This window comes from Soonwooa purpurea, assembly GCF_053891095.1.
This window is the reverse complement of record NZ_JBSSMA010000010.1, coordinates 57,672-115,342: the sequence shown is the minus strand read 5'-3', so window position 1 is coordinate 115,342 and position 57,671 is coordinate 57,672. Positions and strand designations below refer to the sequence as shown.

General features: G+C 34.8%; 59 protein-coding genes and 1 tRNA gene (1 of these 60 only partly in view). 32 read left to right on the top strand and 28 right to left on the bottom strand.

What is annotated here, in order from left to right; all coding sequences use genetic code 11:
* From ACVFVN_RS10640 to ACVFVN_RS10625, 4 genes are all read left to right on the top strand, one after another.
* Positions 1–758, top strand: partial view of a trypsin-like serine protease gene (locus ACVFVN_RS10640; RefSeq protein WP_456235232.1) — the 3' portion only. 340 nt of this gene lie to the left of the window's left edge; the window shows 758 of its 1,098 coding nt (coding positions 341–1,098); the start codon falls outside the window, past its left edge; its stop codon occupies positions 756–758.
* Positions 751–1,206 carry a hypothetical protein gene (locus tag ACVFVN_RS10635; protein WP_456235231.1) on the top strand — a complete coding sequence of 152 codons (456 nt, stop codon included), beginning with the start codon at positions 751–753 and terminating at the stop codon, positions 1,204–1,206. Before ACVFVN_RS10640 ends, ACVFVN_RS10635 begins: the two co-directional genes overlap by 8 nt.
* A 7-nt stretch (positions 1,207–1,213) precedes the next feature.
* Positions 1,214–3,319 carry an AAA family ATPase gene (locus tag ACVFVN_RS10630; protein WP_456235230.1) on the top strand — a complete coding sequence of 702 codons (2,106 nt, stop codon included), beginning with the start codon at positions 1,214–1,216 and terminating at the stop codon, positions 3,317–3,319.
* A 198-nt stretch (positions 3,320–3,517) separates the two neighbouring features.
* A complete protein-coding gene (locus ACVFVN_RS10625; RefSeq protein ID WP_456235229.1) occupies positions 3,518–4,375 on the top strand; it encodes a phospholipase D-like domain-containing protein in 858 nt (285 codons plus the stop codon).
* Here ACVFVN_RS10625 and ACVFVN_RS10620 read toward each other — a convergent pair whose 3' ends face one another.
* From ACVFVN_RS10620 to ACVFVN_RS10535, 18 genes are all read right to left on the bottom strand, one after another.
* Complete coding sequence (locus ACVFVN_RS10620) at positions 4,376–5,620, bottom strand: site-specific integrase (protein WP_456235228.1); 1,245 nt, start codon at positions 5,618–5,620, stop codon at positions 4,376–4,378.
* 249 nt (positions 5,621–5,869) lie between these two features.
* Positions 5,870–5,943, bottom strand: a tRNA-Asp gene (locus tag ACVFVN_RS10615).
* 130 nt (positions 5,944–6,073) lie between these two features.
* The gene (gene trxA, locus ACVFVN_RS10610; RefSeq protein ID WP_079666116.1) at positions 6,074–6,391 is read right to left on the bottom strand and encodes a thioredoxin; all 318 of its coding nucleotides are present in this window, start codon (positions 6,389–6,391) and stop codon (positions 6,074–6,076) included.
* A gap of 64 nt (positions 6,392–6,455) precedes the next feature.
* The gene (locus ACVFVN_RS10605; RefSeq protein WP_456235227.1) at positions 6,456–7,628 is read right to left on the bottom strand and encodes a cysteine desulfurase family protein; all 1,173 of its coding nucleotides are present in this window, start codon (positions 7,626–7,628) and stop codon (positions 6,456–6,458) included.
* Between the two features lie 65 nt (positions 7,629–7,693).
* On the bottom strand, positions 7,694–8,281 hold the full coding sequence (locus ACVFVN_RS10600; protein WP_165136555.1) for an HAD-IB family hydrolase: 588 nt from the start codon (positions 8,279–8,281) through the stop codon (positions 7,694–7,696).
* A 12-nt stretch (positions 8,282–8,293) separates the two neighbouring features.
* A complete protein-coding gene (locus ACVFVN_RS10595) occupies positions 8,294–9,019 on the bottom strand; it encodes an SDR family NAD(P)-dependent oxidoreductase (protein ID WP_456235226.1) in 726 nt (241 codons plus the stop codon).
* An 11-nt stretch (positions 9,020–9,030) separates the two neighbouring features.
* Positions 9,031–10,347 carry an FAD-binding protein gene (locus ACVFVN_RS10590; RefSeq protein WP_456235225.1) on the bottom strand — a complete coding sequence of 439 codons (1,317 nt, stop codon included), beginning with the start codon at positions 10,345–10,347 and terminating at the stop codon, positions 9,031–9,033.
* Positions 10,348–11,232: a decaprenyl-phosphate phosphoribosyltransferase gene (locus tag ACVFVN_RS10585; protein WP_165136546.1), complete on the bottom strand. Its 885-nt coding sequence runs from the start codon at positions 11,230–11,232 to the stop codon at positions 10,348–10,350.
* Between the two features lie 87 nt (positions 11,233–11,319).
* The gene (locus ACVFVN_RS10580) at positions 11,320–12,012 is read right to left on the bottom strand and encodes an OmpA family protein (protein ID WP_456235224.1); all 693 of its coding nucleotides are present in this window, start codon (positions 12,010–12,012) and stop codon (positions 11,320–11,322) included.
* A 22-nt stretch (positions 12,013–12,034) separates the two neighbouring features.
* Positions 12,035–12,541, bottom strand: a complete 507-nt coding sequence (locus ACVFVN_RS10575) for a lipocalin family protein (RefSeq protein ID WP_165136540.1) — start codon at positions 12,539–12,541, stop codon at positions 12,035–12,037.
* Positions 12,542–12,659: 118 nt separating this feature from the next.
* Positions 12,660–14,336, bottom strand: coding sequence for a S8 family serine peptidase (locus ACVFVN_RS10570; RefSeq protein WP_456235223.1), 1,677 nt, complete (start codon positions 14,334–14,336; stop codon positions 12,660–12,662).
* Positions 14,337–14,348: 12 nt separating this feature from the next.
* Positions 14,349–14,948: a WbqC family protein gene (locus ACVFVN_RS10565; protein WP_456235222.1), complete on the bottom strand. Its 600-nt coding sequence runs from the start codon at positions 14,946–14,948 to the stop codon at positions 14,349–14,351.
* 18 nt (positions 14,949–14,966) lie between these two features.
* Positions 14,967–16,628 (bottom strand): signal peptidase I, encoded by a 1,662-nt coding sequence (lepB, locus tag ACVFVN_RS10560; protein WP_456235221.1) that lies wholly within the window; start codon positions 16,626–16,628, stop codon positions 14,967–14,969.
* A gap of 65 nt (positions 16,629–16,693) precedes the next feature.
* Positions 16,694–17,398: a 4-hydroxy-tetrahydrodipicolinate reductase gene (gene dapB, locus ACVFVN_RS10555; RefSeq protein ID WP_456235220.1), complete on the bottom strand. Its 705-nt coding sequence runs from the start codon at positions 17,396–17,398 to the stop codon at positions 16,694–16,696.
* Positions 17,399–17,408: 10 nt separating this feature from the next.
* Positions 17,409–18,038 (bottom strand): DUF5683 domain-containing protein, encoded by a 630-nt coding sequence (locus tag ACVFVN_RS10550; RefSeq protein ID WP_456235219.1) that lies wholly within the window; start codon positions 18,036–18,038, stop codon positions 17,409–17,411.
* Positions 18,028–18,930: a ParB/RepB/Spo0J family partition protein gene (locus ACVFVN_RS10545; protein WP_456235218.1), complete on the bottom strand. Its 903-nt coding sequence runs from the start codon at positions 18,928–18,930 to the stop codon at positions 18,028–18,030. Before ACVFVN_RS10545 ends, ACVFVN_RS10550 begins: the two co-directional genes overlap by 11 nt.
* Positions 18,931–18,964: 34 nt before the next feature.
* Positions 18,965–19,738 carry a ParA family protein gene (locus ACVFVN_RS10540; RefSeq protein ID WP_165136524.1) on the bottom strand — a complete coding sequence of 258 codons (774 nt, stop codon included), beginning with the start codon at positions 19,736–19,738 and terminating at the stop codon, positions 18,965–18,967.
* A gap of 165 nt (positions 19,739–19,903) precedes the next feature.
* Positions 19,904–20,746: an energy transducer TonB gene (locus tag ACVFVN_RS10535; RefSeq protein WP_456235217.1), complete on the bottom strand. Its 843-nt coding sequence runs from the start codon at positions 20,744–20,746 to the stop codon at positions 19,904–19,906.
* Positions 20,747–20,987: 241 nt separating this feature from the next.
* Between ACVFVN_RS10535 and ACVFVN_RS10530 the strand changes: the two genes are divergently transcribed.
* A complete protein-coding gene (locus ACVFVN_RS10530; protein WP_456235216.1) occupies positions 20,988–22,331 on the top strand; it encodes a PDZ domain-containing protein in 1,344 nt (447 codons plus the stop codon).
* Positions 22,332–22,334: 3 nt separating this feature from the next.
* Positions 22,335–22,862: a hypothetical protein gene (locus tag ACVFVN_RS10525; protein ID WP_456235215.1), complete on the top strand. Its 528-nt coding sequence runs from the start codon at positions 22,335–22,337 to the stop codon at positions 22,860–22,862.
* Here the strand turns inward: ACVFVN_RS10525 and ACVFVN_RS10520 are convergent.
* The 3 genes from ACVFVN_RS10520 to ACVFVN_RS10510 are packed head-to-tail and all read right to left on the bottom strand — an operon-like array spanning position 22,846 to position 24,803.
* On the bottom strand, positions 22,846–23,688 hold the full coding sequence (locus tag ACVFVN_RS10520; protein ID WP_456235214.1) for a glycosyltransferase family 2 protein: 843 nt from the start codon (positions 23,686–23,688) through the stop codon (positions 22,846–22,848). The two genes, ACVFVN_RS10525 and ACVFVN_RS10520, sit on opposite strands and share 17 nt — an antisense overlap.
* A gap of 2 nt (positions 23,689–23,690) precedes the next feature.
* Positions 23,691–24,302: a recombination mediator RecR gene (recR, locus tag ACVFVN_RS10515; protein ID WP_456235213.1), complete on the bottom strand. Its 612-nt coding sequence runs from the start codon at positions 24,300–24,302 to the stop codon at positions 23,691–23,693.
* Positions 24,303–24,803 (bottom strand): dihydrofolate reductase, encoded by a 501-nt coding sequence (locus ACVFVN_RS10510; protein ID WP_165136512.1) that lies wholly within the window; start codon positions 24,801–24,803, stop codon positions 24,303–24,305.
* Between the two features lie 112 nt (positions 24,804–24,915).
* Between ACVFVN_RS10510 and ACVFVN_RS10505 the strand changes: the two genes are divergently transcribed.
* From ACVFVN_RS10505 to ACVFVN_RS10460, 10 genes are all read left to right on the top strand, one after another.
* On the top strand, positions 24,916–25,938 hold the full coding sequence (locus ACVFVN_RS10505; protein WP_456235212.1) for a glutaminyl-peptide cyclotransferase: 1,023 nt from the start codon (positions 24,916–24,918) through the stop codon (positions 25,936–25,938).
* 80 nt (positions 25,939–26,018) lie between these two features.
* A complete protein-coding gene (locus tag ACVFVN_RS10500; protein ID WP_456235211.1) occupies positions 26,019–26,801 on the top strand; it encodes a hypothetical protein in 783 nt (260 codons plus the stop codon).
* A gap of 29 nt (positions 26,802–26,830) precedes the next feature.
* Positions 26,831–27,445 carry a deoxynucleoside kinase gene (locus ACVFVN_RS10495; protein WP_165136504.1) on the top strand — a complete coding sequence of 205 codons (615 nt, stop codon included), beginning with the start codon at positions 26,831–26,833 and terminating at the stop codon, positions 27,443–27,445.
* A 93-nt stretch (positions 27,446–27,538) separates the two neighbouring features.
* Positions 27,539–27,889, top strand: a complete 351-nt coding sequence (locus ACVFVN_RS10490; RefSeq protein ID WP_165136501.1) for an arsenate reductase family protein — start codon at positions 27,539–27,541, stop codon at positions 27,887–27,889.
* Positions 27,890–28,027: 138 nt separating this feature from the next.
* Positions 28,028–28,264 (top strand): 50S ribosomal protein L28, encoded by a 237-nt coding sequence (rpmB, locus tag ACVFVN_RS10485; RefSeq protein WP_165136498.1) that lies wholly within the window; start codon positions 28,028–28,030, stop codon positions 28,262–28,264.
* A gap of 9 nt (positions 28,265–28,273) precedes the next feature.
* On the top strand, positions 28,274–28,456 hold the full coding sequence (gene rpmG / locus ACVFVN_RS10480; RefSeq protein WP_079666092.1) for a 50S ribosomal protein L33: 183 nt from the start codon (positions 28,274–28,276) through the stop codon (positions 28,454–28,456).
* A 25-nt stretch (positions 28,457–28,481) separates the two neighbouring features.
* A complete protein-coding gene (locus ACVFVN_RS10475) occupies positions 28,482–28,634 on the top strand; it encodes a DUF4295 domain-containing protein (protein WP_165136495.1) in 153 nt (50 codons plus the stop codon).
* 152 nt (positions 28,635–28,786) lie between these two features.
* On the top strand, positions 28,787–29,740 hold the full coding sequence (gene ftsY / locus ACVFVN_RS10470) for a signal recognition particle-docking protein FtsY (protein ID WP_456235210.1): 954 nt from the start codon (positions 28,787–28,789) through the stop codon (positions 29,738–29,740).
* A gap of 54 nt (positions 29,741–29,794) precedes the next feature.
* Positions 29,795–30,052, top strand: coding sequence for a GlsB/YeaQ/YmgE family stress response membrane protein (locus tag ACVFVN_RS10465; RefSeq protein ID WP_456235209.1), 258 nt, complete (start codon positions 29,795–29,797; stop codon positions 30,050–30,052).
* Positions 30,053–30,174: 122 nt separating this feature from the next.
* Entirely contained in the window at positions 30,175–33,072 is a 2,898-nt protein-coding gene (locus ACVFVN_RS10460; protein ID WP_456235208.1) for a reprolysin-like metallopeptidase, read from the top strand.
* A gap of 77 nt (positions 33,073–33,149) precedes the next feature.
* Here the strand turns inward: ACVFVN_RS10460 and coaE are convergent, their stop codons facing one another.
* The 3 genes from coaE to ruvB are packed head-to-tail and all read right to left on the bottom strand — an operon-like array spanning position 33,150 to position 35,676.
* Entirely contained in the window at positions 33,150–33,755 is a 606-nt protein-coding gene (coaE, locus tag ACVFVN_RS10455; protein ID WP_456235207.1) for a dephospho-CoA kinase, read from the bottom strand.
* Between the two features lie 7 nt (positions 33,756–33,762).
* On the bottom strand, positions 33,763–34,629 hold the full coding sequence (locus ACVFVN_RS10450; protein WP_456235206.1) for an MBL fold metallo-hydrolase: 867 nt from the start codon (positions 34,627–34,629) through the stop codon (positions 33,763–33,765).
* Positions 34,630–34,653: 24 nt separating this feature from the next.
* Positions 34,654–35,676: a Holliday junction branch migration DNA helicase RuvB gene (gene ruvB, locus ACVFVN_RS10445; RefSeq protein ID WP_165136479.1), complete on the bottom strand. Its 1,023-nt coding sequence runs from the start codon at positions 35,674–35,676 to the stop codon at positions 34,654–34,656.
* A gap of 165 nt (positions 35,677–35,841) precedes the next feature.
* On the opposite strand from ruvB, the gene ACVFVN_RS10440 reads away from it, so the two are divergent.
* The 5 genes from ACVFVN_RS10440 to ACVFVN_RS10420 all read left to right on the top strand — a co-directional run bounded on the left by ACVFVN_RS10440 (position 35,842) and on the right by ACVFVN_RS10420 (position 42,955).
* Entirely contained in the window at positions 35,842–37,128 is a 1,287-nt protein-coding gene (locus tag ACVFVN_RS10440; RefSeq protein ID WP_456235205.1) for an adenylosuccinate synthase, read from the top strand.
* Between the two features lie 178 nt (positions 37,129–37,306).
* Positions 37,307–37,870, top strand: coding sequence for a YMGG-like glycine zipper-containing protein (locus ACVFVN_RS10435; protein WP_456235204.1), 564 nt, complete (start codon positions 37,307–37,309; stop codon positions 37,868–37,870).
* 55 nt (positions 37,871–37,925) lie between these two features.
* Positions 37,926–39,545 (top strand): LIC_10190 family membrane protein, encoded by a 1,620-nt coding sequence (locus tag ACVFVN_RS10430; protein WP_456235203.1) that lies wholly within the window; start codon positions 37,926–37,928, stop codon positions 39,543–39,545.
* A 425-nt stretch (positions 39,546–39,970) separates the two neighbouring features.
* A complete protein-coding gene (gene asnB, locus ACVFVN_RS10425) occupies positions 39,971–41,632 on the top strand; it encodes an asparagine synthase B (protein ID WP_456235202.1) in 1,662 nt (553 codons plus the stop codon).
* Positions 41,633–41,782: 150 nt separating this feature from the next.
* Positions 41,783–42,955, top strand: a complete 1,173-nt coding sequence (locus ACVFVN_RS10420; protein ID WP_456235253.1) for an MFS transporter — start codon at positions 41,783–41,785, stop codon at positions 42,953–42,955.
* Between the two features lie 14 nt (positions 42,956–42,969).
* On the opposite strand, the gene ACVFVN_RS10415 is transcribed toward ACVFVN_RS10420, so the two are convergent.
* The 3 genes from ACVFVN_RS10415 to ACVFVN_RS10405 all read right to left on the bottom strand — a co-directional run bounded on the left by ACVFVN_RS10415 (position 42,970) and on the right by ACVFVN_RS10405 (position 44,691).
* Positions 42,970–43,560, bottom strand: coding sequence for a TlpA family protein disulfide reductase (locus ACVFVN_RS10415; protein WP_456235201.1), 591 nt, complete (start codon positions 43,558–43,560; stop codon positions 42,970–42,972).
* Positions 43,561–43,639: 79 nt separating this feature from the next.
* Positions 43,640–44,002, bottom strand: a complete 363-nt coding sequence (locus ACVFVN_RS10410) for a hypothetical protein (RefSeq protein ID WP_456235200.1) — start codon at positions 44,000–44,002, stop codon at positions 43,640–43,642.
* A 119-nt stretch (positions 44,003–44,121) separates the two neighbouring features.
* The gene (locus ACVFVN_RS10405) at positions 44,122–44,691 is read right to left on the bottom strand and encodes a YceI family protein (RefSeq protein ID WP_456235199.1); all 570 of its coding nucleotides are present in this window, start codon (positions 44,689–44,691) and stop codon (positions 44,122–44,124) included.
* Positions 44,692–44,807: 116 nt separating this feature from the next.
* Here ACVFVN_RS10405 and ACVFVN_RS10400 point away from each other — a divergent pair, with 116 nt between their 5' ends.
* From ACVFVN_RS10400 to hemL, 7 genes are all read left to right on the top strand, one after another.
* On the top strand, positions 44,808–46,388 hold the full coding sequence (locus ACVFVN_RS10400; RefSeq protein WP_456235198.1) for a sodium:solute symporter: 1,581 nt from the start codon (positions 44,808–44,810) through the stop codon (positions 46,386–46,388).
* Positions 46,375–46,887, top strand: coding sequence for a hypothetical protein (locus ACVFVN_RS10395; RefSeq protein WP_456235197.1), 513 nt, complete (start codon positions 46,375–46,377; stop codon positions 46,885–46,887). The genes ACVFVN_RS10400 and ACVFVN_RS10395 overlap by 14 nt, the downstream gene beginning before the upstream one ends.
* Before the next feature lie 87 nt (positions 46,888–46,974).
* Positions 46,975–47,826, top strand: a complete 852-nt coding sequence (locus ACVFVN_RS10390) for a transketolase (protein ID WP_456235196.1) — start codon at positions 46,975–46,977, stop codon at positions 47,824–47,826.
* 37 nt (positions 47,827–47,863) lie between these two features.
* Positions 47,864–48,817: a transketolase family protein gene (locus tag ACVFVN_RS10385; RefSeq protein WP_456235195.1), complete on the top strand. Its 954-nt coding sequence runs from the start codon at positions 47,864–47,866 to the stop codon at positions 48,815–48,817.
* 36 nt (positions 48,818–48,853) lie between these two features.
* The gene (locus ACVFVN_RS10380; RefSeq protein ID WP_456235194.1) at positions 48,854–49,759 is read left to right on the top strand and encodes a 1-aminocyclopropane-1-carboxylate deaminase/D-cysteine desulfhydrase; all 906 of its coding nucleotides are present in this window, start codon (positions 48,854–48,856) and stop codon (positions 49,757–49,759) included.
* A 34-nt stretch (positions 49,760–49,793) separates the two neighbouring features.
* Entirely contained in the window at positions 49,794–50,858 is a 1,065-nt protein-coding gene (locus ACVFVN_RS10375) for a glucosaminidase domain-containing protein (protein WP_456235193.1), read from the top strand.
* An 83-nt stretch (positions 50,859–50,941) separates the two neighbouring features.
* Complete coding sequence (gene hemL, locus ACVFVN_RS10370) at positions 50,942–52,225, top strand: glutamate-1-semialdehyde 2,1-aminomutase (protein WP_456235192.1); 1,284 nt, start codon at positions 50,942–50,944, stop codon at positions 52,223–52,225.
* A gap of 49 nt (positions 52,226–52,274) precedes the next feature.
* Here the strand turns inward: hemL and ACVFVN_RS10365 are convergent, their stop codons facing one another.
* Entirely contained in the window at positions 52,275–53,381 is a 1,107-nt protein-coding gene (locus tag ACVFVN_RS10365) for a GEVED domain-containing protein (protein ID WP_456235191.1), read from the bottom strand.
* Between the two features lie 214 nt (positions 53,382–53,595).
* Between ACVFVN_RS10365 and ACVFVN_RS10360 the strand changes: the two genes are divergently transcribed.
* The 4 genes from ACVFVN_RS10360 to ACVFVN_RS10345 are packed head-to-tail and all read left to right on the top strand — an operon-like array spanning position 53,596 to position 57,622.
* Complete coding sequence (locus ACVFVN_RS10360; protein ID WP_165136431.1) at positions 53,596–54,054, top strand: GtrA family protein; 459 nt, start codon at positions 53,596–53,598, stop codon at positions 54,052–54,054.
* Between the two features lie 6 nt (positions 54,055–54,060).
* Positions 54,061–54,798 (top strand): lysophospholipid acyltransferase family protein, encoded by a 738-nt coding sequence (locus ACVFVN_RS10355; RefSeq protein WP_456235190.1) that lies wholly within the window; start codon positions 54,061–54,063, stop codon positions 54,796–54,798.
* 27 nt (positions 54,799–54,825) lie between these two features.
* Positions 54,826–56,580 (top strand): MFS transporter, encoded by a 1,755-nt coding sequence (locus tag ACVFVN_RS10350; protein WP_456235189.1) that lies wholly within the window; start codon positions 54,826–54,828, stop codon positions 56,578–56,580.
* On the top strand, positions 56,564–57,622 hold the full coding sequence (locus ACVFVN_RS10345) for a DUF3810 domain-containing protein (RefSeq protein WP_456235188.1): 1,059 nt from the start codon (positions 56,564–56,566) through the stop codon (positions 57,620–57,622). Before ACVFVN_RS10350 ends, ACVFVN_RS10345 begins: the two co-directional genes overlap by 17 nt.
* The last annotated feature ends 49 nt before the right edge of the window (positions 57,623–57,671 follow it).

Sequence of the window (57,671 nt, the reverse complement as noted above, 5' to 3'; positions counted from 1 at the left end):
AAGGAATATACAATAATGAATATAGACCTTTTAAGTCTAGGTTAATTACTTGTAGTGATGCTAACCATTCTTTCAAGATTACATTATCGGATAGTGAAACGTTTCTACAAGCTGGAGAAGATGGACAGATCATTGCAGGAGGGCTCTCGGGTAGTGGGGTTTTTGTTTATAGACATAAAACACCGTTTCTAATTGGAATTCTTAATTCTGTCGTAACAGAAAAAGCATTGAATAGTGATATTGATTGTTGCTCCGTAGCACACATTCAAACATATTTTGATGAATATGTTGATTTGTCTGATTTAGACGAATTGCGAACTTGGATGGAGAATTTGGATAGAGTTTATGCTGATCACGAAATTCAAGCCTTTCAAAAAACTCAAAGTGAATTTTTTGAAAATTTACATCGTAAAAATCAAGTGTTGTATCCAACAACGGGTAAAGCAAACCAAGTTACAACAAAACAGATAAAAAAATATTTATCGATGTTGGATAACATACGTCAATTGGATAATGAAGCACCGATGTTATATATAAAGTTTAAAGAAATAGTAAAGAGGTACGTTGATCAAGTTGAAGATGATTACACAAGGACAGTGATCAATAACAACGAAGCAATTGATAAAAAAAGTGAATTACAACAAAGGTTAAAAGATGATTTAGAATTCCTTCCTACTAATATGGATTTAGACTTTTCAGATTTTCAAATAATTGAGTGGTTAGGTGTATGCACCCTAAATTTTACAAAAAATGATTAATATAATATTAGACGAAAAAAAAACGTCTGTATCTATACGGTACAATGCGTATTATAAGCTAGTAATTTTACTTGCTATTATTAATCATTGTGGAAGTGGAAATAAAGCTAGTTTACAATTAATTCATTTAATGTTTTGGGCTTTGAGAGACAATAAACATTACCAAGTACTTTATGATTTAAAAAAGAATTTAAGAAATTCGTTAACCCCTTGGTCTTTTGAATTTGGTCTTGAAAAAGTATTAGCAATTGGTTATATAGAGCAATATTTAGATAAAAAAATTGTGAGCGATCAACTAGAAATTATCTTAACTGAAAAAGGTTTAGGGACATTGAATTCAATAAAAAAAGATGAATTGTTTCAAGATGAAATAGAAAAAATAAAATCAATAGGTTGGCTCCCTAAAACAAAACTGGAAAAAGCAAATAATAACTGGAAACTACTATAAATTTAATATGTTTAAAATTAATAGATTAAGAACAGAAATCTTAACAAATAAAAGTGAAACTATAGGTGATTTATATGGTTTTGACTTAACATTTAATCAAGGACTTAACATTATAGCAGGAGAAAATTCAAGAGGTAAAACCACTATTAATTCTTGTATTTTTTATGCGTTAGGAATGGAGGAGCTGTTAGGTGGTCATAATAACAAGGCTTTAGATAAAGCTTTAAAAGACAGCTTTATTATCAAAACAGAAAATTCAGAAGAAGAAAATGATATAACAAATCAAATTATTCGGTCTAAAGTGTACTTAGAAATAGAAAATATTGATGGTGATTATTTCAGTTTAGAGCGTGTAATTAAAGGTTCTAAAGGTGATGAGAAAGAATCTAATATCAAAATATATAAATCTAGATTGGAGGAAATCAGTGAAACTAAAGACGAAGACACAGGGGTGTTTTTTGTAAATGGTCAAGGAAACAATGATAATCCAAATGGATTTTATCAATGGTTTACAGATTTTATAGGGATTAAATTACCTGATGTAAGCAACAGCTCTAATAAATCAAATTATAGTCCTTTATATCTTCAATTAGTTTTTTCATCGATGCTTATTGAGCAAACTAAAGGTTGGTCGGATTTTTTTGCAACAATGCCCTACTTTGGAGTTACAAAACCTAAAGAAAAAGTAATTGAATTTCTTCTAAAATTGGATGAAATTTCAAATTCCACAAAAAGAGATGTGTACAATAAAAGTAAAACTGAAATCATAGATAATTGGAACAAATCAATAAAAGCATTTTCCTTTTTGGAAAAACAAAATAATGCAACCATTACTTCTATTCCAGAAGACATAACTACAGATGAAAAGGAGATTGAAAAAATATCTTCTTCTTTTCAAGTTTCGGAAGAAGAAATACTTACTTATGCTGAATACTTAAATGCAAAGTCAGAAAAAGTTTCTGAACTAGAAAATAAACCGTTTGCTATTATTGAAAGCAATAAGGATGAAATACTTTTTCAGTACGAAGAGAACAAAGCTAAATATAATGAATTAAAAAATTATATAAATAGCTTTGAAAATAAGTTGAATATTGAGAAGCTGCAACAACAAAGCATTAATAACCAATTAATTGTAATTGAAAAGGAAATACAGCAGCACAACAGTTTAATTAAAGTATTTAACAATAACTTATTTAAAAAAAATGATGATGCAAAATGTCCTACTTGTACACAATCTGTAACTCAAGATATATTATCTCATCCAGATTTTAAGATTCCCCAATTATCTCTTGAAGAAAATAAAGGTTTTCTAGTAAGTCAGAAAAAGATTATTCAAACAACTCTTAAAAGTATAAATGAATCTATTGAAGAGAAAAATACATTATTACAATATTTTAAAAATACTCTAAGAAATCAAGAAACTATTATTAAATCTCTATCTAGAGATTTAATTGCTGACGACAGAGCTTTATCAGAATCTGAAGTTGTAAAAAAACTACAGTTGCAACAAGAAATAAAAAATCTGGAACAGTTTAAAAATCAAATAGATGAATTGAAAGGCACCCTCTTTGAATTAGCAAATAAATACCATAACGTTACAAAAGCAATAGAGGGACTAACACAATCTGATGATGAAGATATTTTAGAATCGTTTGAAAAGAATTATAAAAACTTATTGTACAAGTTTGAATATGATAGTAACGAAAATTATCAAATTTCAATTAATAGAAAAGAACCCTTTAAATATTTCCCTGTTTATAAAAGATGGAAAGATGATACAAATCCTCAATCAATAAGAATTAACTCTTCTGCATCTGATTTTGTTAGGAATATTTGGGCATATACATTAGCCTTAAGAGACAATGGAAGTAATCATCCAGGATTAATTGTATTTGACGAACCTGGTCAACATAAAGCAAAGCAAACCAGTTTGAAGGCGCTATTCCAAAAATGTTCGGAAGTAACTGACAAACAAACCATAATATTTTCATCTACTGAAAAAGAGTTAGGTGAAAAAGAAAAATTTGATTTGATGGAATTGGTTAAAGATTTAGTTGAAGATTCTTACAATTTAATAAATCTAGGGTCTGATAAGGTAATAAATTTACTTTAGTAAAAGAATGTAAACATTATTTATAATTGATTAAAGTAAAACTGCAATTACGTTGGAATTAGAAAAATATGACTTGGATGTTTACATTTGAGCCTATTTTAACTTTTTTATTAATCTAAAAAAATTATCATTTGTTCAAGTAAGCTAAAAATCTACACCAAGCTTTGTAAGAAAAACGACATACAACTACTATCCACCATGAAAATTATACCACCTTACCAAATTAGCAGCGAAATCATACAGATTATTCATCAATCAAGAGAGTATTTAATTTTAGTAAGTCCTTACTGGGAGATTGGTAAATGGGAAGTTCTAAAATCTGAGCTTGTGAAAGCCAAAAATAGAGGTGTGAAAATAAAGGCTTATGCTCGCATGGAAAGTGATAACTTTAAAAGTTGGGAGCAATTAGAAGCGCTTGGTATAAAGCCTCTTTTGGTCAAAAATCTACATGCGAAGGTTTACTTCAATGAAAACAGAGGTTTGGTAACATCCATGAATCTATTACTGAGTTCTAACCTGAGTGGTATTGAGTTTGGGGCTATATATGATAGTATGGACGAGTTAAACGAGCTAAAATCTTTCGTAAAATCTTACCTTACTCCAAATGTTGAAAAGCAATTACCAACAGATGATGAGTTGTACTTGTCTAAGGAGAAATTTACCAGCATACTTATCAACATACTGCAACAAGAGTTACAACAAAATGTAACTTGCCGATGGGATGGCAGTTCTTTTGCCTTAAATGCGGGTAATCAATTCTTTTTCAATATTGATAAAGTAAAAAATACGTTCTATATCTACGGTATTATTTCTGGATTAGAGCACAATAATTTTAATCGTTTTTTAGCTGAAATCAAAGCATTTCAATATACTACTACATTTGAATTAGCACAAAGTTCTATTATTGCCAATATGAAGAAAAAACTGTCAACTAGTCATTTTGATAATCTCATGGTTAATGAAAAAGTTGAGGTAATTGATTGCGCTGTAAATTTTGTATTACAGCTTTTGTTTTTCAAACAATATTGCTATGACAACAGAAAAAGCTTGTCTTAGTTAGGCTTGCTTTTTAAGATTTTCTTTCTTTTGAAGCAAAGCTTGAAGCGCCAACATATCTTCACCTACTTTTTTATCCAGAATCTTGGCGTAATGTTGAGTGGTTTTTATGTTTTTGTGTCCCAGCATTTTGCTAACACTTTCGATAGAAACTCCGTTTGCTAAAGTAACAGTTGTGGCAAACGTGTGGCGAGCAATATGAAACGTCAACTCTTTAGAAATCCCACATAGATCTGCAATTTCCTTGAGATAGGCGTTCATTTTTTGATTACTTAACAATGGCAGCAACTTTCCTTTTGAAACACAAATAGGGTGGTTCTGATACTTCTGGACAATAGCTTCTGCCTGAGGTAATAGAGGAATATGAGAAGCGATTTTTGTTTTTTGACGTGAAGTAAAAATCCATTTATTAGCATCCAGACCTATCCCAATATTATCGGGAGTTAAATTCCATGCATCTATAAATGCAAGACCAGTGTAACAACTAAAAACAAAAATATCTCGCACTTGTTCAATGCGTTCAATTGCGAATTCTTTATTTTCCAAACATAGTAATTCTGCTTCATCTAAAAAACCACGATTAACTTCGGAGAATTTAGAATTATAACCCATAAAAGGGTCAAAACTTAGCCATCTATTAACCAAGCATATCCGAATAATCTTTCCAAAGTTCTTGATGTACTTTACTGCTGAATTATTAGCGCAAGGCTTAATTGGTTTTGTTCTTAGATAGAATTCGAAATCATTAATAAAAGCCAAATCAATCTTCGTAATTGCGATATCATTAACATGAAGTTTTAGACTAAGGAAATCTTTAAGGTGCAACAAACAGGTTTTGTAGCGTTGAAGGGTTCCTTTTGAGAATTCTTTGCCGAGAAGCTGCGCCATTCGATTGTTGTGATCTTCGAAGATTGACACCAACATTCTGCTTCGTTCCTTGACACCAAGCAAATGGTTCTTCAAATCTTGTGATGTGATGAGGTCTTTCTCTCGCAATAAACAATGATACACATCGTAAATCTTTTGTTCAAACGATTTAAGGTAGAAATTAAGGGCTTTAATTTCCTCCGATGAACCAGATGCTCGTTGTGCTGTAGAATTCCATTTTTGAGGTAAAATAGTGCGTTTGGTGCTGAGTTCTGATATTTGTCCATCCAATGTCATGCGAAGATAGATAGGTGCTTCACCAAGTGTGTTAACTTTGGCTTTCTTCACATAGAAGAGAAGATTAAATGTCTTGTTCATGTCGTGGTGTCTTTAAGAATTGAAACTATTACTATTTCGATCTTACCACAAGATGTTCAAATTTTGGAAACGCCTTTGAACAGGCTTTCTCCTAAGTTTTCAGTGACCTTTTTGTCAATATAATTTAGGTCACTGAATAGGTCACTAACATCTTGCGATATTATGACATTCTTTGGATAACCCACAAAACAAAAAATGCTGTAAAACATCTATTTTACAGCATATTGTATTACTTTGTATTTGTAATTGCGATCCGGACGGGACTCGAACCCGCGACCTCCGCCGTGACAGGGCGGCATTCTAACCAGCTGAACTACCGGATCTTGCCTATAACCGCAGCTAGATGCCTTGATTATTGTGGTTGCAAAAATACAACAATATTTTCATTCTCCAAATTTTTTGTAAAAAAAACGCTCTCCTATTAGGAAAGCGCTCATTTTCAGGATTGTTTTTTTACATATGTGCTGAAAGTTTTTCAGCAATAAGTTCTTTTGGACTAACACCAACTAGCTTATCAACAACTTCGCCATTCTTGAAAATCAATAATGTCGGAATATTTCTGATACCATACTCCATTGATATATTTTGATTATTATCAACATCCACTTTTCCAACCACAGCTTTTCCATCAAAATCATTTGCTAGCTCTTCCACAATTGGACCTAGCATTCTACATGGTCCACACCATGCTGCCCAAAAATCTACTAATACAGGCTTGTCAGAAGCTAATACTACTTCTTGGAAAGACTGGTCTGTAATCTCTACTGCCATAATTTTTATTTTTATTTAAAATACTTTACAAAATTACAAAAAATATACCTATTGCAATAAATATTTATCTATGCGCGGTATTTTGTTTTTCTATGATAAAATCTTTGGAAACTTCTTTTAATGCTGTTATGAATTTATCAATATCTTCTTTGGTCGTATAATGACTAAATGAAACTCGCAGTGGCGTACAATGTTCTAATTCTTCTTCGTCCAAAATAGACATTAATACCATGGAAGGTTTTGAAGCGCCAGAGCTACATGCGCTTCCTTGCGAAATTGCAACGCCTTGCATATCTAGTTGTAAACCAATCAATGGGTTTTTAAATGCTAATAAAATATTAAGAACGGTATATAAGCTGTTATCGCTACCAGATTCTCCATTAAATGTAGCATTAGGAAAGTTAGCTTTAATTTGTTCTTTACAATAGTTTTTAATATTCTTAATATGCGAGCTATATTCTTCCATATTATCAATCGACAACTCCCAAGCCTTACCAAGCCCAACAATACCGCAAACATTCTCTGTGCCGGCTCTTAGGCTTCTTTCTTGTGGTCCTCCTGTGATTATCCCCTTTAGTCCAGAAGCTTTTCTTACAAACGCAAATCCTGTCCCTTTTGGTCCATGAAATTTGTGTGCACTACAAGAAGCAAAATCCAATGGAATTTTAGAAAAATCTAAATCCAAATGCGCCATCGTTTGTACTGTATCTGAATGGAATAAGGCATCATACTTTTTACAAAGTTTTGCAACTTTCTCAATATCCAAAAGATTTCCAACTTCATTATTAGCATGCATCAATGTCACCAAAGTTTTTTTATCAGAAGATTTTAATAGTTCTTCTAATTTTTCTAAACTAAGATTCGCCTTGTTATCAGGGCGAAGATAAACAAGTTCTACACCATGAAGGCGTTTCATTTCTAGACAAGTTTCCGCAACACATTTGTGTTCTAATGGCGAGGTAATAATACGTTGAACGCCAAGATAGTTCACACAAGATTTAATAATCATGTTGTTGGATTCGGTACCGCACGAGGTAAAAACAATTTCGCCAGGTGTAACACGCAAAGCATCTGCAATCTTACGCCTAACCTCTTCTAATAGTGTTTTTGCTTCTTGTCCCAAACTGTGGGTTGATGAAGGATTACCATAATTGTTGCGAAGTACACCAACCATAGCGTCGATAACTTCTTCATTGAGCGGCGTTGTTGCTGCGTTGTCTAAATATACCTTTTCCATTTTCTATTAGAGAATTTTATTAAAAAAATAAATGAAGCAAATGCCTCATCTAAATTGATACGAAATTAGTGAAAAAATTGATAAAAGCTTTCATTCGCCCACTTTAACATTGGACGATCTCCAGAAGTATCACCAAAGGCAATGGTTTTATCAAATTTTTTATTTTCTATGGCTTCTTTTATTCGATGAACTTTTTCTTCGCCATTGCAATTTTTGGAAGCAAATTTCCCTGTAAAAACACCATTCTGATAGTCCGCTTTTGTCGCTAGCATTTGCATTCCAAATTTCTCTGCAAAAGGGCGTACCCAAATATCCAAAGAAGCCGTAACAATGTAAGAATCTGTTTGCTCTTTTTTGATTTGGTTGATAAATTCTAATGCATTTTCACGAATCAATTTCGGATAATAATTATTGAAAAAATTATCCGAAACCTGATGAAGTTTGGCTTCTGTTTGTCCTTTAAGCATGGATGCTATAAAACTTTTTTTCACCGATTCGGCATCAGCCAGTTTCAGTTTAACCAAAACAAAAAGTGGAATATGTTTTAAAAATTGAACTCTATATTTCGAAGGATTAAAATATTTGAGATACAAAAACATGGTGTCTTTATAAGTCAAAGTCCCATCAAAATCAAATACATACAATTTTTTCATTTTTAAATCTATTTAAAGTTTCATCTTCTTGAAGATAAACTCAGGAATATTACGGATTACCATCATGATAAGTCCCCAAATTGGCAAAACGTAAGCCGTATTTTTTTTATTTTTATAAGCTTTAAAAATCGTCGTCGCAGCTTGTTCTGGCGTCGCTGTCAAAGCAGGATTTAGCGGTAAACCTTCTGTCATCTTTGTCGCCATAAAACCGGGTTTCACAGTCATTACATGAACTTTTTTGTCAAACAAATAGTTTCTAAGACCACTGAGATAAGCCGTAAGTCCCGCTTTGGCACTGCCATATATAAAATTGCTTTGTCGTCCGCGATCCCCCGCAACAGAGGATAATACAATTATATTACCTTGTCTTTTGGACTCCATTTTTTTGGCAAAGTGATTAAGAACAGGAACCAATTTGGAAAAATTAATATTTAAAATTCGTGCTGTATTTTTATCATCATACAAAGCTTCATCAGTACCTTGACCCAAATAGCCACTTGCGCAAAATAATAAATCTGACTCGATATGCTCGAAATTTTTATAATCGATTTCTTTAAGAACGTCCAAAGTCAAAACTTCTGTATGTTGCAAATATTTCACATGGATATGGTTTGCAAATTTTTCAGATGTTGCCGGATTAGAACTTAATAAATATAAAGTTTTGAACTTTTCGCCTTTCTTCAAACAGCATTCTACAAAGGCTTGTGCTACTTCAGAGTTTGCACCAATTATTATCATATTTTGTGGAATTAAGATGGATTATGAATGCGTTGATGTTGAAGTGAAACAAACTTGGGATTCTCAACATTTTTGAGATAATCCGTTAAAGTGCTTTTGCTCATGCTATCTTTTGTAAGGTAAATTCGGCCACCAAATTCTTCAACAATTTCGTCCAACTGTGCAATCAATTTTTTAAGTTTCGAATTCACTTTAAAATCTAAAGCCAATGTATAACCTTCCTGCGGAAATGAGTTGTAAGCTTGCGGATTATCTTTACCAAAAAGCTTTAGTACAGCCAGAAAAGAGCCATTACCACTTTTGGCGATACATTCCAAAATCTTCTTCATACCTTCTTTTCCTTTGTCTTTAGGAATCACCATTTGGTATTGGATAAATCCTTTTTTACCATAGATTCGGTTCCAATTTTTGACAGCATCTAGTGGGTAAAAGAAAGTTTCATAATCTATAAAACTATTAACTTGTTTGGCACGTTGTTTATTAAAATACAACCAATTAAATATTCTAATTGACAAACTATTTAAAACAAAACTCGGAAAATAAAATGGAACATTGGGACTAAACTTAGGTTTTAATCGTAAAGGATTTTGACCTTTATTTTTAGGAATCTCGCCTTTCAAAGCATGTTCGCCACGCATAAGGATAGACTTCCCAATACTTTTTCCTTTTTGCAAACAGTCAATCCATGCGACATTGTATGTCCAATCTTCGCTGTCGTCAAATAATTGAAAAATCTCATCAAGATTATTGGCTTTAATACTTTCTTGACGAATGTAGGCTGTTTCTATATTCTTAAGTTTTATACTCGTGGAAAGAATAATGCCTGTAAGTCCCATTCCGCCAATTGTAGCCCAGAATAAATCAGAATTTTGCTCTCTCGAACACGTTAAAACTTCTGAGTTTTCATTTAAAATTTTAAACGCAATCACATATTCTGAAAAACAACCTTCGGCATGGTGGTTTTTCCCATGCACGTCGGAGGCTATAGCGCCCCCCACACTTACAAATTTGGTTCCCGGTGTCACATACAAAAAATAACCTTGCGGCACAACGACTTCCAAAATATCGGAAAGCAGCACGCCTGACTCACATTCTATAACGCCATTAAGACGGTCAAAGGATAAAAATTTATTTAATCTTTTTGTTGAAAAAACGTGTTGTCCCAGCGAGGCATCGCCGTAGCATCTGCCATTGCCACGAGCAATAACTTCGTTACGGTCGGCAACAAATTCTTTGATATGTGAAAGTGAATCTTCCGATTTCATTTCGACTTCCACAATTGGAAAGTTTCCCCAATTAGAAACTTTTTGAATAAAATTCGGTTTCATCTATTTGTAGTATATCTGTAATAAAAATGTTAAGAGCCACATCAACAAGGTTACCTGGATGTAGCGATCTTTGTAAATAATTTTGGTAGGGGATTCGGTTTTATTATAAACTAAAGTTTGCTGCAAATACCTTAAAAATGCAAAAAACACAAAAAACACCGTATAAAATACTCTTGGATGAAACTTTTTCTGAACTTCTGGTGATAATGTAAACATTAAATAACAGATAATAGCTAATGTAACACAAATACAAAGCGCAATATCTGCAAACTGCACATTATAACCATCTAAAGCTTTTCTTGTACGTCCCGAAATCTGAGCATTGATAAGCTCTCCACGTCTTTTCCCAACGGCCAAAACCATAGCGAGTACAAAAGTCAACAAGATTGCCCATTGCGAAATAGGAAGTCCCGTTGCGTAGCCACCAGCCAAAACACGAAGCACAAAGCCTGTTGCAATAATTGTTACATCTATAATAGCTACATGCTTTAACTTAAAAGTATAAAGCAAGTTCATCACAAAATAACCACCAATGATAATTCCGAACTTTGTATAGTTTTGGTTAAAATAAAACGCCGCAAAAACGACTAATAAAATCGTAGTTATCAAAAGTGCAAAAAACATGATGATAGCTGTGGGCTTAGAAATAACGCCACTTGCCAATGGACGTTTCTTTTTCTCTGGATGTTTTTTATCCGACTCAATATCCATATAATCGTTAATGATGTAGATGGAACTCGCTGTGAATGAAAAAACGAAGAAGGCAAATATACTTTTGAGAAACAAATCAACATTAGTAATATTTCCAGAGAAAAAAAGAGGTAAGAACACGAAAAGGTTTTTCACCCATTGTTCTACCCGAATAAGTTTTAGATATTTTCTCATTTGTATTATTAGATCCCAAAATTAAGAATTATCTGATAATAAAAAAAACCGCAAATTGCGGTTTTCTATTTTGAAAGATTTTAATTCTTACTTACCTTGTTGGGCATCTTGAATCATTTTTTCGTTGGCTGTAATTGCAAACTCAACTCTTCTGTTTTGCGCTCTACCAGCATCGGTATCGTTAGAAGCAATAGGACTTGTTTTTCCTAAACCTTCTGTAAACATTCTTGAAGAGGCAATACCGTTTGTTACGAAATAATTTTTCACAGCAGAAGCTCTTTGGTTAGATATTTTCATATTAACAGCATCTGTACCAACGCTATCTGTATGGCCGTAGATGTTAATATTGGTATCTGGATTATTTTTTAGCACTACTACTAATTTATCCAGATTAGACTTTGCTAATGTTGTCAAATTAGATGAATTAAAATCGAAGTTCACTGTATTTTCGTGAAGTGTCACTTTAATCCCCTCACCTACTCTTTCTACCTCAGCGCCAGGAAGAACTTCTTTAATTTCTTTGGCTTGTTTATCCATTTTGTTACCAATAACACCACCAACACCACCACCTACCACACCGCCTAACACAGCTCCTAGAGGGGCATTACCTCCTTTACCAATATTATTCCCCAAAACACCTCCCAAGATAGCACCTGCCGCAGTTCCTATTGCAGCACCTTTTTGGGTATTGTTAGCATTCTGGATGCTTTCGCAACTTGTAAGCATCAAAGTAGAGCTGATGAATAAAGCTGCAATATTTGTTTTATTAATAAATCGCATAATAGTTTATTTTTTTAAAATTTTAGTTTACTCTTTGAAAATTATAATATACTTTAATCGGATTACCTTCGAAATTAACATTCTGAACTAAAGTAAAATTATCCTGAGAAAGATTTTGAAGTTCTAAAACATAACCAGCAGCTACTTGTTTTGCTTTTTCACCTTCCATAACTTTTTTGAATTTAAACTCGTTGAATTTTGTTACTTCAAAAGATATCGGCTGCGTTACAGTAGGACAATCGCCACCACCATTCATCGTGTAAGTACCTGTATAGTTGTTTGGGATTAATTTCCATTGGCTTCCTACAAAACATTGCGCGTCTGCTCCTTCATCGAAAGGTTTTATTTTAAAAGACTTATCATAATCAACACTTGTAACTTGCCAAGTGCCTTTCATTTTCAAAGCTTCTGCTCTTCTAGTTTGTGCTTCTTTTGCTGTAACAGTATTAGAATTTTCTGTGTTAGCGGTCTTACATGAAGTTAGGAACAACCCTGCTCCTACAACTCCTAATAAAAGTATATTTTTCATAGTCAAAACAATTAGATGCATTAAGAATATTAAAAATCATGCCAAAGCTAAATTATAAAAAAAATGTCAAAATAATTTTGACATTTTTCTTAATACAAAGTTTTTAATTTAGAAAAACTTATTTTTCAGTTGTTTTCTTTATTATTTTTTTATTAAGTTTTGCTGGAGTTTTGCTGTTTTTTACATTATAGAAATTATTATAAGCATACTCCGCAGCTTTTTTTAAATCGATGACACCGCCAGCAACAGATTGTTTTCCAAAATTATTAGCTGCACTCTTGTTAACAGTTTTTGTCAAAGCTTCAATTATTTGAGCTGGGGTCAAACTAGGCATATAAGCTAGTAATACTGCCGCTGCACCTGCAACAACTGGTGATGCCATAGATGTGCCTTGTTCATATTTGTAAGTCGAGGTCGGAACTGTTGAATAAATTTCCGATCCCGGCGCAAAAACATCAACCATTCTGTCATTATAATTAGAAAAATCCGAACGCAAAGCTGCGCTATCATTTGTATTTGCGCCGACTACAATCATGTTGTTCACAAAAGCTTTTTGATCTGTTTGTGTGGCGAAATTGGATGGAAAATAAGAATGTTCGGCTAGATTCTCGTTATCGTTACCAGCAGCTTTAACCAATAATACACCTTTGCTTTCCGCATATTTCATGGCATCCCAAACATGTGTTTTCCCAGGAGAAACAGGTTTTCCAAAACTCATGTTTAAAATTTTCGCACCATTATCAACGGCATATCGAATGGCATTTGCAACATCTTTATCACGCTCGTCACCATCTGGCACTGTACGCACGGTCATAATTTTTGCCACTTTGCTTGCAACACCATATTGGATTTCGCCAGCTTGTGGAAGTCCTGCAATAATACCAGCAACATGAGTTCCATGTGAAGCGTCTGGACCTTGATAATGGTTGTTTCCGTAATATTTTTCTGAATAGTCATCATAATTATCGCCAACCATTTCAGCGCGAGGATCAAAATCAAGATTGTATTGTTTCTCGGCTTGGTTCTGGAAATAATCCAAAGCTTCTTTGATATCTTTTCTTAAAAAATCGCCAACTTCTTTGGAAGATTTGCCTTCCATATCTTTGTTACTCAATAGCTGAGACAAAACTTGCATAGCAATGGCATCTTGTTGAGAAGATGGTTTCAGCGTAGCCAAATTAGCCGCTGTCAAAGTTTTCCCTTCCAAAAGCTGTTCAGCATTTGGGATGATTTGATTAATCATCGAATATGTTTGGAAACCTTGTTGCGCTTCTATACTTTTCTCACTGAATATTTTTTTCGATTTCATATACATTGCAAATTCCTCAGACATTTTCGCTTGATTCGCTTTGTTCTGTACAGAATCGCTTCCTTCAAAAATAGGTTTATATTTTTTAACAACGCGTGTTACTTCTAGGTTATCAACATTAACATCTTTGGTTTTGTTTCCTAAAAAATTCCAACCATAGATATCATCTACATAACCATTTTTATCATCATCAATTCCATTATTAGGAATTTCGTTTGGATTTTTCCACATATTAGCAGCCAATCCTGGATGGTCAACTTGTACGCCACTGTCCAAAACACCCACTACAACAGTTTTTGGTTTTAAACCTTTAGATTCTAAATATTTGTATGCATTTTGCGTATTAACACCATATACTTTAGTCGTTGCAAAATCCTTATGATACCATGTCATAAGATCTTTGTCTTTGTCTGATAATGACGTTGACTGAGCAGTTGCCCAACCAAATCCAACTAGATAACAAATAGCAATCGCAATTTTTTTCATATTAAATAAGATTTATAAATTATAAATGTAAGCGCGGCTTTCTGGTCCGAGATTACATATCAAATCTAAGACCGAAAGATCTTGGATGAAGCCGCCTTTATCAGAAAAGCTTTGATAATAGTCTGGAAAAATTTTATCTGCCACTTTTTTTGCAGAAAAATGTTTTCTGAAATCAATTTCTGACTCCACAACATATTCTTCGGAAAGTTTAAAATCTTGGTCAAGTTTTAAAATATCTAAAATTGTTTTTAAACATTTTAAATTAAATTCCACCAAAGATGTTGTCTTTTCTTCGTAAAGTTTCTGAAGTTTAAATTCATAATATTCAAAATACGGAGAAGCTTGATAAGCTGATTTTATCGAACGCCAATGTTGTTTTTGCCAATCTTCAGCATAAGAAATTTCCATATCCTTCATCGCGGTTTTTCCAAAATGGCGCACCGGAATTATCAAAGACAACTTTCCATTCGCTGCATAAATATTAGTTCTGTTACGATAGGTTTGCTTCGGAAAATGCTCGAACTGTTCCAAAGTTACTTCGATGTCAGATTTTAAAAATTCGGCGAACCAAGAAATGGGAGGAAAATAAAATATCGGTAATAAAATTTCCATATTTGAAATCTATAAGAATTAATCTTCAGATTCTTTTTTCTTGAATAGTTTTACGATATAGTCCCACCCAAAGAAAACCAACAAAATAGCTGCGGCAATCCACCAATACGAGGTTTTGTTAGCTTCGCCGGTATTGGTTGCTTTAAACATTCTATCCCAACGTATTTTTTTATCCGCTTGGTAGCTAGAGCTCTTATCTGGAAAAAGCCCTTGCACGCTCATCCAAGTGAACATAGGTTTTCCAACAATATTTTCTTCTGGAACAAAACCAAAGAAACGCGCATCCAAAGACGCATCACGGTTGTCACCAATCATGAAATAATAATCTTGTTGCACTGTATATTGGTTGGTTTCTTTACCATTGATAAAGAATTTTCCGTTTTTATTTTCAAATTTATTGCGTTCGTAAATACCGATAAGACGCTGGTATTCTATATAGTTTTCTTGCGTCAATGTAATAACATCTCCTTTTTTAGGAATTGTCAATGGCCCGTACCAATCTTGGTTCCAAGTTTTGTTGATTGGGAAAATACTGTTGGTAGAATCCACTTTAGCGGTCTGAATTGGATATCCTCTATCATCACGAACATAGTCGCCATGCTCCATTCTGTAGAAATGGGCTACCGAAGCTTCGCCTTGCTTCATAACATCTTCTTCAACACTTTCTACACCGGGGATTTGCTTGAGATCGTTTTTAATTTTGTCTGTTAAACCTTGGAAATGATAAACAAAACCTTGATCATCCTGACCTTCCATAACTGGTAAAAAACCATAAATTTTGTAAAGCCCAGGAATATCCAGTTGCGAAGAACTTCTTACAATATATTTGTGTTGAATCTCTTGATCACCCAAAACCTGTTCTGGTTTTCCATTAATAAACAAACGTCCTGCACGGAATTCTACAACATCGCCACCAACAGCCACACAACGTTTTACATAAGGATCTTTTCGATCGATTGCAACATGCACCGAGTCGTCTGGATAATTGAAAACGACAATATCATTTTTCTCTGGTTTCTCCCAACCTGGCAATCTTAAATACGGAAGTTTAATAGCATCAACATAGGATTTGGGATCATCTTTTGGATTTCCTGGTTCGCCAGTGTCAAAAATAGTCCCTTGCAAGAACGGAAGAGCCACGGGGCGCATCGGCATTCTGTAACCGTAATTAAGTTTATTCACGAATAAGAAATCGCCTACCAATAAAGTTCGCTCCATAGAGCCGGTGGGAATCCCAAATGGTTGTGTTATAAATACATGAATAATGGTGGCAAAAACCACAGCAAAAGTAACAGAACCAATGAAGGTTTCTTTCTTCTTAGCTTCTTCTTCAATATCTTCTTCTTCGATTTGTGGATCTTTAGAATAATTGACTGTTGCCATAAAAATAAATGGCAGAATAACTGTTAATAGCGCATTTACAAATCCTGACTTTCCGAATTTCTTCATTAAAAAAACATGAAAAACAGACATCATAATTGGTCCAACAATTGGAAAATATGCAAAAACAACCCACCATTTTGGATGTTTTGTTTCTTTTTGAACAATCAAATAATTGTAAAACGGAACGAATGCAAAAAAAGGATTGTAGCCCATTTTTTTGAAAAGCTTCCAAGTTGAAAGTCCCATCAATACACTAACAATGATGACGTAAATGCTATATTGTACAATATATTCCATAGTTGGATATTTATTTTATAATTTGATTTTAATAATTAGTCTTGATAATTTAAAAATGTTACAAGCTATGACAATCCCAGAACATCTTTCATTCCAAAAACGCCAACTTTTCCAATAATCCATTCTGACGCGATAACAGCTCCCAGCGCAAATCCTTTTCTGTTAAAAGCGGTATGTTTTAATTCAATTTCATCGACATTGGAACGGTAATAAACACTGTGCGTCCCAGGAACCTCATCTTCACGAATAGCAAAAATGCCCAATTCTTGACCTTTAGTTTCTTCCAATTTCCAGCTTGTAAAATCGGAATGTTTGATAATACCTTCCGCAATAGAAATCGCTGTTCCACTCGGTGCATCTTTTTTATGAATGTGATGAATTTCTTCCAATTGCACATTGTATTCGGCACAGAAAGGCTTCATCATTTCAGCAAGCTTTTCATTAATAGCAAAAAACAGATTAACACCTAAACTAAAATTGGATCCATATATAAATGCTGTTCCGTTATCAATAGCGATTTGTTCTATTTCTGGTTTTTTATCAAGCCATCCTGTTGTACCACAAATGACAGGGATTTTTTGTTCAAGACAGAATTTAATATTTTCAAATGCTGCTTCAGGATTAGAAAATTCAATAACAACATCGGCATTGTTGAGACTTTCAACAGTTGGCGTTTCTTTAAGGCGCGCCACAACGTCGTGTCCTCTTTGCTGAGCAATTTCATCAATAATTTGCCCCATTTTTCCGTATCCTACTAATGCAATCTTCATGTTTGTTTCTTTAAAAACTATAATTAAAACTAAGTCCAGCTTTGGTTGGCTGAACACTGTATTGATCGGGAATCACAACGGGCGTGATTGCCAAATCTGGATCTTTTCGACCTTCGTACAAATGCGCATCAACAATGGCATCAACAATATTAAGAACATAAATAAGTCCCGTGACACCTATGGCGTAATCGCGTTGTCTTTTTGATCGATCTTGGGCATTTCCCAAAACCGTTTTATCTATTCCTGGAATTCCAGAAAACTCATGTGGTTGTCCATTAAGCTCAGCTACAAAAGCATTTCTGTAACGATTGTATTGTTTTTGATTCCAAATAGCGATACCGATACCCGTCCCAACAGCTCCCCAAACAATTGGTATTTTCCAATATTTTTTATTGTAGTATTGTCCCAGTCCTGGCAAAACAGCAGAATACAGTCCTGCTTTCATAGGACTGTATTTGGTAACGCTTTGTGACGCATTTTTTTTCTCGATTTCTTCCAGAACTTTCACATCTGTTTTTTCAGAATTTGTGATAACTGGATTAACTTTTATCGTATCTGTTTTGATGCTATCTGGAATGCTTTGGGAAAATCCAAGGCTCGAAATCCCAAGCATCAAAAGCATACAAATTTTATACTTCATCTACTTTTAATCTGGAAAGTATGAATTCTAATTCGTTTTCATTTTTAAAATCTAAGACGATTTTTCCTTTTTTCCCATTGGCGGAAGATTTGATTTCCACTTCGGTTTCAAAAATATCCGACAAAGTTTTCTGTGCTTTTTTGATATGATTAGGAAGATTAATAAGCTTCTCTACTTTTTCTTTTTTATCAGCGTTTTTCAGAAGTGCCGCTAATTTTTCAGCTTGTCGAACATTAAGATGTTCTGCCAAAATTTTGTCAAACAACTTTTTACGATCCGCTTCTTCATCAATACTTATAATCGCGCGACCATGTCCTGCAGATATTTGCCCACTTCGTATCGCATTTTGAATATCTGGATCCAAATTTAGCAATCTAATAGCATTGGTAATTGTACTTCGCTCTTTACCAACACGTTGGCTTAGTTTTTCCTGCGTCAATCCAATCTCTTCTAATAATCTTTGGTACGTTAAAGCCACTTCTATCGCATCAAGATTTTCTCTTTGGATATTTTCTACAAGTGCCATCTCTAGCAATTCCTGATCGTTGACCAAACGGATATAAGCTGGTATGCTTGTCAATCCTGCCAATTTTGATGCACGGTAGCGACGCTCACCCGATATAATCTCAAATTTTCCACCGTCTTTACGAAGCGTAATCGGCTGAATAACACCGAGATTTTTTATGGATTGCGCTAACTCATTCAATGCTTTTTCATCAAAATAAGTTCTTGGCTGGTTGGCATTAGGATAAATATCTTCGATAGCAACCTCAACAATGCTTCCCACCAAATCTTCTGCGCCTGCATCTTGCGCTGTATTGATGAGGCTTTTGCTTTCAGCGTTTAGGATTGCTCCCAAACCTCTACCCATTGCTCTTTTTTTATCTTTCATATTTAATTTAAGATTTAGTAAAAATCCAATAATATTATGATTTTACTAATTTTTCATTTTTTAATAAAACTTCTTCCGCAAGTTGGATATATTGGATAGCACCTTTGCTTTCTGCATCGTATTTCAAAATGCTTTCTCCAAAACTTGGTGCTTCGCTCAATCTCACATTTCGACTGATGATGGTTTCAAAAACCATTTCTGGAAAATGCGTGTTAACTTCCTCTACAACTTGGTTTGACAATCTTAGACGACTATCGTACATTGTTAAAAGAAGACCTTCTATATCCAAATTTGGATTATGAATTTTTTGAACATTTTTAATCGTATTCAATAATTTGCCCAATCCTTCCAGAGCAAAATACTCACATTGAATCGGAATAATCACAGAGTCTGAAGCCGTTAGCGCATTAATTGTTATTAAACCTAAACTCGGCGCACAATCAATAATAATATAGTCGTAATCTTTCTTCACAGACTCCAAAGCTTTGCGCATCATATATTCGCGGTTTTCACGATCTACGAGCTCAATCTCTGCAGCAACCAAATCGATATGCGACGGAATAATATCCACATTAGGAGAACTTGTCGGAAGTATACATTTGCTAGCTTCAGCGCTATGTTCTAGCAAATTATAGGTCGATGCGTTAACCTCTTCTATTCCTAATCCGGAAGTTGCATTAGCCTGTGGATCAGCATCTATCAAAAGAATTCTCTTTTCTAAAACGCCCAATGCCGATGCCAAGTTAACAGCGGTCGTTGTTTTACCAACACCACCTTTCTGATTTGCTACACCTATTATCTTTGCCATAAAATTCAATTAGTTCTCAAAAATACAATTTTTTAAAATGTCATTTCCACAGGGATGTTTGCGTAAAGCCTAATCAACTAAATTTCAACAACATAGATATGAAAAAAATTATCCACATTTTGAAATCAATGTGGATAAATATTTAAATAATTAAAAAAGAGACTTTTATTCTACTCTCATAGATATTGGAATTCTAAAATAAGATCTTACAACCTGACCTTCTAGCTTAGCCGGCGTCCATTTGGTTTTTATATCTTTTATGGTTCTTTCAGCTTCTCTATTAAAATCAGCATCCTTACCTTTTGCTTTTACATTAGAAATACGACCATCTTTTTCAACAACAAAAGTCACAATGGCTGAGATTGTCCCACTTTGGTCCAGAACAGAAGTATCAAATCGTTCGCCAACAATTCTTCTAAAAGCTTCGACACCTCCTTTAAAACTAGCTTCAACATCTACTTTGTCCAGAATCGCATCTGGATTTTTCACAGGAATTGCAGGCTGGACAATTGGTGGCGCAGGAACATCTCCCGTACCAATATTTGGTGGCGCTATCGGAATATACACATTAGGAGAAACAGGCCCGTCGGTAGTTGTAGTACCGATTGTGGTTGTTTCGATTTCAGTTGCTGTTGGTACAGTTTTCTGAATCTTGGGCGCTCTTGTCGGTGTTGGCATTACAAATTCCACAGTTTTCACTTGTTGTTGCTGAGGGACGGAAGCTGGTGGTGGCATTGGCACATCTGGTGTTTCAACATCATCTAAAATAAAAGATCCAGTTGTAGGAAACACATCTACAACAACCTGATCAGCCTTAAAAGCATTGATAATAAAAGGAAGAGCAGCAACACTTACAAACAAACCAATCCCAACAAACATCGCTTTAGAAAGATTGCTTCCATAGTCATGCCTCAATTGGTAAGCGCCATAAGCTTTGTTGCGGTGTTCGAAAACCACTTCGTCTAATCCTAAACTTCTTTTTCGAAGTTCCTTTAATAAATTTTCCATTTCATAAAAATTAATAGTTAGTATTCATCAAAAATAAACCTACTCTTCAATAATATCTATTATCATTTACGACTTTAACAAAATGAATACCATTTATCAACACAATTAACATAAAATTTAAAATTTAACAATTCAGTTCATAATTTACCCAAAACAAATCCAATTAATCATTTTTAAATCAAAAACGAATATTATTAAATTAAATATAAATTTTCTCATAATTAATTATTAATTTCAATCTATGAAACTTTTCCTAACCTTCATATTAATTGGCTTATCCATTTTTGTTTATCCACAAGAAGGATTTCAATTTGTAAACCCAAAAGCCGATAAAGTTGAATTAAAGTTCAAGAGCGTCAATAATTTAGTTGTGATTCCCATTATCGTTAACAATGTAAGTCTTGATTTTTTACTAGACACTGGCGTTTCGGAAACCATTCTTTTCAGCCTAGCCGACAAAGAAGTTAATTTTAATCATGTTGAGAAATTAAAATTCTCTGGACTTGGCGATAATATTGATATTGAAGCTCTAAAGTCCATTAATAACACGTTTTCAATTGACAATAAAATGATTGACAAAACACATAATTTGTACATTATTTTAGATGAATCTTTCAACATCTCAACATCTTTAGGCGTTCCTATTAATGGAATTATTGGCTATCATTTTTTCAAAAACCATCCTATCGAAATCGATTATGTTCGTGAGAGAATCATTATTTATCAAAGCCAACAGAAAGCCAGCAGAAGAACACGCAAGCACCAAGCTTTTGATGTAAGCATCGAACAAAACAAACCTTATATGCAGGCTGATATCGAGATGACGAACGAAAAAAAAACTTCAAAAATGCTTTTAGATTCTGGAAATTCGGATTCTATTTGGCTTTTCCCGAGTTTAATTCTGGGATTCAACTACAATCGCCCCAATATAGATGATTATCTTGGTGCAGGTTTCAACGGTGATATTTATGGAAAGCGCAGCCGCATACACGGTTTATATTTTGGGAAATTCCAATTCATAACACCATTGGTTGCCATGCCCGATGCTGCATCCATAAGCCATTTGCAGTTGGTCCCGAATCGAAAAGGCTCTATCGGAGCAGAAATTTTCCGACGCTTCAATATGTTATTTGATTATCCTAATAAAAAAATTTATTTTAAAAAGAATAAATACTACAACGAGCCTTTCATATTTGACATGAGCGGCCTCGAGGTTAAGCAAGATGGTCTTAGCTGGGAAAAAGATCTTGTAAAAGTAGAAACAAAAGCAAAAGACTTAGAAACTCAAGAATCACAAAATATCATTTACAACACCACGGATTTTCAGTATAAATTTTCTTTAAAACCAAAATTTATCGTAGCGGGAACTAGAAAAGATTCTGAAGCACAAAAGATTGGCTTAAAAAAAGGAGACGTCCTGATAAAAATTAATAATCGAAAAACCTCCGATATGACTTTATCAAAAATTAATCAGATTTTAAAATCTCAAGAAGGAAAAACTTTACAAATACATATCGAACGCAACGGCATATCACTTATTTATAATTTAATTTTAAAAGACCCAATCCCTTACGAAGAACAATAACAAATGGAAGACACATTAACCAGCATAAGAACGCGTCCCCGCTTTAAGCTAAAAACAAGCTTAACGCCAGAAGAATATGCGCAAAACTTAAAAAAATACTTACTCGAAAATAGCGAAGATTTCATTGGAAGCATCAATCGCGAAGTATCGATTATCATGGTAAACAACAGCAACCGAAATTACTGGAAACCCAACTTGGCGCTAAGAACAGAAATTGAAAATGGCGAAACAGTTATCCGCGGAATTTTTGGCCCCAGCTCCGCAGTATGGACATTTTTCATGTTTTTGTATTTTATATTTTCGATTTTATGGATGACATTTTTCACCATATTTTATGTCGAAAAACAAATTAAATCCAACGATTTCCCGTTAGCTCTAGCGGCATCTTTTATATGCTTAACCTTATTACTAGGAACCTATCTTAGCGGGCAAATCGGGCAAAGACTTTCCAAAGAGGAAATGGGAAAATTAAGAAAATTCGCGGAAGAATCGACTTTTCCGTATGAATTTCAATCTAATTCGGAAGTTTAGATTTGGCATAAAAATGTCTTAATTTTAAACCTAAATTAAGAACAAAATATTGCAAGGGTTTTTGCTTCTTATAATATTTCTCAACAAAAATCTGCATTGCACCATAAAAACGCTGAAGATAAACTTCGTCCTTCATCGTACTTTCGCCCTTGTAATGTAGGATTGAACATTTCCCGTAATAATAGTTTTGATAACCATGCTGCGCAATTGTGTAACACAAATCGATGTCTTCGCCGTACATGAAATAAGCTTCATCAAAACCGCCAACTTCTTGATAAACTTTTTTTTTCACTAACAAAAATGCGCCTGTAAAAACATCACATTTTGCAATATCACACTCGCCGATATCGTTACGGTAATAAGTTTTGGCTTTAGATTTTTTTGAAAATGGCGTAAATAGTTTTTCGAAAGAGTTCCACATATCAGGAACCGAACGTTTACTCTCTGGCAAAAATTCTCCATTTTTATCATGCATGCGAACGCCAAGACATCCAAATTTCGGCTCAGAATCAGCAAAATCCAAAAGCTCTTTGATATAAAAACCTTCAATCTCCGTATCTGGATTTAGAATTAAAACATATTCGCCTTTAGCCTTTTCCACACCTATATTATTGGCGATAGAAAAGCCATGATTTTTTTCTGAAGCGATAAACTTAACTTGAGTAAATTCTTCGATAAGCTTTTTCCAATCGTCATTTGGGGACCAATTATCAACCACAAGAATTTCGTAATCAACGTCTTTAAAAAACTGATTGATTGACAAAATGCAATTACGCAGTAAATCCGCTACATTATAATGAACAATTACAACACTTATCTTGGTCATTTTTAAAGCTTTTCGTTGTATGGTAATCGATTAATAATTGATCTTCCTAAGGAGATTTCGTCCGCATATTCCAACTCATCGCCTACCGAAATACCGCGTGCAATGCTCGAAAACTCAACATTAAAGGATTTGAATTTTTTATAAATGTAATAAGCCGTGGTGTCGCCTTCCATGGTTGCACTGAGAGCAAAAATCAATTCTTTAACCTCGCCAGCTTCCAACTTTTTCTGAATGCTATCGATATGCAATTGTGCTGGACCAACACCTTCCATCGGCGAAATCTTTCCTCCGAGCACAAGGTATTTTCCATTAAATTTAGAAGTATTTTCAATCGCCATGACATCGCGAACATCTTCCACCACGCAAAGCACTTCGGTATTCCTCCTAGAATCTGCACAAATTTCGCAAATATCCCGATCAGAAAAATTATGACATTGTTTACAATATTTGATTTCTGTTACCAAATTCTGAATTGCAGCTCCCAAAGCAATTGCTTGAGAACTTGGCTGTTTCAAAAGATGTAAAGCTAGGCGCAATGCAGACTTTTTCCCAATACCAGGAAGTCCAGAAATTTCATCAACAGCTTTTGCCAAAACCTTACTCGGGTAATCCATTTACTTGGCTATGTTTTCTTTTCTTTCGTAGGTTACAAAACAATAATCGTAAGCATTTTTCTCATCTTTGTGATGACATTCTCTATTAACTTCAATCCAAACTTTCGGATTTATTTTAGGAAAAAAAGTATCAGCACCCATCTCGCCATCGACAATTGTCACTTCTAATTTATCCACCAAATCTATTGTTTGCTCGTAGATAGTTCCTCCTCCGATTATAAAAACCTGATCACTAATTTTTTTGGAATGTTTAATAGCTTCTTTCAGCGAAGGTACAATTAATATACCCTCTTCAAACCAATTATCCTTGCGACTCACCACAATATTTGTACGGTTCGGCAATGCCCGACCAATACTTTCATAGGTTTTTCTTCCCATAATAATTGGATGTCCTGATGTCAAATTTTTAAAATGTTTAAGATCTTCTGGAAGATGCCACAACAACTGATTCTCTTTTCCTATGGCATTATTCTTCCCCATAGCCACAACAATACTTATCATGCTGAAAAATTGCTTATTTGACAAAATTACATCATATATAGTATTAAAAAAAATTTATCCAAGTTAGTTTTATAATTTTTGTAATTTTGGTTTTTAAAACATTCTATTGAATATGAAAAAATACATTATCTTGTCCGCAGTAGCTTTAATGACGTTGGTATCATGTAACAAGGACAAGGAAATCCTAAATAGCCTTAATGATTACAATATTTCTATGGAGAGCAAAGGCTATCATTTTGGTGACAAACTAAACATCCCTCAAGAAGTTCTTGACAATGCAGAAAGCATTTCTATCAATTTTGGCGACAAAGAAACAAATAGTCTAAATATTGACCCGAAGTATTTCACACTTGGTGATAACGCTGTAACTTTTACTATAAAAAAGAAAAGTGGCGATATTCTAACACAAGACGCAACCATTAACGTATACGCCAAAAATCCCGAAACCAATATTGCCTACGACATCGTTGCAGAATATCCACACGATCCTAAAAACTTCGTACAAGGTTTTCAACTAGAAGGCAATACCATCTATGAAAGCGATGGTCAACATGGATCTTCTCAAATACTCAAATACAATCTTGGCACTACAACACCTATCGCTGCAACACCGCAACCTGCCGATGTTTTTTCTGAAGGAAGCACCATTATTGGAGACAAAATCTATCAGTTGTCATGGAAAAACAAAAAAGGTTTTATTTATGACAAAGCAAGCTTAAAACTAATTTCAGAATTTCCATATCCCAACGAAATCGGAGAAGGATGGGGATTAACTTATGACGGACAAGATTTAATATTATCAGACGGGACGAAAAGCATCTATTTCATAAACCCTAAAGACACTTCCAAAATCGTTCGAGAAATTGCGGTTGCTGGAAGCACCGAAACTTTCGATAAACTTAATGAACTAGAATACCACAATGGCTACATCTACGCCAATGTTTGGATGCGTCCTATTATTTTAAAAATAAATCCAAAAAACGGAGAAGTTGTTGGCAAGTTTGATTTTACAAATATTGCTAAAGAAAACACGACTGGTACAGACGACGTTCTTAATGGCATCGCTTTCAAAGGAGATAACATGCTCGTGACAGGAAAAAATTGGTCAAAAATCTATGAAGTTAAAATTAAATAAACTTCATCTTCCATAACACTATAAAGTCTGAGCAATTGCTTGGACTTTTTTATTTATTTTTGAAAAATTAAATCATCGGAATGAAATTTCTTATTTTCTTTTTTTGCGCATTAAATATTTGGTGCTTTGGTCAAAAGGAAATTAAACTCGACAGCACCAAAATCAAATCTAGCATCACTATTTATTTTGATGATTATGACAATATCTATCTTTATCAACAAGACAATCTAAGCCTTACAAAATACAATTCGTCTGGCAAGCAAATCGCGCAGCAGATGTTGCCAAGACCTTTCCGAATGCAAGCGATTAACAATCCGCTGAATATTGTTTTTTTCTCCGGAAATACCCAAGAAATAAAACTTAGCGACGCCAATCTTAACGACATCCAAAATATTAATCTACCACAGAATTTTGGATTTATAAAAAGTGCTTTTGTTGAAGATTTGCAGACGCTTTGGCTCTTGGACGACAGCACAAAAAAACTAATCCAGTACAACTATAGAACAGGCAAAACCATCAACAGCTTCCCATATCACATCAACATGGAAGACATTATCGACTTTTTGGTTTACGAAAACAAAGTTTATCTTCTTAAAAAAAATAATTTTGAAGTCCTCAACTTTCGCGGTGACATTTTATTTAAAACCAACCTCCATAATCCAAGATTTCTTAAACGGGAAAACGACAGAATTCTAATATTTTCCAAAACTGAAATGTTGGAATTTTCCAATAAGCAAAACCTTAAAAAATTTAACTTCGGCGGCGACTCACAAATTGTGGATAAAAATCAGTCTGGATTTTTGGTTCGCAGTCAAAACAAGCTATATCTTTACCAACCTGAGTCAAAAAACGCTCACCCCTAACAATCAACAATTTAGAACAAAATAAAATCATGCATATTGCTGTAACTGGAAATATTGGTGCCGGAAAAACAACTTTAACAAGAATGCTTTCTAAACATTATGAGTGGGAAGCACAATTCGAAGATGTCGATCACAATCCCTATCTGGACGACTTTTACGGTGATATGTCAAAATGGTCTTTTGCGTTGCAAATCTATTTTTTAGGAAGCAGATTCCGTCAAGTAAAAGAAATTCGTGATAGCGGAAAAAGTGTTATCCAAGACCGAACGATCTATGAAGATGCCCACATTTTTGCGGAAAATTTAGCAGAAATGAATCTCCTTTCGGAGCGCGATCACAACAATTATCTTTCGGTTTTTAATTTGATGAAAGATTTTGTTTCGGCACCAGATTTGCTAATTTATCTCAAAGCCGAGATTCCTACGCTCGTGCGCCAAATTGCAAAAAGAGGTCGCGAATACGAAACGAGTATTAGTATCGATTACTTATCAAAACTTAATCAAAAATACGACAGTTGGATTTCTAATTACAAAGAAGGAAAACTCCTCGTTATCGAAGTTGACAAACTTGATTTCGTAGAAAAACCTGAGGATTTTGGTTATATTCTGGAAAGAATAGATGGCGAACTGAACGGTTTGTTCTAGAGGAAATATCGGCTCATGGAAGGATATGGCTAACTGCCAAAAATTAAGATTGACTGCTTTTTAAAAAAAATCAAATCCAAAAAAACCTTCGCCATGATAAAGGTAATATACAATAGCCATTGTGCGAAATCGCGTGCAATTTTAGAATACCTAGATGAGCACAATATCAAATTCCAACTCGTTGACGTAATTACAAATCCGCTTTCGGTTCCTGAGTTAAAAACTTTAATTAAAAAACTTAATCTGAAACCAGATTATTTCGTTGACCGAATTAACAAATGGAAAGAAAAATTGGGCAGCAAAATCGAAACACTTTCGGATGATAATATATTTGAAATTCTTCACAACACACCCGATTTAATAGAAGGCCCCATCCTTATAAAAGGCGAGGTTGTCATGTTGGGAACACCGCTAGACAATGTTAAATATTTTGTTGAAAACTAATAACAAAAGTCATTTGGCAAAATCCGACAAAAAATTAATCTAGAATATTCCAATTATTTTTAAAAAGATTTGTCAATGCAAAAAATAATTCGTTATTTTGCAACCTCAAATATCATATAGTAAAAAGAACATCGAGATATGTCAAGAATTTGCCAAATAACAGGTAAGCGTGCAATGGTAGGAAACCACGTTTCTCACGCAAACAACAAAACGAAAAGACGTTTTGAGATTAACTTATTAGAGAAGAAATTTTATCTTCCTGAGCAAGACAAACATGTAACATTGAAAGTTTCTGCTCACGGATTAAGAGTTATCAACAAGATTGGAATCGAAGAGGCTATTGAAAGAGCTGTAAGAAACGGATTAATTAAATAATTTTAAGCAATGGCAAAAAAAGGTAACAGAGTTCAAGTAATTCTAGAGTGCACAGAGCACAAAGAAACAGGTATGGCTGGTATGTCTAGATACATCACTACCAAAAACAAAAAGAACACTACTGAAAGATTGGAGCTTAAAAAATTTAACCCAGTTCTTAAGAAGTACACTCTACACAAAGAAATCAAGTAATCTAATCCATTAAAGATATTTTAAAATGGCAAAGAAAGTAGTAGCAACACTTAAAGATGGTTCATCAAAAAAGATGACTAAAGTTGTGAAAATGGTAAAATCTCCTAAAACTGGAGCTTACGTTTTCGAAGAAAAAGTAATGAATGCAGACGATGTAGAATCTTATTTGAAAAAATAATTATCAATTGTTTGTAATTGTATAAAATAACTACTCAATTTTTGGGTAGTTTTTTTTATTATCTTTGATGAATAGATTTTTAAAATTAACAAGAAGCTTTTACCGATTGTTAGTATAAAAAATCACACATTTCAAACTTGCAATTTTCAAAAATGAGTTGGTTCAAAAAAATATTTAAAAAAGAAGAAAAAGAAAGCCTAGACAAAGGTCTGGAAAAATCAAGAGAAGGATTCTTCGATAAAATTTCTCGTGCAGTTGTTGGTAAAAATACAGTAGATGACGAAGTTCTCGATGACCTAGAAGAAGTCCTTATCGCTTCCGACGTTGGTGCAGAGACAACCATAAAAGTTATCAAAAGAATTGAAGATCGCGTTGCACGTGACAAATACGTCAATGTTTCTGAGCTTGATAAAATTCTTCGTGAAGAGATTTCAGCATTATTACTAGACAATCCACATGCAGCAACAGACAATATTGACGGTTCTAAAAAACCTTATGTCATCATGGTTGTTGGTGTTAATGGTGTTGGAAAAACAACCACTATCGGAAAATTGGCACACCAGTTCAAATCTCAAGGTTTAAAGGTTGTTCTTGGCGCAGCAGACACTTTCCGCGCAGCCGCAGTTGATCAGTTGGTCATTTGGAGCGAGCGCGTTGGCGTACCTATCGTAAAACAATCCATGGGATCCGATCCCGCTTCTGTAGCTTTTGACACGGTACAATCGGCGATTTCTCAAAATGCAGACGTTGTGATTATCGACACCGCTGGAAGATTGCACAACAAAGTCAACTTAATGAACGAACTTTCTAAGATTAAACGTGTTATGCAAAAGGTCATTCCAGACGCTCCTCATGAAGTCTTATTAGTATTGGATGGCTCAACAGGTCAAAATGCTTTTGAACAAGCTAAACAATTTACAGCCGCTACAGAAGTCAATGCTCTAGCAATCACCAAGCTAGATGGCACGGCGAAAGGCGGTGTTGTTATTGGCATATCTGATCAATTCCAAATTCCTGTAAAATATATTGGGGTTGGAGAAAAGATGGAAGACTTACAATTATTCAATGGTATGGAATTTGTTGACTCATTTTTCAAAAAGAAATAGACTTTTCTTTACAAAATTCACAATCACAAAATATTAACACTAAAAAATTAAATTATGAGTTGGCTAGGTTGGATAATTTTTGGGCTAATTGCCGGAGCTATCGCTAAAATGTTAAGACCAGGAGCAGATCCTGCTGGATGGATTATCACTATTATAATTGGTATCTTGGGAAGTTTATTAGGCGGATTTATCGCTGGAGTTATTGGTTTTTCAAAACCAGATAGTTTTTGGAGCTTTTCAAATTGGGTATTTTCCATTGTAGGTGCAGTTCTTTTGTTATTTATTTATAGCAAGTTAACAACAAAAAAGTAAGTTTATATTCATTGAATAAAAAAGCGTTTAGAGTTTCTAAACGCTTTTTTTATTTAATAAAATCACTATTACATTAAATAATATTTACTACATTCGTATAATCAACACTCAAATCAAATTTTATGAAGAAAATCTTTACAAGTGTATTAGCCTGCGGATTATTCTCTACAGCAATGGCACAGTGGAATCCAACTTCTATGCAAGGTGAAAAACTTCGGCCAGAGATTAATGCTACAACACATTATTCTTTAGATTTAGATGCTTTACGTTCTCAACTTAAAAGTGCTCAGGAAATGGGCAAGGGAGCGAAACCAGTTATTGTATCCTTACCCACTCTAGATGGAAAAATAGAAAAATTTGCAGTTTACAGTCTTCCTGTAGTCGTAAAATCATTAGCCGACAAATACCAATTGGGCTCTTATACGGGGGTTGGTGTTGATGATCCTAGCAAGTTTGTAAGATTCAGTACAGCGCCTGATGATTTCCAATCTATGATTTTCAAAGAAGGTAAATACGAATTTATTGAGCCTCAAAACAAAGCAAAAACAGTATATGCCGTTTTCCCTAAAACAGAAAAAAACTCTACAGAAAAAGCCTTTGAATGTCATGTTAGCGAAACCATACAATCCAAAGAAGAGCTAGCAAAATTAGCTTTAAATTCAGATTTCAGTAATCGTCCTAACGATTTCCAAAAGAATAGCGACAAAAAATACCGTACGTATAGACTAGCATTATCTGTAACTGGTGAATATACGCAATACTTCGGTGGCGTTTCACAAGCGCTTACAGCGATGAATGCGACGATGACCCGGGTAAATGGTGTTTTTGAAAAAGATTTTGCAATCCATCTTAATTTGCAAGATTTCCCCCAATTAATATATACTGATCCTAATACAGACCCCTATTCTCCTGCCTCATCTGGAGCGTCAGGAGCTTGGAATAACGAAATCCAAAAAACTTTAACCAGTGTTATTGGAAATGCAGCCTACGACATTGGACATCTTTTTGGTAGATCCGGCGGTGGTGGTTCCGCAGGAGATATCGGTAATGTTTGTCGTGATGCAGGAGGACCGAGTGATAACTCTTCAAAAGGATCTGCTTATACCTCACCTGGATCTGGAGCACCAGCAGGAGATAATTTTGACATCGATTATGTAGCACACGAAATGGGGCATCAGTTTGGTGCATGGCATACTTTCGCACATGGTATTCATGCTGGTAGTATTGCCCACATGGAGCCTGGTTCTGGCTCAACGATTATGGGATACGCTGGGATTACAAGTGCAAACGTACAACAACACTCTGATCCTTATTTCCATGCTGTAAGTATTCAACAAGTACAAGATTATGTTAACACGCAATCTTGTGATGTTAACACGCCTATTTCCAATAATCCTCCAGCAGTTGTAGCAATGGCGGACAAAACAATTCCTAAAGGAACCGCTTTTGTCCTTACCGCTTCAGCAACGGATGCAGAAAACAATCCACTAACTTACACTTGGGAACAATACGACAGTGCTACTTCGGCAGTCACCAATGTTACTGGAAATAATACTACTGGTCCAAAATTCCGTTCATTTCAAGGAACATCTAGCCCAACGCGTTATTTCCCTAAACAATCAATGGTACTTGCAGGAAATTTGGGTAGCCAAAGCGAATGGGAATCGGTATCGAACGTCGCCAGAACAATGAATTTCCGTGTGACCGTTAGAGATAACCATCCTGATATTACACAACAACAAACTCAATATGGTGCTCAAAAGATTGTAGTTGGTGGTGATGGGCCTTTCAAAGTAAACACTACAAAAGTATATAACAATGCGCCTACCCCAATCCTTTGGGATGTTGTTAACACTAATACAGCGCCTTATAATGTAGCTAATGTAAAAATTGATTACACTGCAGACAATGGCGACACATGGACAACGCTTCTTGCTTCAACACCCAACACAGGTACTGCGGATGTTAGTTTATCTAGTTTAGCAGTTAATCAAAGTATTAAACTTAGAGTTTCAGCAATAGATAATGTATTCTATGCAATATCGACCGCTACTGTTTCTACAATGGTAACTTGCGACGGAACTGCGCCTGCAGGATTAAATGCAACAGCAATCACCCAAACAACAGCGACAGCAGCATGGGATCCTATCGCTGGCGCAACATATAATTTAAAATACAAAAAAGCATCAGATGCTACTTATACAGAAGTTAATGGTTTAACAAGTAATTCTTACAACTTCACAAACCTTACACTTAGCACAGAATACAACGTAAGTGTAGCAGCGGTATGCTCTGGTACGGTTGGCGCTTTTGCAAACATGAATTTCTCAACGAAAGGCATCGAATATTGTGCTGCAACTTCTGCTAACGCAAGTTATGAGAAAATTGGAAAAGTTACTTTTGCAGATATTGATAAATCATCAACATCATCAAATGGTTACGAAGACTTTACCTCAACTATTGGTAATGTAGAGAAAGGCGAAGCTTACACCTTTACTGCAACAGCAACAACGTCATACGACTCTGACCAAGTAATTGTTTGGATAGACTTTAACAAAGATGGAGATTTTGACGATGCAGGAGAACAAGTCTTTATTTCGGCTAAGAAAAAATCACCTTGGACAGGTCAAATTACAATCCCAACAACAGCATCATCTGGCCTTACCAGAATGAGAGTTCGTCTACACGATTCTTCTATAGGTCCAAATGCAACACCTTGTGGCTCATCTAGCTATGGCCAAGTGGAAGATTATACATTGAATATTGGAACACTCGCTGTATCTGATGTTAGCAACACTAAAAATGGATTACAAGTATATCCTAATCCTGCTTCAGATGTTATAACAATCAATAATATCGCGGCTAAATCAACTTACCAAATCCATAATATGGCTGGTCAAATGGTCGCTAACGGTTCTACAGACGGAAAAGTACAGGTTTCTAAATTAGAGAAAGGCGTCTACATCATCAGCGTTGAATCTAATGGTCAAAAATCAAATACTAAATTCATTAAAAACTAAGATCAATTAGTTAAAATCAATAAGAAAGCCCTTCCATTTTGGAGGGGCTTTTATTTTACTACTTAGATCATTAAAAACTAAACTGATATTAATTTTTCCAAAAATTCGTTTGTTGCAATCGCCAAATCGTCAAAATCTGAATTGTTATAAATGACAAAATCGGCTTTTTTTATTTTCTCGCGTTCGGACATTTGTTTCTCAATAACTTTCTCGACTTCGCGATAAGTTTTCCCATCACGATCCATCACACGTTTAATTCTTGTATTATCATCAGCTGTCACCAAAAGACTTTTAAAACAGTCTTTATTTAATCCTAACTCAAAAAGCAAAGCTGTTTCTTTAAATATAAATTCAGAATCCTGAGCATTTGTCCAATTTTCAAAATCCAAAGCCACTGCAGGATGAATAAGATGATTGAGTTGTTCTAAAAGTTTGCTATCATTAAACACCAAATCTGCTACATATTTACGATTATACTCGCCATCTTGATAAGATTTTTCTCCAAGAAGATTTTTAATATTTTGCATTAAAATCAAATCTTCATTCACGATATTTTTCGCTCTATCATCCGAGTAAAAAACGGGATAGCCACGCTCCTGGATCATTCTCGCAACGCTGGATTTTCCAGAGCCAATTCCGCCTGTAATGCCAATCAATTTAGCTTTCCTCTTCTCTTCCATCATTTAAAATTTAATACCCAAACACTTCGTTAAAAGAATAAGTTTGATCCAGTCGAACTCCTTTTTCTGTCATTTTAAGACTGGCTAATTCGTTATGCGCATCGTGTTCAAAAAATAAAAGATACTCGTTGTCAACGCATTGTTTTAAGAACTTTTCTTTTTCGGCAATTGTTAATAAAGGTCGCGTGTCATAACCCATGACGTAAACCAAAGGGATATGTCCTACAGTTGGAATAAGATCTGCGGCAAAAACAATCGTCTTTTCTTGATATTGTATAACTGGTAGCATTTGTTTTTCGGTGTGACCATCTACGAAAATGACATCCATTTTCAAATCTGGTGCAAAGCCATAATTTCCAGTTGCTGGCAATGGCAAAAAATTAAGCTGACCACTCTCCTGAATTGGCAATATATTTTCTTTCAAAAAACTGGCTTTTTCACGCGGATTAGGATTAACCGCCCAATCCCAATGATTATTGTTGGTCCAAAATTGTGCATTTTTGAAAGCTGGACGATAGCCTGTTCTGTCATCATTCCATTCGATAGCGCCACCACAATGGTCAAAATGAAGGTGTGTCAAAAACACATCTGTAATATCTTCTTTTACAAATCCATATTTAGAAAGGTTTTTATCCAAACTATCATCACCCCAAAGTGAGTAATGTCCAAAGAATTTATCATCTTGTTTGTTACCTAACCCGCAATCGACAAGGATAAGTTTTTTCCCATCTTCGATTAGTAAGGACCGTGTTCCTAATTCTATTAAATTATTGTCGTCAGCAGGATTGGTTTTATTCCAAATCGTCTTCGGGACGACACCGAACATTGCGCCGCCATCTAGCTTAAATTTTCCACATTGTATAGGATATAACTTCATATATATTTTGTCTTTAATATAAATTTAAAATAATTCGCCTGGACTTTTTAGCTTTGTTAAATTAAGATGTTGATAAGCCTTGTCCGTTACTTCCCGACCGCGCGGCGTGCGAATAATAAATCCTTCCTGAATTAAATAGGGCTCATAGACTTCTTCCAAAGTTTCGGGATTTTCGCCAATAGATGTCGCTAAAGCACTTATGCCAACTGGTTTTCCTTTAAAATTCTGAATCATTGTCAGCAACATTTTGTTATCCATTTCATCAAGTCCAAATTCATCTACATTTAGAGAATTTAAAGCATATTTTGTAATCTTAATTTCTATTTCGCCATTGCCTTTCACTTCTGCAAAATCACGAACACGTCGCAACAAGGCATTCGCAATTCTTGGTGTTCCTCGGCTACGTCGTGCTATTTCGATAGCCGCATCTTCATAAATTTTAATTCCTAAGACCCGCGCACTTCGTATAATAATGCTTGACAGCAATTCGATATTATAATATTCTAAACGTGACTGAATACCAAATCGCGCCAACAAAGGCTTGGTCAACATCCCCGATCTTGTGGTTGCTCCAACCAAGGTAAAGGGATTAAGTCCTATCTGTACACTTCTCGCATTAGGCCCTGTTTCTAGCATAATATCGATTTTAAAATCTTCCATCGCAGAGTACAGATATTCTTCCACAATGGGTGACAAACGGTGGATTTCGTCAATGAAAAGAACATCGTTCTCCTCCAGATTGGTGAGCAATCCTGCCAAACTTCCTGGTTTGTCAAGAACTGGTCCAGATGTTATTTTGCATCCCACCCCCAATTCGTTTGCGATAATATGAGCCAATGTTGTTTTCCCAAGTCCTGGCGGTCCATGTAATAATACATGATCCAACGCAGCAGCTCTATTTTTGGCAGCTGCGACAAAGACTTCTAGATTCTCTAAAGTCTTGCGTTGTCCCGCGAAATCTTGAAACGACTGGGGACGAATTTGTTCCTCACTCATCAACTCTTCAGGCGAATAATTGTCTTTATCGGGATGAAGAAACTCCGGCATTTTATAAAATATTTATGTTGATACTCAAAGGTAAGATTTTCTCGTGGGAAAAAAAATGAAGCGACTAACTATTAAAAAATAAATTAAAAATTAGCTTAAATATAATTTTGTAAAGCACTGAATTAAAAGTAAATTTGTAGAAATCTAATAAAAAAGTAAAAATATATGTCAACTTACGTAGTTGTTGGACTCCAATACGGAGACGAGGGAAAAGGTAAAATTACCGACGTTCTATCAGCAAAATCCGACTATGTTGTTCGTTTCCAAGGTGGCGATAACGCTGGACATACAGTGTATGTGGGCGACGAAAAATTCGTGCTTCATCTTTTGCCTTCTGGGGTATTACAATGCAAAGGAAAATGCATCATCGCTAATGGTGTTGTGGTGAACCCAAAGGCTTTTATCAAAGAAATTGAAACCATCGAGTCTAAGGGTCTAAAAACAGATCATGTCTTTATTAGCCGTCGCGCACACGTGATTATGCCCTACCATATTCTTTTGGACACTTATCGTGAAGAAGAAAATGGTGGCACACAAATCGGCACAACAAAAAAAGGAATTGGACCTTGCTACGAGGACAAAATTGCAAGAGTAGGAATACGCATGATTGACCTTCTCAATCCAAGTGTTCTTCGTGAAAAAATTGAGAAAAATTTAAAAATCAAAAATTCAATTTTTGAAAAATATTTCGAAAAACCAACATTAGATGTTGAAGAAATTTATAATGAATTTTTAGCTTTAGGAGAACGTCTAAAGGATAGAATTGTTGATACAGAACTAGAAATCAATGAAGCGATCCGCGACAATAAGAATATTTTGTTCGAAGGAGCACAAGCCTTAATGCTTGATATCGACTTTGGTACTTATCCTTATGTAACCTCATCTTCGCCTTCTACCGGTGGCGTTTGTACTGGTGCAGGTGTTCCCCCAACAGCTTTGCAAAATTTGATTGGTGTTGCGAAAGCCTATACAACTAGAGTCGGAAATGGCCCCTTCCCAACGGAGCTTGAAAACGAATTGGGTGAAAACATTAGACAGATAGGTGGCGAGTTTGGAGCAACTACAGGACGACCTCGCAGAACAGGTTGGCTAGATTTAGTTTCTTTAAAACACGCTTGTATGATTAACGGCATCAACAATCTTGTCATTACAAAATTGGATGTCTTATCTAATATCGGGAAGCTAAAAATTGCAACGCATTATAAAACTGAAGACGGAAAAATTATTGATTATTTCACATCTTCTACGACCAAACTTTATAATTATGAACCAATTTATCAAGAGCTAGAAGGTTGGGAAGAAGACATTACTAAGGCAAGATCCTATGATGAACTTCCTACAAATGCAAAAAAATATATTGAGTTCATCGAAAATTATTTAGGCATTAGTGTTTATTTGGTTTCAGTTGGGCCAGAACGTTCCCAAAACATTATTAGAAAAGAATTATTCTAAAATAAAACTCTCAAAAAAGCTTCGAATATCTTCGAAGCTTTTTCTTTTTAATTAATAAAATTTAAGATTTTTAACAATCCTTTTATTCGTTTTGGAATTATAATTGTCCTTATGCAGACGATAAACAAAATTATTTCGTTATAATCATCATAAAGAAATAATGCTAAAGAAGATTGTTATGAAAAAGGTATTTTTAAGTGGATTTGCATCATTAATGTTGATTGTTTCATGTAAAAAAGAAGACAAGCAAGTAGAGAAATCCTTAGAACAACAAAAGATAGAATATCAGGTTAGACAATTGGACATTGAAAAACAAAAATTAGCTATCGAAAAAGAAAAAATGGAGTTTGAAAAAACAAAAATGAAAGATAGCATTGTCAAAGCTGCTGAAGACAAAAAAGTAGCTACACAAAATACAGCTCCCAAAGCAACAAGAACTAAAAAACATAGAAGTTCGTCCTCATCTTCTGCAAACAACAATACAGGATATGCAAGTACAGGGAACTCCAACTCTGGCGCATCTTCTTCATCAGGAACAGCAGCCAACACACAGAAAAAAGGGATGAGCTCGGCTGCAAAAGGTACCATTATTGGTACAGTTGGTGGCGCGGCGGCTGGTGCAATTATCTCTAAGAAAAATCCTGGTCTTGGCGCAGTCTTAGGTGGTGTTGTTGGTGGCGCAACAGGCTACACCATCGGACGATCCGAAGATCGAAAATCAGGAAGAGTACAAAAGAAGTAGTAGTTAGTTATATATTTTTATGAAAAGATTGTTTATTTTTAGGCAATCTTTTTTTATGCTATATCTTGTATTAACAATTGCGCTATTGCTTATTATTATTTCTGGTTTAGGAAAATTATATCAGCATTTTGTAGCTTTTCATGAAGAGCGAATAAGCACAAATATCTTATTAGGAATCAGCATAACAACAGGAATCTGGACATTTTTAGCATTTTTCGTTCCTATTAATTTCATTATCGAAATTATATTTTGTCTGTTGGGTTTAGGAAGTTTTATTTATTTTAAAATCTATAAAAAGTTAATATACTTTTTTAGGCGACAATCGCGATTTTTCTATTTCTGCATCGCCACGACCTTATTAGCAGGCAGTTTTTATCCTTTTATCTTGGATCATTTTGGCTACTATATACCAACAATTAGCTGGCTAAAAGAATTTGGAATTATCAAAGGAATTTCTAATCTCGATATGCTTTTGGGACAATATTCGACCTGGCATATTTTTCAATCTGGTTTTTCAACATTTGTCGATACTTCTCTTAGGATTAACACATTTTTAATAATTGTTTTTATCATTTACATTTTTGAAACCAGATTTTGGAATGGGCTAATATTCGCTCCCATTTTTTTCTTATTTGCACAATCGCCCAGTCCAGATTTACCGATTTTGATTTTTGCATTCATCATTATTAAAGACACGTTTGGCCATTCAAGAAACGCTACTTTTTTATTCCTATTAGCGAGTTTTGCAATGAGTATAAAACCAACATCTTTCTGGTTGTTAATATTTGTGTTTCTCTATTTTTGGGTTGTCAAAAGAAACCGAATTACTACATTATTACCTGGTTTCTGTTTCTTAATCTTATATACAATTAAAAATATTTGGGCTTTTGGACATCCATTTTTTCCAATTGGTTTTCCAGATTTGGGTCTGCCGTGGCAACCCAATTCATTTTTATTGGAAGACTCGCGACAGACAAGTTTAGAATTGAGTTACGACCTTCAATACTCTTATGAATCTATTAAGAATTTCACAACTTGGGACTACATTGTCAATTGGTTAAACCTTGACGGCATCAAAGGATTTATCAACAAAGCCTTTCTCTTAAGTTTAATTTCGCTGCTAATTTTAGCCTTTATAAAAAAGAGAAAAATACTGTCAATTTTAACACTCAGCATTTTTTTAAAAAGTATCTTAATCCTAATTTTCTCCGCTCAATATCGATTATTTTTAGATGTTTTTCTGGTCCTTGGGATCATCGTATTTTCAAAAACCTGGTATTCTTTTGCAAAAGTTGCCTTTACGGGAATGTCTGTCATTATTTTTTGGGGACTAATTTTTCCGAAAAGTTTACAAACATCAATTCCAAGTTTCAAATTAGGAGCAACTATGATGGCTTGGGAAAAATTTCAACTTTTGCGTCCCGCTTATTTTGAATTAAATCAATACAAAACCTATCAAATCGGAAATCTGAAATTCAATGTAGTTAAAAACTATCCTTTCAGTTTTGACACCCCACTTCCCGCGATTTCTCCTGATTATCTTAACGATTATAAAAAAGCAGGCATCTTTCCTCAAAAAACGACTCAAGATTTGAAATCTGGTTTTATTTGGAAAAAACTTAGCCCAAAAGAACTGCAAGACTTGCAGCAGATTATCAATGAAACTTATCCTTAAAATGATCTATTCATCGGCTTTTTTGAAACAAAAAACCTCCGCACGAAGCGGAGGCAAAAACACAAATGATGAAAAAAATTATTGAGATCCTAAATTAAAAATTTTGCAACTCTTAATCTATTGATCCATGTTAAGAAATTTGAATTGAGATTCTCCTTATCCTAACCGTTAGCGAATATAAACTTTATTTTTAAAATTCACCAATTTTTTTGATTTTTTTTTAATTTCAAATAAAAACCAAATACACCGCATTTAAAAAATATACTAATACCAGTCTTAAAAACCACTTAGAAAAAGAAAATTTTTAATCAAAACAAAAATATTATGCGCCATATTTTAATCAAACTTAATCTTTTATTGTAAAAAATAAATAGTAATTATAATTTTGAAGCATATTTATTAATCAAATAAAAAAAATTAACAAAATGTGCGGAATTGTATGTTTGTTTGATGCAAAACAAAAAACGGAGCTTCTACGCCCACAGATTTTAGAAATGTCAAAAAAAATCAGACATCGTGGTCCAGACTGGTCGGGTATTTTTCAAAATGAAAAAATAATTTTCTCTCATGAAAGATTAGCCATAGTTGACCCTACCTCTGGTAAACAACCTTTATTTTCAAAAGACGGTAAATTTGTACTGGCCGTAAATGGTGAAATCTACAACCATCAAGAACTGAAAACTGAGTTTTCCGATTACGATTTTCAAACCAAGTCAGACTGCGAAGTTATTTTAGCTCTTTTTCAGCAATATGGAAAAGATTTCATTGAAAAACTAAATGGTATTTTTGCTTTTGCAATCTACGACATTGACAAAAACGAATACCTTATTAGTCGCGACCACATGGGAATTATCCCTCTCTATCAAGCTTGGGACAAACAGGGTAATTATTATATTGCTTCCGAACTGAAAGCTTTGCAAGGCTTTTGCAACCGAATAGAGGAGTTTCCTCCAGGACACCTCATCTATAGTCCCGAAGGTCACACACCGCAACAATGGTATCAACGCGATTGGGAAAACTTTGATAATGTCAAAGATAATCCGACGGATATTTCTGCGATTAGAAAATCTTTGGAAGATGCTGTACATCGTCAGCTAATGAGTGATGTTCCTTATGGCGTATTGTTATCTGGCGGTTTGGATTCTAGTATTATTGCAGCGGTTACTGCAAAGTTTGCGCGTCAACGTGTAGAAAGTGACGATACACAAGAAGCATGGTATCCGCGTTTACACAGCTTTGCCGTTGGTTTAGAAACTTCTCCGGATCTAGTTGCAGCTCGGAAAGTTGCGGATCATATTGGATCTGTGCATCACGAAGTAAAATATACAGTCCAAGAAGGCCTTGATGCAATTCGCGATGTTATTTATCACTTAGAAACTTACGACGTCACCACCATCCGAGCCTCCACACCAATGTATCTTTTGGCTCGGGCTATAAAATCTATGGGAATAAAAATGGTTCTTTCTGGTGAAGGCTCCGACGAATTGTTTGGTGGTTATCTCTATTTTCACAAAGCACCATCAGCACAAGCTTTCCATGAAGAAAACGTTCGAAAACTCAGCAAACTTCATCTTTATGATTGTCTTCGCGCCAACAAATCGTTAATGGCTTGGGGCATCGAAGGGCGCGTTCCGTTTTTGGATAAAGAATTCATGGATGTTGCAATGCGTATTAATCCAAAAGACAAAATGATTACACCAGAACGAATGGAAAAATGGGTTCTTCGTAAAGCCTTCGAAGATCTTTTACCAGAAAGCGTTGCTTGGCGCCAGAAAGAACAGTTCAGCGACGGCGTCGGTTATTCTTGGATTGATAGTTTAAAGCAAATCGCAGAGGAAACAGTTACAGATGAAATGATGACGCAAGCGAAATACCGCTTCCCGATCAACACACCAATGAGTAAAGAAGAATACCGTTACAGAAGTATTTTTGAAGAACATTTCCCAAGTGACAGCGCTGCTTCTTGTGTCCCCTCGGTACCATCGGTCGCTTGCTCTACACCAATAGCTTTGGAATGGGATGAAGCTTTCAAAAAAATGAATGACCCAAGCGGACGTGCTGTGAAAGTCCATGAAACCGCTTACTAAAGATTAACAAATTTTTAAAAAGCGACTTCAAAATGAGGTCGCTTTCCATTTGGTTCCAAGACAGAAAGCTTAACTTTGCTGAAAATTTAAAATTTGGGGCTTTTCAGAATATATGCAGATTCCTTCAAAGGTTTATCCAAAGAAGCTTGGATGCTGTCGATTGTAATGTTAATCAACAGATCTGGCTCTATGGTTTTACCATTTTTGGGCGTTTACATGACCGACAAATTACATTTTGGACTAAAAGAAGCAGGACTTGTACTGATGTTTTATGGCATTGGCTCCGTAATTGGCTCATGGATTGGCGGTTTTCTAACGGATAAAGTTGGGGAATACCGCGTACAAAGCATTAGTTTGTTTTTGAGTGTGCCTTTATTTTTACTAATTCCTTATTTCCTAAGTCTGGAAGGGATGATGACAATAATTTTAATACAGAGCATTATCAGCGAATCCTTTCGTCCAGCCAATTCTGTAGCGATAACCAAATATGCAAAACCTCAAAATATAACACGTGCCTTCTCGTTGAACAGAATGGCTATTAACCTTGGTTTCTCCATTGGGCCAGCGCTTGGTGGAATTTTGTCCGCAATATCCTACAATTTTTTATTTGGTGTTAATGCTGTTGCTGCTTTGGTTGCTGGTGTGATGTATGTGGTATTTTTCAGAAAACGAAACAAAATTTTCCAAGCAAAACAAAAACAGAACAAACAGAAAAATTTAAATATAGCCAAAGGAAAATCGCCTTATAAAGACTTTCAATTTATTTTGTTTTGTCTTTTATGTATGATTTTTTCGGTTTGTTTTTTCCAATTTTTCAATACCATTCCGATTTTTTATAAAGAAGTTGCACATCTTGACCAAACGACAATTGGCTATGTTTTGGGATACAGCGGTTTTATCATTGTTGTTTTAGAAATGCTCATCGTCAACTTTGCTGAAAAACATTGGACTATTGCGCAGACATTATTTCTAGGCGCTTTTGCTTGTGGACTTTCGTACACACTTTTGGCTTTTGACCATCATATTTTAACATTATTACTATCAATGACGATATTAAGTGTTGGCGAAATTCTGGCATTACCTTTTATGTCGACCCTTACAGCAATGCGATCACAAGGTGGCAACAAAGGCGCTTACATGGGACTGAACGGTATGGCGTTTTCGTTTTCGTTTATAATAACACCGATTTTAGGAACCAATGTTGCTAGCGATTTAGGTTTTAATACATTATGGATTGGCTCTGGGATTATCTTGACCATTGCCGCCATAGGCTTGTATTGGACTTGTAATTTGATGTTAAAAAATAAAAAAACCGAGTATTAAGCTCGGATTTTCATTTAGTTCATGGCTCGAACTTGGTTGAGGAAATCTACAATATCTTGTCCAGAATAGTCAGCCATTCCTTCCGTGACATGTGCGACATTTCCTTTTTTATCAAAGATTACCGTAGTTGGCAAACTTCCTCGGAAAATCTCCGATGGAATACTTTCTGAAGGAAAATATAAAGGTAAATCCAACTTTTTATTGGTCATAAATTTCACTGCTTTATTTTTATTAGATTCTGCTTCCAAAATCACAAAAGCAACATCTTCTTTGTCTTTAAACTTGTCATAAAGCTTTTGTATAGAAGGCATTTCAGCAATACACGGCCCACACCAAGTTGCCCAAATATTAAGAAAAACAACTTTTCCTTTTAGTTGTTCTAAACTTAGTGTATTTCCTTTTGTATCAACAAATGACATTTGGAAATTGGATTCTTTTCCGTTGTTATAATTTTTATTTTCGGACTTAATTTCTGATGGCAATTCTATTTTAGGTTGAAAAAAACCTAATTTCATAAGGCCTTGATGTGCATAAGCTTTAACTTCTGGCACAAAAACAATAGACAGCGCAAGTCCAATTAGGACGATATTAAATGATTTTTTCATTATATTTTTAATTTTCGGATTCATAAAACTTTATTTTTAAATAATTTCTAATTTAGTTACTAGAAAAGCGGATAAAGAGTTATGAAAGCAAAGATGCCCGCAATTGTTGATAAAGAATGTAAAGAGGAACGGAGCGCAATAACGGAAAATTGGATGTTGTTTTATCAAAGTGGCCAAACGCCGACAAATTGTATTTTATAATAGAAAAGTCTGAGAAGTCTTGTGATTTTTTCTGCTCAGAAAAAACATTAACGACTTCTTTTTCTAAAGCTGAGAAAGAACAATGCGTTGTTAATTTATTACTTTGCCCCGAATAGTTTTCGATATTCAGAGATTGGGTAATCACCATTTTCATACTACAAGACGACGCCAAAATAGCAAGACCCAGACAAACAATGCTGAACTTTTTCAGGAAATCTGATTGTAAAAAAGGACTTTTCATTGTTGCAAAATTAACTTCAAATATTAGGATAAACGAATTTTTAACATAGTTTATAATTCAAAAAAATCCGTTTCTCAAAAACTGAAAAACGGATCCACACACATTATAACTAAAAAAACTTATTTCTTTGTCAATTCCGCAAATACGCTGATATCGACATTTTTCCCTAGCGCCGTTCCTGACGGATCATAGCTTATACCATAATCGAAACGGTTGATTTTAAAATTGGTTTGGATACCCATTTTTTCGTTACCTTGTTGATCTTTGTTTTTACCACCATAAGTTAGCGTCACCACGATTGGCTTAGTCACGCCTTTTATCGTCAAATCCCCAGCGACAACATAAGCATTCCCTTTAGCCTTGTTAACTGTTGTACTTTTAAAAGTCATTTTTGGGAATTTTTCCACATCGAAAAAATCTGCGCTTTTCAAGTGATTATCACGGGGTTCAACATCTGTATCAATAGATGCAACATCAATTGTAAAATCGAATTTCGCATCTTTAAGATCTACGCCTGGTGTTAAAATAGAACCATCAAACTTATCGAAACGCCCTTGTACAAAACTAATCCCCATATGTTTGATATTGAAATTGAATGATGAGTGCATCGGGTCAACAGACCAAGTTGATTGTGCAAACGTAAAAGTCGTCGCTAACAACAACATAAAAGATAAGAATAATTTTTTCATAATAAATTGATTTTTAAAAGCTTATGCAAAATTAATTCCATTATTAAAAAAGACGCTTGATGTATGATAATAAATCTCTGTAAAAGCTTATTTTTGTTTTCAATTAAATTTTAAGAATGAATCCTGCTACATTATTACTACTTTTTGTATTTGCATATTTTATCGGATTATTGGTGATTTCGTACTTCACCAGCCGCAACTCGGACAACCAATCTTTCTTCATCGGAAATAAAAAAAGTAAATGGTGGCTTGTAGCTTTTGGGATGATTGGAACCAGTCTTTCTGGCGTAACTTTTATCTCTGTACCTGGCACAGTTGGCAAAATGACGGCTGGCGATTATCCGTTTGGTGGTTTCGAATATTACATGATGGTTGTTGGCTTTTTCATTGGCTACTTCATCGTTGCAGCCATTCTTCTGCCGCTTTATTATCGCATGAATTTGACTTCGATTTATACCTATCTCGGAAAAAGATTCAATGTTGAAGCGCACAAAATTGGCTCTTTCTTTTTTATCATTTCTAGAGCTATTGGCGCAACAGCACGATTATATTTGGTGGTAAATGTTTTACAGATTTTCTTACTCGAACAGATCGGAATTCCATTTTGGTTAACGGCTTTGGTTTTATTATTAATGGTACTGCTCTATACTTTTGAAGGTGGTGTTAAAACAATTGTTATTACCGATACTTTGCAAACATCTTTCATGATTATTAGTTTGGCAGCTTGTATTATATATATTCTGAATCATCTTAACATTTCATTCGGAGAAGCTTATTCACTTTTAGAAAAACAAAATTATACGCATCTTATTAATACCGATGTCAATTCTAAAACCTTCTTTTTGAAAACCATCATTGGAGGAATGTTCATCACTATTGCAATGACAGGATTGGATCAAGAGATGATGCAAAAAAACATTTCTGTGGACAATCTCAAAAATTCTAAGAAAAACATGCTGACTTTTGCCGGAACTTTGTTAATCGTGAATTTTGCATTTTTATTTTTAGGTGGTCTTTTGTATTTATTTGCATTGCAAAATGGTGCCGAATATGCACAAATCACCAACATCATTAACGGACAAGAAAGCATTTCCAATGTTTTTGGGATGAAAGATGCGGCTGGTAATATCACCAACATTATGGGAGACGACCTTTTCCCAGCACTTTCTTTGCAAGGTTATTTCCCGATTTTCATTTCGGTGATTTTCATTATTGGACTTATCTCAGCTTTGTTTCCATCTGCGGATGGCGCACTCACAGCAGTGACGAGTTCTTACTGTGTGGATATCCTTAACATCAATGAAGACCAAACAAAATCTGAAAAAGAAAAAAAACGTCTTCGTATGAAAGTCCATTTAATTTTCACAGTAATTTTCTTTGCTTTAATTATGATTTTCAAGGCGATAAACGACAAATCGATTGTCTATCTCATCATGGAAGTTGCTGGTTACACCTATGGACCGCTACTGGGATTATTCGCATTTGGAATTTTCACAAAATATCAAATTTCCCAAAAAGGAAGTATTTTGGCAATAACTTTGGTAGCACCAGTTCTTACCTATATTATTAACTTTGCTGTAAGCCATTACACAAATTACAGAATCGGTGTTGAACTTATTGTTCTTAACGGATTTTTAACTTTTCTAGGATTATATTTAATTAAAAATTCAAAAACCGCGCAATATGAAAAAGTTTAGCCTATTGTTATTATTAGGATTTTGTCAATTTTTTTTGGCACAAAATTTTGAAATATCAACTTTAAGAATTGGAGATTTTAAAGTTTTTATGTCTAAAACTGAAGCAGATAAAATCGCTAAAAAAGATTTGCAAATTTTTGAAGATTATCAAAAAACAAATAAAGTTAACTTGTACGGAGAAAATGTAGATGTAATACTCATGGACCAATGGATAGGAGAAAACAAACCCATGGCTAAACAGATCTATGTAATAAAAACAAAAAGTTCAAAATTCAAAACCAAAAGTGGCATGGGTGTTGGCAATACAAGAGATCAACTAATAGACACTTATAGAAATTACCCCAATTTCGAAATGCATCAATACAAAGATGAAAACGGAAAAATGGACAAACAATCTTTTTTCTCACTTACCGATTTTGACGCTGGCACTTATCTCACCTTCACACTAGAGAACAATGTAGTCGTTGAAATCGCCGTTGGCATGAACGAAGGTTGCTAAGTTCTCAAATAATAAGCAATTATCATCTACTAAGTTTTTAAAAACAAAAACTAAAATCGTAAATTCGCAACACGAAAAAATTTAAAAATGAGTAAAAATATCGAAGAGCTAAAGAGCCTAAGTACGCAAATCAGAAGAGATATCTTAAGAATGGTGCACGCGGTTAACAGTGGGCATCCAGGAGGATCTCTAGGATGTGCAGAATATTTCACTGCGCTATACGGAAAAGTTATGAACTACAAATTGCCTTTCACAATGGAAGGTAAGAACGAGGACTTATTCTTCCTATCCAACGGGCATATTTCCCCTGTGTTTTACAGTACTTTAGCAAGATTTGGTTTCTTCCCTGTTTCAGAATTAGCAACATTTAGAAAATTAAACTCAAGACTTCAAGGTCACCCAACAACGCACGAAGGTCTTCCGGGAATTCGTGTCGCGTCAGGATCTTTAGGCCAAGGTTTATCAGTTGCACTGGGTGCTGCACAAGCTAAAAAACTAGATGGTGACAAGTCTATCGTATATACACTTCACGGTGATGGCGAATTACAAGAAGGTCAAATCTGGGAAGCTTTAATGTATGGCGCTGCGAAAAAAGTAGACAACATCATTGCAACAATAGATTATAATGGAAGACAAATCGATGGTGATACAGATGATGTATTAAGCCTAGGAGATCTTCATGCAAAATTAGAAGCTTTTGGATGGTTGGTTTTAGAAGAGAAAAACGGAAACGATCTAGAAGCTGTTATCGCTATTTTGGAAAAAGCAAAAGCTGAAACTGGAAACGGAAAACCTGTTGCCATTATGTTACATACAGAAATGGGACAAGGTGTAGATTATATGATGGGTTCTCACGCTTGGCATGGTAAAGCGCCCAACGATGAGCAATTAGAAAAAGCATTTCAACAACTTCAATTGGATGAAGCTTCAGACTATTAATAACATTTTATAATCAACAACCTAAATACAGAACCTAATGAAATATACATATACAGAAAAAAAAGATACAAGATCAGGATTTGGAGCTGGACTAGCGGAATTAGCAGACAGCAATCCAAATGTTGTAGCACTTTGCGCTGACCTTATTGGCTCTCTTAAAATGGAGAAATTCATCGAGAAAGCGCCAGAACGTTTTTTCCAAATTGGGATTGCAGAAGCCAATATGATGGGTATCGCTGCAGGTCTTACAATTAACGGAAAAATCCCTTTTGCTGGAACTTTTGCCAACTTTGCGACATCTCGCGTCTATGACCAAATTCGTCAATCGATTGCTTATTCTGGTAAAAATGTAAAAATAGCGGCTTCTCATGCAGGTCTTACTTTGGGAGAAGATGGCGCAACACACCAAGTTTTGGAAGACATCGGAATGATGAAAATGCTTCCAGGGATGACCGTTATCAACCCGTGTGATTATAACCAGACAAAAGCAGCAACTCTTGCAGCAGCAGAACATGATGGACCGGTTTATTTAAGATTCGGCCGTCCAGTTGTTCCTGTTTTCATTCCAGAAGATATGCCTTTCGAAATTGGTAAAGGCATTTTGTTGCAAGAAGGTACAGATGTAACAATTGTTGCTACTGGACACTTGGTTTGGGAAAGCCTTTTAGCTGCTGAAGTTTTAGAAAAAGAAGGTATTTCTTGCGAGATCATCAACATCCACACGATCAAACCTTTGGATGAAGAAATCATTTTAAAATCAGTTGAAAAAACAGGTAAAATTGTAACAGCCGAAGAACACAATTACTTAGGTGGTTTGGGCGAATCTGTTGCAGGAATGTTGGCAAGAAGAAGACCAACACCTCAAGAATTTGTAGCAGTTCATGATACTTTTGGAGAATCTGGAACGCCTGCTGAATTGATGAAGAAATACAAAATCGACTCACACGCAGTTATTGAAGCGGTTAAGACGATTATTAACAAAACTAAATAAATTAAATCCGCACTTAGTTGCGGATTTTTTTTGCTTATGCTGACAACCGAACACAATATTCCGATCCAGAAAATTGATGACATCAAAGGTGTAGAACTCTGGATAAAAAGAGAAGACCTTATCGATCAAAAAATCTCTGGGAATAAATATTGGAAACTTTTTTATAATATTAAAAACTATACCGAACAAAATAACATCAATCCAAAATTGATAAGTTTTGGTGGTGCTTTTTCTAATCATATCGTTAGCGTTTCAGCAGTTGCAAAACAGTTAAATTTCCCTAGTCTAGGTATTATACGGGGTGAAGAATTAAAAGACAAAATCTCCGAAAACCCAACACTTCGTCAAGCCTTAGAAAACGGCATGGAATTTCGTTTCCTTTCCAGAGAAAAATACCGAGATAAAGAGCTTTTAAAACTAGAATTGCAAACGGAATTTCCAACATCACTTGTCATCCCCGAAGGCGGCAGCAACCATCTCGCTGTAGAAGGCATACAATGGATGCTCAGTTCCCATACTAAAGATTTTGATTATCTTTGCAGCGCGGTTGGTACTGGTGGAACAATAGCTGGGATTTCAAAATTTGCAGAACATCATCAAAAAGTAATCGGGATAAAAGTTGTCCAAGATGACAGCCTCGAAGATCAAATTAAAAAATGGTCGGGAAAATCAAATTTTGAACTCATTAATGCTAAAGAAGCACGTTATGGTAAAATAACAGATGATAATATTCGTTTTATAAATAATTTTTATAAACAACATCAAGTTCCTCTCGAGCCTATATATACAGGGAAAATGATGCAAAAAATTATTGAACTTATCGAACAAGATTATTTCGAAAAAGAGACAAAAATTTTGACATTCCACACCGGTGGATTACAAGGCATCGAAGGTGCTAACCAACAACTTCAAAAAAAGAATAAAAGACTAATTCAGTTTTAATTCTTTATTAAAAATTTTGAAACATAAAACAATTATGAAGAAAGTATTTGCTCTAGTTTGTATCCTGACAATAAGTTTTGCAAAATCTCAAAATTGGAAAACAGAAGATCAATACATCCAACGATTTGCAAAATATGCCGTTGAAGAAATGGAAAAATATAAAATCCCCGCAAGTATCACTCTAGCACAAGGTCTTTTAGAAACTGGTGGCGGACAAAGTCGATTGGCACAACAAGGCAACAATCATTTCGGTATCAAATGCAAAGAAGACTGGACGGGAAAAACCATGAAACATACAGATGATGCGCCCAACGAGTGTTTCCGTGTGTACGACGATCCGAGGCAATCTTATGAAGACCACTCTATTTTTCTTGCAACTAGAAAATATTACACCAAGTTGTTTGATTTGGACATGAAAGATTATCGCGCTTGGGCACATGGTCTTAAAAAAGCAGGTTACGCTACCAATCCACGTTACGCCCATATTTTAATTAGCAAAATTGAAAAATATAAATTGTATGAATTTGATAATACAACAACAGATCAAGTTTATTACGCAATTTTAAAATTATATCCTGGACTTGACAACGATGCCGTTTTTATGGCCCAAATGGATCAAAATAAAACCAATGCCAAGGCAACAAAACCAACTATCCGAACGGAATACGAACAAACATCCTTTGCTCAACATCAAAAAAATGTAGACAAACAAGTGGAAAGTCTTTCTGCCCCACAACTTTTAAAAAATATTTTGGTTAAAAACCATCCTAATGGTGGCATGAAGTTTTTCATTGTTCCAGTAGATACTGATGTGGCGACCATTTCAAAAAAATTCGGGATTAGCGAGAAAAAGATTATCAAGTACAACGAGTTGAACAGCAACCAACTCAAAAAAAATGATATCGTTTTCTTGGATAGCAAATCTTCTTCTGGAAATGTCGACACCTACAAAGCCGAAACTGGTGAAAGCATGCACAATATTTCTCAGAAATTCGGAATTAAATTGAGTAAACTTTATTCCAAAAACCGAATGAACGAAGGACAACAACCTCGCGTTGGTCAACTTATTTATCTTAAAAGTAAAAAACCAAGAAGCTAATTTTTAACTATTTTTAATAAACAATGCATCATCTATTTTGAAGTGTTTTTATTTAAATCAATCTGTAAAAATCAATAACAAACATGTTATATCAAAGAAGTTCTGCCTTATTTGATGAGGCAAAAACCTATATTCCAGGCGGTGTTAACTCACCAGTAAGAGCCTTCAAATCTGTTGGAGGTGTTCCTGTTTTTATGAAGTCAGCGAAAGGTGCTTACCTTACGGACGCTGACGACCGCACTTATATCGATTACATCAACTCTTGGGGGCCAGCCATTTTGGGACATACGCATCCAGAAGTTTTGGAAGCGATCCAGAAACAAGCAGAACATGGTTTCTCTTACGGAACCCCTACTGAGCTAGAAACTGAAATTGCAAAATTCATCGTAAAAAATGTTCCGAATATTGACCAAATAAGAATGGTTTCTTCAGGAACTGAAGCTTGTATGAGTGCCATTCGTCTTGCAAGAGGTTTTACTGGACGAGACAAAATCATCAAATTCGATGGTTGTTATCATGGGCACTCGGATTCATTTTTAATAAAAGCAGGAAGTGGCGCAGCAACATTCGGAAATCCGAATTCACCAGGCGTTACCAAAGGAACAGCACAAGATACTTTGATTGCCAACTACAATGACATCGAAAATGTTGAAGATATTTTCCGCCATAACCAAGGCGAAATTGCTGCTATCATCGTAGAACCCGTTGCTGGAAATATGGGCTGTGTATTGCCCGAAAATAATTTTTTACAAAACCTAAGAAAACTTTGTACAGAAAACGGTGCTTTGTTGATTTTTGATGAAGTGATGACTGGCTTTAGACTAGCTTTTGGCGGTGCACAAGAAGTATTTGGGGTAGATGCCGACATTGTAACTTTCGGAAAAGTTATTGGTGGCGGAATGCCAGTAGGTGCTTTTGCAGCTCGTCAAGAAATCATGGATTATCTTGCACCAAACGGGCCTGTTTACCAAGCAGGAACTTTAAGTGGAAATCCTCTGGCAATGCGTGCTGGTCTTACAACCTTAGAACTTATTAAATCCGATGCGGATTTCTATACCAAAATCAATAAAACGACAGAAACTTTAGATTTCGAAATTGGAAAAATTCTCAACGAAAAAGGGCTTCGTCACCGTATCAACAGAAAAGGAAGTATGATGTCCATCTTCTTTGAAACGAGTAAAGTTGCCAACTTCCAAGATGCATACGACTCTGTGTACACTTGTATTTTCAACAACTTTTTCCAACAGATGTTAGCCAGCGGCATATATCTTCCGCCAAGTGGCTACGAAACTTGGTTTATTTCGTCAGCTATTCAAGATGCTGAAATCGATAAAACGCTGGAAGCCGTTAGAAATTTTCAGTTTTAAAACATAAAAAATCCCCACAAATTTGTGGGGATTTTTTATGTAGTTAAATTTATTTTTTAACAACTTTTCTACTGATAATTTTTTGGTTATCGAGTTTAACATTAACAATATAAACACCAACTGGTAGAGTTTTAAATTCGATTTGATTTCTAGATTTTACCGTTTTTACAATCTGCCCATTTGTATTTACGATATTAATTTCCAAGATCTTTGCAGATGTCGTAATGTTTAGTAAATCTGTAACAGGATTTGGCGCCATAGTCATTTCAGATTTTGAAATTTCGTTTGTAGCCAGATAATCAACGATATTAATTGTATAATCTTCGGTTTCACCATAAATATCATTCATATCACAAGCTTTGCTGGGTGTAGCGCCTGTTTCTGTAACCGTTGCCAATCTTACACGCATTCTATATTCGCCATTTGCCACGTCCGTAGGTATGCTGATATTTTTCGATAAAATACCTTGGTCAATTGTTCCGATGTAAACAAACTCATCTGGCTCGAACAAAAAGTTTTTGTTGTAATCTATCCATACAGAAACAGATTGATTGTACCAGCCATAACCAATTTCAGTTTCAAAATTATAGGTTTTTCCTTTTTCAACATTGGCTTTTTTTGTAGTAAAATCATTAAAACCATTTGCTGAACATGCTGAAGTGTTATCTAAATCAGCAAACTTTACATTCTTTATAACTGCGCCATCAGAACAGTCTAGCGTTGGTTCGCAATACGAATCTCGCACGTCTATAAAACATTTAACTTTTCTATCCACGAATTCGTAATCGTTATTTCCGCAGCTAGAATTAAGGTGTGTATAAAACCTTACCACTTTGTCAACCTCTGGCGTATAGACAAGTTTCGCCGTACCTGAGGCTAAAACTGTAGGATTGTCCGTATTCTCAGCAATTGTTATAAAAGGCTGTCCATAATCCATCGTTCCTGAAAATTCATAGGAAACATCTTTTGTCAGTTTCACCAAAGTGTACTCTCCCGTAAAACCCCATTCTGCAACAACTTCCGAGCTATTATTACAAACTGGCGTAACTACAGCGGAAGGATAAGCTCCGTTAGGCGCGGTTGTACAACCCGAAATTTGTGCATTGACAATACTCCCTAGAGATAACACACTTAGAGAAAATAAAAAATTCTTCATAATAATATCTATTTTTTAACAAGCGCGAAGGTATAAAAACAAAACTTAGAAAAGTATTTTAATAATTAGCAATATCGTTACAAAGTATGTACAAAAGGTTTTAAATTGGAACTTAAAAAATTGAGTCCACGTATTTCACACGACTTTAATACTGATTTTTTAAAATATTAATGAATTTTACTTTTTTAACATTAAAAGTCTAAATTTGCACCGAATGAAAGAATTGATTTTAAAACAGAAACAAGTTTTATTTTTTATTATCGCCGGTGGACTGAGTGCCATTGTTGAGATCGGGAGCTTTAAAATCTTTAGCCTTAGCATTCCCAAAGTATTTTCGTGGGAATATAATCTATATGGTATAAAATATCCTTTGAGCAATATTTTTTCAACAAGCTGTGGCATTATCACCAATTATTTCTTGAGTATTTGGTTTGTTTTTGAAAGAGGAAAATATTCCAAAAGTCGAGAATTTGTTTATTTCATGGTAGTTTCTGCAATGTCAACCATCTTAAGTTTAGCATTGTTCCAGATATTTTTCCACTACGTCTTCACAAGTTATTTTGATGCTAAATTTTTCACATTCTCTCCAGAAATGATTAGTAAAATTGCTGCCATTATCACGGTTTCGGTTCTTAACTACAGCATCAAAAAAAGAGTAATTTTTAACGGATAGCTAACGATGACAATCCTACTCAACATACTTTGGCGTGTTTGGATGATTATTATAGGATTGGTATTCACTATCATTTGGGGAATTCCTGTGTATCTATTATCCTACAGAAAAGGTCATTATAAATACGCTTATAAATTTATTAGGCTATGGGCATATTCCATGTATTTCGGGATGGGAATGCGGTACAAACGTATTAATATTTCGAAGCAGAAAATTTTGAAAAGCCAACAATATGTCTTTGTTTCCAACCATACCTCCATCATGGACATTATGCTAATGTTAATTCTCGTTCCGGATCACCCACTTTGTTTTGTAGGTAAAAAAGAATTGGTGAAAATTCCGATTTTTGGCACAATCTACAAACGTGTTTGTGTTATGGTGGACCGAAGCAGCGCCCGAAGTCGTGCCGATGTCTATCGTCGTTGTGCAGAAAAAATGCAGGAAGGTTGCAGCATTGTTATCTTCCCAGAAGGCGGAGTACCAGATGACACCCATGTGCTTCTTGACGATTTCAAAGATGGCGCCTTTATTTTATCCACAAAACACCATTTCCCTATTGCATCCTTCACATTTGCTGGACTGAAAGAAATGTTTCCGTTTAATAATAAAAAAGGGTATCCAGGTTCTGCAAAAGCCTATTTCAACGGTATATACGAGCCAGGCACATCGATACCGGAATTAAAAAACACAGTATATCAAGACATTAAAAATATTCTAAACAAGTATTATCTTATTAATAAATAATTATATTTGTTAACATATTTTTATTAAATGAATCAAAATAACGAACAAACCAAGTGGTCGCAGTTTACGTCTTTGGTTATTGTATTTTTCTTTTGGGGATTTGTTGCAGCAAGTAACGATATTTTGATCCCGGTTTTTAAAAAATGGTTTGTCTTATCACAATTAGAATCGCAGTTGGTAGCTTGGGCATTCTATGCTGCCTATTTTGTAGGATCGGTGATATTTTTCTTAATGTCTCTCAAAACCGATCTTCTTCAAAAGTTTGGCTATAAAAAAACGCTTTCTGTAGGACTTGTGATTTCGGCAATTGGGGCATTTTTATTCTTCCCTGCCGCAGCTACAGCTAATTTTTGGTTTTTCTTATCGGCTTTATTTATTGTAGGTTTAGGCTTTTCGGTACAGCAAATTGTTGCCAATCCTTTAGCAATTAAAATGGGAAGTCCCAATACGGGCGCTCACCGTTTAACAATGGCTGGCGGTATTAACTCGCTCGGGACGACAATAGGCCCAATCTTGGTGGGCATTGCACTTTTCGGAACTGGAAATAAAAAAGAAGTAATCCCTAGCGATCTTAGCAAAACCGAAACTTTGGTTTATGAATACAACACTTTAAAAACCGAACTAGAAAACAATATTCTTGATTTAAAAAAAGATACGCATGTTGCCTCCAAAGAAAAACTAGAAACCGCAACTAAAGTCAATGAGCAAATCGCTCAACTTAACAGTGGACTTTCTGCATTAGAAGCAAACACTACAGCTTCTGAACAACAACTAGATGAACTTTCAAAACAACTAGACACCACAAAGAAACTATCTGCAAATACACTTTATCCAAAGGAGTTTGTAAAAGAAAAAATGGATATGGTTAAAATACCATTTTTAGTATTGGGCATTGCATTTATATTGGTTGCGATTTTTATGTTGTTTTCCAAAATTGAAGATCCAGCAAAAGAGGAAGAAGCCGAAATTGATGAAGCTCCAGAGAAATTTAACATTGCAAAATATCCACAACTTATTTTAGGAATGATCGCCATTTTCCTATATGTCGGCGTGGAAGTTTCCATTATTAGTAATCTTCCCGCTTTATTACATACGAGAGAATTCGGAAGTGTTTTAGAAAACAATATAGCGCCATTTATCTCTTTGTATTGGGGAAGTTTAATGATTGGACGTTGGAATGGGAGCATCAATGTTTTTAACACCTCAAAAAGCATCAATTTGATTTTAAAATTCGTTGTACCATTCATTGCTTTTGGGATTATAATTTTCGCTAATAACTTGAGTGGAAAAGATGTAAGCTCTTTCTACATCTACCCTATTTGGATTTTAATTTTCGTATTGATGAGTTTTATTGGCGGAAAAAACGCGGGAAAAACTTTAATGATTTTTGGTCTTGCAGGAATTCTTATGATGATATGTGGTTTGTTTTACCCTGACAAAAATATCGCAAAATATTTCTTGATTTCGGGTGGTCTTTTCTGCTCCATTATGTGGCCTGCCATATTTGATTTGGCCATTGCTGGGCTGGGAAAAAATACAGGGAAAGCCTCATCTTTTCTTATCATGATGATTTTGGGTGGTGGTATTGTTCCATTGGTACAAGGTGCGATCTGCGATATCGATAACAGCACATCTGGCGAAAACGGAATTTTTGGAATGACTTATACACATTTTTCGTATATTATTCCGGCGCTGTGTTTTCTATACATCGCATTTTATGGTTACATAACCCCAAAAATTTTGAAAAAACAAAATATCGTAATTAATGAATCGATTGAATAATAAATCATTTTTAAATAAACGAAATATAATTTGGGCAAGCCTTTGGCTTGCCCAAATTCTTACATTCTATCTTCTTTCTTTATCAGAAGTCACTGTTCAGTATTTCGTACGATTTTACGAATGGCAAAAAGCCTTTCATCAATCTTTATTTAGTAAAATCACCACTTCCGTTGGCGATATTCTGTACATACTCTTGATTGTTGGATTAGTTTACAAATTATATTTAATAATAAAAAAGAAAAGTCAATCATCAGTAATTCAACTATTAATAAGTCTCAACATTTTATACTTTGTTTATCAAATATTCTGGGGTATGATGTACTTTCAGCCACCTATTATGCAAGTTGATACTAAAAAAGAAATTCCGATTGAAAAATTAAAATCTTTATCAATAAAATATCTTAAACTCTGCATTCAGGATCGCGAAGTCCTTCAGGAGAATAAAAGTGGTGTTTTTGAACTTAAAAATTTTGAACAATCTAAAACCGACATTATCGCAGCGCAATCCAAAATCCCTTCAGAATTCAATCAAAAACAAATTACAAACTTTGTCAATCTAAAACCGAGCATTTATAGTCACATTATGAGTTATACTGGAATTTTGGGCTATTACAATCCGTTTTCTGGAGAAGCGCAGTATGACGCCAATTTACCCGACAGCTACACAGCTTTTACACTTTCTCACGAAGCTGCTCATCAACTAGGATATGCGCGAGAACAAGAAGCTAGTTTTATCGGATTTTTAACTTGTCAATATTCTGACAAAGCGGAGTTGCGGTATTCTGCCAATCTATACGCATTAAAAAATATATTAATAAATATTCAACAAGTTGATCCCAATTGGGTTAAAACTATTTTAGAACAATATTCGGAGAAAATGCGGCGAGATCGTAATAATGAGTTGGCTTTCAGAGATCAGCACGACAGTATTTTAAGCAGTATTTTTAGTTGGACGAATAATTTATTTTTAAAATCGAATCGGCAAGAAGGAAGCGTCACCTATAACTATTTCATTTATTTGCTACTCAACTATGAGACATAAAAAAAAGAACCGTATCATAGATACGATTCTAAAAACACAAATGATGAAA

Excerpts from the sequence above, each read along its gene's own strand:
- ACVFVN_RS10620 (WP_456235228.1), bottom strand. The coding sequence starts at position 5,620 with ATGAACAAGACATTTAATCTTCTCTTCTATGTGAAGAAAGCCAAAGTT.
- ACVFVN_RS10635 (WP_456235231.1), top strand. The coding sequence starts at position 751 with ATGATTAATATAATATTAGACGAAAAAAAAACGTCTGTATCTATACGG.
- ACVFVN_RS10460 (WP_456235208.1), top strand. The coding sequence starts at position 30,175 with ATGAAGAAAATCTTTACAAGTGTATTAGCCTGCGGATTATTCTCTACA.
- ACVFVN_RS10495 (WP_165136504.1), top strand. The coding sequence starts at position 26,831 with ATGCATATTGCTGTAACTGGAAATATTGGTGCCGGAAAAACAACTTTA.
- trxA (WP_079666116.1), bottom strand. The coding sequence starts at position 6,391 with ATGGCAGTAGAGATTACAGACCAGTCTTTCCAAGAAGTAGTATTAGCT.
- lepB (WP_456235221.1), bottom strand. The coding sequence starts at position 16,628 with ATGGAATATATTGTACAATATAGCATTTACGTCATCATTGTTAGTGTA.
- ACVFVN_RS10430 (WP_456235203.1), top strand. The coding sequence starts at position 37,926 with ATGCTATATCTTGTATTAACAATTGCGCTATTGCTTATTATTATTTCT.
- ACVFVN_RS10415 (WP_456235201.1), bottom strand. The coding sequence starts at position 43,560 with ATGAAAAAATCATTTAATATCGTCCTAATTGGACTTGCGCTGTCTATT.
- ACVFVN_RS10535 (WP_456235217.1), bottom strand. The coding sequence starts at position 20,746 with ATGGAAAATTTATTAAAGGAACTTCGAAAAAGAAGTTTAGGATTAGAC.
- ACVFVN_RS10600 (WP_165136555.1), bottom strand. The coding sequence starts at position 8,281 with ATGAAAAAATTGTATGTATTTGATTTTGATGGGACTTTGACTTATAAA.
- ACVFVN_RS10385 (WP_456235195.1), top strand. The coding sequence starts at position 47,864 with ATGAAATATACATATACAGAAAAAAAAGATACAAGATCAGGATTTGGA.
- ACVFVN_RS10590 (WP_456235225.1), bottom strand. The coding sequence starts at position 10,347 with ATGAAACCGAATTTTATTCAAAAAGTTTCTAATTGGGGAAACTTTCCA.
- ACVFVN_RS10530 (WP_456235216.1), top strand. The coding sequence starts at position 20,988 with ATGAAACTTTTCCTAACCTTCATATTAATTGGCTTATCCATTTTTGTT.
- ACVFVN_RS10625 (WP_456235229.1), top strand. The coding sequence starts at position 3,518 with ATGAAAATTATACCACCTTACCAAATTAGCAGCGAAATCATACAGATT.
- ACVFVN_RS10400 (WP_456235198.1), top strand. The coding sequence starts at position 44,808 with ATGAATCCTGCTACATTATTACTACTTTTTGTATTTGCATATTTTATC.
- ACVFVN_RS10540 (WP_165136524.1), bottom strand. The coding sequence starts at position 19,738 with ATGGCAAAGATAATAGGTGTAGCAAATCAGAAAGGTGGTGTTGGTAAA.
- ACVFVN_RS10440 (WP_456235205.1), top strand. The coding sequence starts at position 35,842 with ATGTCAACTTACGTAGTTGTTGGACTCCAATACGGAGACGAGGGAAAA.
- ACVFVN_RS10435 (WP_456235204.1), top strand. The coding sequence starts at position 37,307 with ATGAAAAAGGTATTTTTAAGTGGATTTGCATCATTAATGTTGATTGTT.
- ACVFVN_RS10490 (WP_165136501.1), top strand. The coding sequence starts at position 27,539 with ATGATAAAGGTAATATACAATAGCCATTGTGCGAAATCGCGTGCAATT.
- ACVFVN_RS10405 (WP_456235199.1), bottom strand. The coding sequence starts at position 44,691 with ATGAAAAAATTATTCTTATCTTTTATGTTGTTGTTAGCGACGACTTTT.
- ACVFVN_RS10450 (WP_456235206.1), bottom strand. The coding sequence starts at position 34,629 with ATGAAGTTATATCCTATACAATGTGGAAAATTTAAGCTAGATGGCGGC.
- ACVFVN_RS10505 (WP_456235212.1), top strand. The coding sequence starts at position 24,916 with ATGAAAAAATACATTATCTTGTCCGCAGTAGCTTTAATGACGTTGGTA.
- ACVFVN_RS10365 (WP_456235191.1), bottom strand. The coding sequence starts at position 53,381 with ATGAAGAATTTTTTATTTTCTCTAAGTGTGTTATCTCTAGGGAGTATT.
- ACVFVN_RS10395 (WP_456235197.1), top strand. The coding sequence starts at position 46,375 with ATGAAAAAGTTTAGCCTATTGTTATTATTAGGATTTTGTCAATTTTTT.
- ACVFVN_RS10525 (WP_456235215.1), top strand. The coding sequence starts at position 22,335 with ATGGAAGACACATTAACCAGCATAAGAACGCGTCCCCGCTTTAAGCTA.
- ACVFVN_RS10380 (WP_456235194.1), top strand. The coding sequence starts at position 48,854 with ATGCTGACAACCGAACACAATATTCCGATCCAGAAAATTGATGACATC.
- ACVFVN_RS10350 (WP_456235189.1), top strand. The coding sequence starts at position 54,826 with ATGAATCAAAATAACGAACAAACCAAGTGGTCGCAGTTTACGTCTTTG.
- ACVFVN_RS10360 (WP_165136431.1), top strand. The coding sequence starts at position 53,596 with ATGAAAGAATTGATTTTAAAACAGAAACAAGTTTTATTTTTTATTATC.
- ACVFVN_RS10510 (WP_165136512.1), bottom strand. The coding sequence starts at position 24,803 with ATGATAAGTATTGTTGTGGCTATGGGGAAGAATAATGCCATAGGAAAA.
- hemL (WP_456235192.1), top strand. The coding sequence starts at position 50,942 with ATGTTATATCAAAGAAGTTCTGCCTTATTTGATGAGGCAAAAACCTAT.
- ACVFVN_RS10605 (WP_456235227.1), bottom strand. The coding sequence starts at position 7,628 with ATGGAAAAGGTATATTTAGACAACGCAGCAACAACGCCGCTCAATGAA.
- ACVFVN_RS10375 (WP_456235193.1), top strand. The coding sequence starts at position 49,794 with ATGAAGAAAGTATTTGCTCTAGTTTGTATCCTGACAATAAGTTTTGCA.
- ACVFVN_RS10575 (WP_165136540.1), bottom strand. The coding sequence starts at position 12,541 with ATGAAAAATATACTTTTATTAGGAGTTGTAGGAGCAGGGTTGTTCCTA.
- ruvB (WP_165136479.1), bottom strand. The coding sequence starts at position 35,676 with ATGCCGGAGTTTCTTCATCCCGATAAAGACAATTATTCGCCTGAAGAG.
- ACVFVN_RS10565 (WP_456235222.1), bottom strand. The coding sequence starts at position 14,948 with ATGGAAATTTTATTACCGATATTTTATTTTCCTCCCATTTCTTGGTTC.
- dapB (WP_456235220.1), bottom strand. The coding sequence starts at position 17,398 with ATGAAGATTGCATTAGTAGGATACGGAAAAATGGGGCAAATTATTGAT.
- ACVFVN_RS10585 (WP_165136546.1), bottom strand. The coding sequence starts at position 11,232 with ATGAGAAAATATCTAAAACTTATTCGGGTAGAACAATGGGTGAAAAAC.
- ACVFVN_RS10630 (WP_456235230.1), top strand. The coding sequence starts at position 1,214 with ATGTTTAAAATTAATAGATTAAGAACAGAAATCTTAACAAATAAAAGT.
- coaE (WP_456235207.1), bottom strand. The coding sequence starts at position 33,755 with ATGATGGAAGAGAAGAGGAAAGCTAAATTGATTGGCATTACAGGCGGA.
- asnB (WP_456235202.1), top strand. The coding sequence starts at position 39,971 with ATGTGCGGAATTGTATGTTTGTTTGATGCAAAACAAAAAACGGAGCTT.
- ACVFVN_RS10500 (WP_456235211.1), top strand. The coding sequence starts at position 26,019 with ATGAAATTTCTTATTTTCTTTTTTTGCGCATTAAATATTTGGTGCTTT.
- ACVFVN_RS10520 (WP_456235214.1), bottom strand. The coding sequence starts at position 23,688 with ATGACCAAGATAAGTGTTGTAATTGTTCATTATAATGTAGCGGATTTA.
- ACVFVN_RS10345 (WP_456235188.1), top strand. The coding sequence starts at position 56,564 with ATGAATCGATTGAATAATAAATCATTTTTAAATAAACGAAATATAATT.
- ACVFVN_RS10545 (WP_456235218.1), bottom strand. The coding sequence starts at position 18,930 with ATGAAAGATAAAAAAAGAGCAATGGGTAGAGGTTTGGGAGCAATCCTA.
- ACVFVN_RS10550 (WP_456235219.1), bottom strand. The coding sequence starts at position 18,038 with ATGAAGTATAAAATTTGTATGCTTTTGATGCTTGGGATTTCGAGCCTT.
- ACVFVN_RS10595 (WP_456235226.1), bottom strand. The coding sequence starts at position 9,019 with ATGATAATAATTGGTGCAAACTCTGAAGTAGCACAAGCCTTTGTAGAA.
- ACVFVN_RS10475 (WP_165136495.1), top strand. The coding sequence starts at position 28,482 with ATGGCAAAGAAAGTAGTAGCAACACTTAAAGATGGTTCATCAAAAAAG.
- rpmG (WP_079666092.1), top strand. The coding sequence starts at position 28,274 with ATGGCAAAAAAAGGTAACAGAGTTCAAGTAATTCTAGAGTGCACAGAG.
- ACVFVN_RS10355 (WP_456235190.1), top strand. The coding sequence starts at position 54,061 with ATGACAATCCTACTCAACATACTTTGGCGTGTTTGGATGATTATTATA.
- ftsY (WP_456235210.1), top strand. The coding sequence starts at position 28,787 with ATGAGTTGGTTCAAAAAAATATTTAAAAAAGAAGAAAAAGAAAGCCTA.
- ACVFVN_RS10580 (WP_456235224.1), bottom strand. The coding sequence starts at position 12,012 with ATGCGATTTATTAATAAAACAAATATTGCAGCTTTATTCATCAGCTCT.
- ACVFVN_RS10465 (WP_456235209.1), top strand. The coding sequence starts at position 29,795 with ATGAGTTGGCTAGGTTGGATAATTTTTGGGCTAATTGCCGGAGCTATC.
- ACVFVN_RS10390 (WP_456235196.1), top strand. The coding sequence starts at position 46,975 with ATGAGTAAAAATATCGAAGAGCTAAAGAGCCTAAGTACGCAAATCAGA.
- ACVFVN_RS10420 (WP_456235253.1), top strand. The coding sequence starts at position 41,783 with ATGCTGTCGATTGTAATGTTAATCAACAGATCTGGCTCTATGGTTTTA.
- ACVFVN_RS10570 (WP_456235223.1), bottom strand. The coding sequence starts at position 14,336 with ATGAAAAAAATTGCGATTGCTATTTGTTATCTAGTTGGATTTGGTTGG.
- ACVFVN_RS10410 (WP_456235200.1), bottom strand. The coding sequence starts at position 44,002 with ATGAAAAGTCCTTTTTTACAATCAGATTTCCTGAAAAAGTTCAGCATT.
- recR (WP_456235213.1), bottom strand. The coding sequence starts at position 24,302 with ATGGATTACCCGAGTAAGGTTTTGGCAAAAGCTGTTGATGAAATTTCT.
- rpmB (WP_165136498.1), top strand. The coding sequence starts at position 28,028 with ATGTCAAGAATTTGCCAAATAACAGGTAAGCGTGCAATGGTAGGAAAC.